The following is a 52,844-nucleotide window of genomic DNA, read 5'->3' as shown; positions in this document are numbered from 1 at the left end:
TTGCCACGCGGCTTTCTGATTCCAACACCTGTCGGTGACTACAACCCAGACTGGGCCATTTCATTCAAAGAAGGATCGGTGAAGCACATCTACTTCGTTGCTGAAACCAAGGGATCGATGTCGTCGATGGATCTGCGCGAAATCGAGAAAACCAAGATCAAATGTGCCCGTAAGTTCTTCGATGAGATGAACCGTCGCTTCGCACCGGAAAACGTTAAGTACGACGTAGTAGATAGCTTCGGTCGGCTGATGGAAGTGGTTAGGCAATAACAGTTGCCTACTTCATGGATGGTTGGCGCAAATCAAATCAAAACTTGCGCCAACCAATCAATAAATTCCGGTCAAAAAATCACTGTAGCTGAATTGTCCAATCCTAACGGGCGAGTTAATGGCCGCATAGGAAAATAGCGCAAGCCGGGATGCATTATCATTAAATACAGGCTTGGTTTGTCTTACGTTGTACGCGATGGTCATCCTCATTGCCGACTGATTGCATACAGCCAAAAGCAAGTTAAAATTTACGTAATCAACGGGATAGGGATTCCATTCCTGCAAAGGAGAGAAAGACCGTTTCAGTTCGATAGCCTCAATCGGCTCCCCTTCAGTGCTCAATCGAATAAGGTCAATGTCAGTCACCTTGATCGAGCCGAGGCTGCTCCGCTGCCAGTTATGATAAGCACTACTTGTGGCATCGTTGACACTTTTTCCGCAGGCTCCACTTTTGACCGGTAAACCTATCTTCTGGAACTCATCTTTAAGCTGATCTAAGGTGAGCTCGCAAGGTTGTTGTCCTGGCTTGCCAAAGCCGACTTTGTCAATGAAATTGGCTGAGTCGTCAAATTTAACGAAAAAGAGGGGGATGCCAGATTTTGAGGATATCTTCTTTGCTGCTTGAATGACATCTTTCTGAAGAGACCACGACTTTCCGAATGCCAAAACAAGAGCTCTTGGGGTGGCAGACTGATCACCGTAAATAAGCATCCAGGCATTTCCAGACACCCAAACAAATGGATGCTCCTGTTCGGATTCTAATAATTTATAGACAGCATTTGTTTTATAGTAGCCCACTGACATCATCCCTTGAAGCATGCACCTCAACCCGGTGCAAATTAGATTGAAAGGATGGCTGTCCGGCCAACCTGATGATTGAAATTCTGATTTCTTAGTCCGCGCCGTTCCTTGCACGAAAATTGCAGAATTCTATTTTCGAGGGCGTTGTTTTTTCAGGCCCCAATAGGTCCAGCCATTAGCTGCCGCGCCAGATAAAGCTTGTGCCGCAGAAGACAACGAGGGATAAACCTTATCGCCAACTCGCAGAGAGATAGCACCACTCTTTTTATCTACAGAAACCACCTCTGCTTCAGCATGCCCAGGTTTTTTCCGGTACTGGTGGATAAGCCTGTCGCCTACTCGAGGCCATTGTCTATCTTGATCCATCGTTGCTTTTCCTTACCACAATCGCACAGCATAGATCATACTGCTTGAGTAGCTCTTCGAGCTACCAGCGTTAGTGCAGGTAGTTGTCCAGCAGCATTTCAATGTCTGGCAGACACCATCTCTTTGGCCCACGCCTGAAACGCCCTCAGTTGCTCGGCGTTTTCGTGACAGCTCTGGTAGTTGGCGGCAAGGGTTCCGGCGACGGCAGAGAGCGCAATGCCTGCGGCGGCCGCATCAGCATCTCTGGCGGGCTCGGGCAGCTCACCGGCGGCGGCAGCGTCGTGCAGGCGCACAAAGCCACGGTTGATAGTGCAAGCAGCATCGGCTTGAACGGGCACATAGACGGGAATTTCCTTGATGATGGTGTCGCCCTTCTCGCGGACGACGCGGACGCGGTCGACGTACTGGGTGACGACCTTGACGGTGGCTTGCGCCTGCCGCTCGCGGGCGGCGGCGGTCTGTAGGGCTTGTTGCTGGATGGCGGCATCCCATTGCGCTTGAACGTGGCTCGCCCCCTTGATCCAGCCAAAGCCAACCAGGGCGACGCCGAGCGCCGCAAAGGCCAACAGTCGGTATGGCCACGGAATCACGCTCACGACGCCTCTCCGATGCACTGCCGGTATTCGACTTCTCGCCGTGTAGCCAGCCCGCCGCACAGCCGCGCGTTGGTGGGCAGCGCGCAGTCTTTGCCCTGGAAGAAGCGCCAGCGCAGCAGCTCGGCACAGGCTCCCACGTAGTCCTCGGCGTTGAGTTTTCTGACCAACGTGGACTGGCAGAACGCGCGGCTGCCGACGTTGTAAGAAAAGCTCACCAACGCGTCGTATTCGTGCTGGGCCAGCGGCACGGTTACGCATTGCTTGAGCGCGCCTTCGAACTGCTGCACATCGGTGAGCGCCCGCGCCAGCGCCTTCGGCGGCGTGGTGGTGTCGCCCAGCTTTACCCCGGTGGTGGTGCCGAAGCCAATGGTCGGTACATCGCCCTTGACGGGGATCACTGCGCGATCGGTGTAGCCCTCGTGCAGCACGATACCGACCAGGGCAGCAGCGGACAGCGTCAGTCCGGCCACCGTCCTGCGCATCACGCGTGATGTTGGCCGGGTCATCGGTGCATCTCCGGCTGCGCCACGATGCGCGCGACGGTCGCGCCGATGCTGGCGACAAAGGCCAGCAGCACAAACGCGCCGCGCGGCAGTACGTCCCCGAACAGCGGTACCACCACTTCCGCCGCTGTGAAGGCAGCTGCCAGCAGAGAGAAGCGGATGCTCCAGGCCCGTCGTAACACGCGCCGCCAGTCATCAAGCAAGCAGATGCGAGGCTTCATTGCGCGCCTCCCATCAGCTTCAACTTGATGGCAGCTCCGACCAGCAGCGCGGCCAGCATGCCGGTGGTGATGACCTTCACGGCGGTCTGCCACGCGGTGCGGCGGGCATCACGCCACGCTTCCAGCAAGTCGCGCAATTCGCGGATGTCGCGGGCGGCGTGACCGTTTTCCAGCCCGAGATGGGCCAGCACCCGCTCTGCTCCACGTTCGGCGGCGTGGCTCAGCAGTTCATCGAAGTCCTCTTTGCGCAGCAGGAGCATGTTTTCCACAAGGGCGGCGGGTTGTTGTTCTTGGTCGGTCATTACAGGTCTCCAAAATGCAAAACCCGCCTCGTGGGCGGGTTCGGTGGTTGCGGCGGAATGGGTTTCAGATGGCGATGCCCGCGCTCCAGCCAGCGGGCTTGTAGGCCGAGAGCTTGGCCTCGTCCTCGATGTAGCAAAGCCAGCCCACCTTGGGCGGGTAGAACTCCCACGCGCCCTCGATGCGCACGGCGATCTGGTTGGCTTTGCCTGCCCACGCGCCGGTGGCGGCGGCAGGCACGATGTAGCGATCACCATCGGCGGGGCTGGCCGGTGGCGTGGTCAGGTCGCGGTCTTTCACGGACAGGCCCACGGTTGCGCCGAGGCGCTTCAAGTTGGCGTCCATCGCGTTGCCCCAGCCGCTTTCGCCCAGCGTCCAGCCGTAGGTCAGCCCAAGGTTCGGGTCGGTATTGGCCATCAGAGTCCTCCGTAATAGTTGCCGTAGTGCAGGCCGTAGCCCGCGCGAATGACCTGCCGCACCTGCGGCTGCCAGCTCTCCAGCCCAGCGCGCTCGGCGGTGATTTCCAGCGTGACGCGGTCACCCAGTGCCCCCGCATCCGATGCGGCGGTGGTCACGTTCCAGACGAAGCTGTTGCCGGTGATGCCGGTGTCGGTATGCGCCAACGCATCGTTGCGATCACGGATGCGAACTGTGTAGCTCACGCCCGGTTCCGGGCCGATGTCGCCTTCGTCCTGCTGCACGAGGTAGGCCGTCTGCTGCGTGCGGTCACGGTGGGCCCATGTAATGGTGAGATCACCGGCCACCACGGCGGGCTCGGTCTGGCCATTGAGGCGAATACGTCCGGGCGGATACGGCAAAGCCTGCCGCCCCGTCAGCACCAGCGGCTGGCCATTGCTGGCCAGCACCGCATCCCCCTGATCGGTGGAGGTGCGCGGGATCGCGCCGACGAACACCGACTCGCCCGGTGCGCGCTCCGCACCTTCGGCGGCCAGCCATTCGCCGACGCCGATCAGCCGCGTGCCGCTGACGTGCGTATGTGGCGTGGTGTCGAGCACCCCGCGTGCCAGATCGATGCGGGCGTTTGCGGCGTCGAAGGCCAGCACGACCACGGCTTCGCGGATGTCACCACCGGCATCGACCAGATAGGCGTAGTCGCCCACGGCCAGTCGCTCGGGTTGGCTGATGGCGGTCACCGGCACGCTGACGGCATCGGTTTCGCTGGCGGACAAAGCCGCATCCAGCGTGAGCAACGGCGCGTAGTCCTCGCTGGCAATGCTGGCGATGTCACCTGCGGACGTGCCCGTGGCGAGCTGCCAGTTCAGTTGCCCCGCACCACCGGCAGCGGCCAGTGCGCCGACGGCGGCATCGGTGTCGGTGAGGTAATCGAGTTCGGCCCGCGACAAGCTGCGCGCCAGTTCCCAGTACGGAATCTCCAGCGCCAGCACCAGCGCGGGCGGCAGCGGCTCCAGCGTCGGCTCTTCGATGATGGGCGGCGGCGGAGCGAGCACCACGTTGTCCAGCCCGAACACGTCCTCCATCGCTTCGATGCGCCACTCCAATGCGCCCAGCGTGCCGGTGTCGATGCCGGTCACACGCACCACCATCTGGTCGATGCCCAGACGCGGCCAGTTGAGCAGGAACACATCGCCCGGCAGCGGCGCACGTTCCAGCGTGTCGCGCGCCACGGTCAGGGTCATACGCGCCAGCGGCGAACCCAAGGCGCGCAGATCGCGCAGCGCCAGCCGCGCGGCCAGCGGCCCGTAGTTGACGCCCGGGTAGTCGCGGCGCTGGTTGATCACGCCGCCCTGCAACTGGATGGCGGCGAGGTTTTCCACGGTGACGGTGGTGTCGCCGCCGGTCTGCCAGTCGGTATAGACCACGGTCAGTTCGTTGGGCAGCTCGCCCCACTGGGCACGCTCGAAGCGTTCCAGTCGCACGATCTCGTCCGGCCCCAGTTGCGGCAGGCTGTCGATCCAGTAGTCGTCGCGCAGCAGTTTCAGCTCGAACGTGCCTTGCTCCGGATCGGTGTAGAGGATGCCGCCGATGTGATCGACGACTTGCCCGATGAAGCTCTCGATAGGCTGCTGGCGCGTCCAGATCAGGTTCAGCCCAAAGCCCTCATCCGACAGGGCCCACGCCACGTTCCAGAAACTCCAGCCGATGCTGTCCTGCGGATAACCCATCCCCCAATGCGGGTCAGTCAGACATTGCACGAGGATGTGCGCCGGGTTCATGCCGACACTGACCTCGCGGCCCTGCTCGTCATCCCACGCACGCACTTCGGCGTTCCACTCCATCCACGCAGCGTCGTGCCAGCCCGCCGTGAAGCGGCGCACGCGCACCGCCCACGGTTTGATGTAGGGGTTGTTGGCGGCGAACAGGATTTGCCGCGCCACCAGCGACAGCACGCCCCGGAACGCCGGAATGGCGCTGCCGAGGCGCGCCATCAGGTAATCGTTGCGCCCTTGGCTCGGGCCGCCGGGCAGCACGTCGATGGTGCCGACCACACCGCCTTCGCGCTCATCACCGCCAAACAGCGTCGGCTTGTTGATGGACAGGCTGGTGAGGCCGTGCCCACTGGATAGCGGCCCACGGTCGGCATCGCCCCACGCAGTGCGCTCACCCATCTGGATTTCCTGCACGGCATCGACCGGCCCTTGGCACAGCACCAGATGCAGGCCCATGCGGTAGCGGTAGCCGACGGTTTGCTTCTTGCTGCTGCCGCCCATCAGCGCACCTCCAACCGAATGCGCGCACGATCGACCACCCGCAACGCCATCGCATCACCCGTGGCCAGCAAGGTTTCAGCCGTGCAGCCCTCACGCAGAAAGGCGCGGAAGTCCAGATCGTGACGGGCGAACCAGACGCGCGTGCCGTTCACGCACAGGCCAGCGGCGCGCACGTCGTCGATGGTGACGATCATGTCCGCGCTCACTTCTTGCCGCCTTTCTTGCGGATCGGATCGGCGGCCAGGTCGCCGTACCAGACCACGTTGGCCCCGCGCAGCAGCACAGTGCCGAACACCACCGGAATCGGTCGGCCTTCTTCGGCGGTGGGCGCATCGACGTCGGACAGCGATGCGGGTTTTGGTTCGGGCGGTTTCGGGGCGAGCGCGACCGAAACCAGCGCCGCCACCACGATGACGACGAGGTACCACATGACGATTTCTCCAGGAATTCAGAACGCAGGGATTCAGAACACGCCCGTCGAAAACGGGTTCTTGCTCGGGATGGCGGGAAAGCCGCCGTAGTTGTCGAGGTTGCCGAAGCGTCCGGCGCACGTTGCTGTGCTGTGGTCGCAGCCGACCGTCAGCAGCACTTCGGTGCCCGGCTCGATGGCCACCGGATAGAGCAACTCCACGCCGCTGCCGTAGTCGTTGATGATCATGTGCCGCGCGCCATCGGGCGTTTGCAGCCAGCCACCGGCCAGGCCGCCGCTGACGCCGCCCGGCACACCGCCGTCGAGTTCGACACTGCGGCCATAGACCTCGGTGACGAAGGCGCTGTCGGTGATCGGCGATGCCCCACAAGCGCTGGAATACAGGACGTGCGAACACTTGCGGCTGTAGAGCCTGCGCAGCCCGATGCGCTTCAAACTGACCTGCGCCGATTCACAGCGGATGCGCGCCTGATCGTCGGCAATCTCCACACCCAGCACACGCCCCATCCAGCGCGTGCCGGACAGCCACCAGTAGTCGCCCCAGTTATCGCGCTGACCGATACGCAAGGTGACGGAGGTGGTTTCGCCGGTCAGCGTGGTGGCCAGCAGATGCCGCACCAGTTCGCTGTTCGGTGGCAGCTTCAGTTCCAGCGCCGACTTGGCCGCTTCGGCACCCAGCGCCAGTTCGTTGCGTTCGATGGAGAGGCTGCTGTACAGATTACCGTCGAGATCGACATCGAATTCGTGCGGGGTCAGGAAGAACTGGGCGGTGTTGCTGGAAAAGGCGTACAGCTCCACCTCCTGCAAAGGGTTCTGGCTCATGGTCAGGCGGGCTCGTAGGTGATGCGGTCGTTGCCGCGTGGTTCGGGCAACTGGCGTGCGGTCAGAGTGATTTCCACCAAGGTCGGGCTGTGCCAGTACAGGTCGATGGCGTCGTGGTCGAGGCGGCAACGGGCGAGGCGAATGATTCGGCTGCCTGCGGGCACCCAGTCGTCGAGGCCAGAGCGCAGCACCAGCACCGCGTCGCCGTCCAGATGGCAGGTTGCCGTCATGGCGTACTGCTGATAGCCGTCCTGATGCACGATCAGGCAGGCGGCGGGGCGATGCCAGAAGGCGGAAAATTGCGCAGAGGCATCTTTGCCATCCACGCGGATGAAGCCATCGTCCGGATCGGCATCCGCCGTCACCCATAAGATCGGAGCCAAGCCATCGGGCAGCCAGAAGGCATTGAGTCGCCCCTGCGTTTCCCACAGGCGCGCGCGCCAGATTTCAATCTCATCCGGGCCGTTCGCCAGATAGCGCCGCTGCAAAGTCGTGGTTGCCCACGGATCGTCGCGGCGCACCCACGCGTCGGCAGGCGAGAAATCCTGCCGGATGATGGTGGCCGAGGCCACGGCGGTCGGATCGTCCCGCCAGTTGCCATCGGGCCAGACCGGCAGATCGTCCAGCCACGGGTCGTGGAGCAGATCGGCATCGGGCGGCGGTGCTGGTTCGAGCTGGGCCACCACGTTGCCGCCGACCATGCCCGGCACCCATTGGGTGAGATCGGCAGGATCAAGCGCGCGACCCCACACCAGCGGCAGCACGCTGCTGCCCAGCGGCGCGTGACGAGCCAAGGGTTCGGTGAGCCACAAAGTATCCGGATCGACCTGACTCAACTGCACCTGCTGCCAACCATCCGGTGCGATCAGCAGCGCCCAGATGTCGTCGCCTTGCCAGCCTTGTACGCCGTTCCAGTCGAGCAGCAGATCGGCGCGTGCGGGCACGAAGTGCCGCCAGTCAGCCTCCAGCACATCGAGGGCCAGCGCACCGGCTTCGGCGGGCGCGGTCAGCGGCACGGCGTGCTGCGGCAGCGGCCACCACGCACGCTGGCCCAGATGGTCGGCCAGCCAGTCGGCCACCAGCGCATCGCTCGGGCGCGCATTGCCGACCTGATAGGTCAGCGTGCGGCGCGGCACCTTGCGGCGGGCTTGGCGTGATTCGTTGCCGCTGGCCAGCCGCGTCACGCTGGTCTGCCACGCCAGCCTTTCGACCAGCGGCTCGACCCAGTCATGGCGGAAGGCAAACACGCCGCGTTGCGCCTGTGGCCACGGCGTATCGCCAAAGGCATCCATGCCGGTGGCGACGATGGCGCTCGATGCCGTGTCCCGGCGCAGCACCTCGACCACGAACACCGGCCCAATCAGCGGCGGCCAGGGCTTGGCCAGCACTTCGGCCAGCCACGTCGCGGCACGATCCGGTGGCCACGGTGCGCTGGCGGTTTCGGTGGCCAGTTCAGCGGTCAGGCTGCCTGAGGCGGCGAGCGACAGCACCTCACCTTGAAACTCCGGCAGTTCGCTTCCCGGCACCGGCTGGCTTGAAGTCTCCGTGACGTGCCGGGTGATGAGGCGATCCGTCATGCCGATTCCACCCCGAACTCGGCGGCGTTGAAGGCGGCCTCCGTCCACTGCACGTTGCCGTTCGGATTGCGCTCGAACAGCGCGCACTGCCACGCCTGCTGTTCCTGCAGGATCACCTCGGGGCTGACGGCGGTTTGCGCGCCACTGACCACAAGGCCCTTCAACTTGCCCAAGCCCGCATCGGTCTTGCGCGCGAGCATCGTCAGTTGCACGCCGAACACCGCTGGTGTGGCCATCACCGGCAGTGGCGCGACATCGAAGCTCTGGCGCAGCCCGGCGCTGGGCGCGGTGATAAAGGTGGTTTCATCCTCGTCGCTGACCGCTTCCCACGCGGCAGTGCCGGAGGGCGTCACCGTCCACTGGTTCAGGCTGCCATCGGCTTGCGCCTGCAAGGCATCGACGCGCACGTCGCCCAGAAAGGTGTTGTTGATCGTGCCGCTGGTGTCGGCGATGTAGAAGTCATCGACATCAAGGGTCAATGGGCAGGACTGCCCCGGAATCGCCCCGAGGAAGGCGGTGAGCAACTGGCCGCCGCCCTGAATCGTGTTCTGCGCGCTCATCTGGATCGCCAGCACTCCGTTGATGCGCACCGACAGCACCCCGTTGCTGGTGCCTTGGGTGACCTGCAATTCGATGTAGTGCCAGCCGCGCGCCGGGGCCGTAGTCACCGAGGTGGTGATCAACTGCTCGTAGCCGTACTGCCAGCGGTAGAGCTTGAGTCGCCCGTCCTCGCCGACCTTCACCAGATGCGCGACCTGCGCGTTGGCATCGCGCACGCCCAGCAGCAAGGGTTCGGTGTAGGTGTTCTCGTAGGGCACGACGCGGATCGACGCACCGATGATGAGGCTGGTCTTGGTGCTGTCCAGGTTCTTGACATAGCCGCCGCCCGAACCTTCCGGCAGGCGCAGCGCAAAGGACGACGGACGCCGCCCCTGCACGCGGGTGGCCTGCGGCGACAGATAGGCCGCCTTGCCGCGCGCAAGCCACGGCTCGCCGAAGTCGTCCAGCGCCTGCGGGTCGTAGTGGTCGAAGCCGTCGATGAACAGCAGTGCCATTGTGAAGTGCTCCTTGATTCAGCCGTTCAGCGCCGAGCGGATCGCCCGTGCGTTGCGCCCGATGATGTTGACGATGACCCGCTCTCCGGCAGGCGTTTGCAGGTGGTCGTGGGTGACGCCCGGATCAATGGCGTTGACGATGCGCACCGCCTGATTCATCTGCGGCTGCGCGGGCGGCACCTTCACTTCCGGCACCAACCCGCCTGCCGCAAAGGCCAGCTCACCGCCACGGAAACGTGGCCCGACCGACAAGCCGTTGAGCGAGTCGAGAAAGGCCACGCCCACTTGCCGCACGGCGGCGGCGCGCACCACGTATTCGCCTGCTGACAGTCGCGCCGGAATCGAATCCGATGTGGCGCTGCCGGGGCCGGACACCAGACCGCCGCCTGCGAATTTCTTGATGCCGCCCAACAGCGCCATCACCGCCGCGACCATCGCCACCATTGCGGCAATGGCCAACCCCGGGCCGACGACAGGAATGGATGCCTGCGACGCGGCCGCACCGGCTCCGGCCTTGGCCGCATCCATCGACACCACGGCGGTGGTCTCGGTGGTTTTCTGGGCGACCTTGGCGGTACTGGCGGCCACGTCGGCGGTTTGTTCCTGCTGGATGAAGCCGAGCTTCATCGCCAGCATCCGCACCTGCATCGCCATCCACTGCTGAAACGGCTGGATCACGATCTGCTGCAGGAAGGCGTCGGCCACCTGCTGGAAGATGCTCGCCAAGGCGCTGCGCCAGGTCTGCGCACCGGTGATCATGCCGTTGAGGGCCGAGCCGAAACTCTCGCCGATGCGGTTCCACAGTGGAGCCATTTCATCGACCGTGAGACGGGTGCGCTCCAGTTCGTTGCGCCACGCCTGCACGCGGATCACCGCGTCCGGGCCGATGGCCTGCGCGGCCTGCTGCATGGTCGGCAACAGACGTTCCATCTCGCTGGCCGATTGCTGCTGCAAGGCGACGATCTGCTGACGCGCCTGCGCTTCGGTCAGCAGGCCCGCCTGCTGCTGGATGCCGATGGCTTCCTGCGCATTGCGTAGGCGTTCGGTGACTTGCTGCCACTGGGCTTCGAGCGCTGCCAGATTGGCTTGCGCGGCTTTGACGTCGATCAGCCGATCCACCAGCGACACGCCGTCGGCATCGCTTTCAGCGGTCAGACGCGCGCGCAGATCGCGGTAGCTGCGGGCAATCGCCGCCTGCCGGTCGGCATCGGTGGCGGTGCCGGTGATCTGCGCCAGTTCCTCACGCGTTTGCGCCAAGGCATCAGCCAGTTCGCGTTCGGCCTGCGCCGCTGCGCGGGCATTGGCCTGCTCGATGTCGCTGCGCCGGTTGTTGAGTACGATCAGCTCGGCTTCCGCCTTGGCGACTTCGGCCTTCGCCTTGAGGCGGGCGGATTCGTCCTTGCCCGTATTGACCAGCCGTTGCTGTTCCGCGAGCGATGCCTGTACGCGGCGGATTTCCGCGTCAATTTCCTGCTGCTCAATCCGCGTCTTGGCGGCGTAGTAATCCTTCAGCGAAATCAACCGATCTTCGAGCGCGGCATCCAGCGCCCGCGATTGACGCTCCAAGGCATCCTTGAGGAGCTTGAATTCCGCCTCGGCCTGCGCCCGTACCAGGGCCAGTTTGTCGGCCTGTGCGCTCTTGCCGGAAGTGGGTGGCGTCGGCGGTTGTGCGCGACCGAATACGCCCGGCTGCTCTTGTTCAGCCCGGATGCGGCCAGCGATGGCCTGAGCAGCTTCCCCGACGTAGTCGCGCGTTACCGCGTCGCGCACGGTGTCTGCGAGCGCCTCGCCAAAGTCATGCATCTCCTCGAGTCGGCGACCGAGGACGGTGCGTAGCGATGACATGGAGAAATCACCGCTGAACGCGGCGGCCACGTCCTGGCCCAAGGCCTGCGCCAGTGCCCCAATGTCGGAGAAGGCATTGCGGAAGCGCTCGACGAAGAAGGCTGCCGTGATACCCGCGACACTGCCGACCGCGTTGAACGCGCCGATGACGCCATTGACCATCGCGCGGATCGCCGTGCCGATGGTGGTGAGCGCGCCGATCATCACCTCGCGCACGCGAGCCCAGGAGAGATCGTTGACACCGACCAGTTGCCCCAAGGCGTCGACGACCGCAAGAACCTTCTCGACCACCAGTTCCCAGATGGCGACGGCGATCTGCTTGATTGACGCGCTCTTGCCGCCGAACTCGACCACGGCGTTGCGTGCCGAATAGAGCGCACCCGCCAGCAGCGTCACCGTGGTGACGATGAGGCCGATGGGGCCGCCCAGCAGTGCCAGCGCCCCGCGCAACAACCCTGCCGCCCGCCCCAGCAGCGTGGTGGATGCAACAGCCTGCGTCACGGCGCTACTGGCGCCGGTCGCTTGCAGTCGGGCCTTCGCCGCGTCGGCGACCAGTGCGCTGCTGGCGAGGCCTTGCGCCCGCGCCTGCGCCAAGGCGGCATCGGCTACACGTACCCGTGCCAGCGCCTCGGCTTGGAGGGTGCGCAGGTTGGCCAGTCGCGCCGCTGCTTCGGCGCGCGCAGCGGCGATGCTGGTGGCGAAGGCACCCGCCATCCGGCCAAAGGCGGCGACCAGCACGACACCCGCCAGATTAATCAGCAGCTCCAGATGCTTGGCGACGAGCTGAATGGCTTGCGCGAGTCCTGCCGTCAAACCGGAACTGGCATCGCGCTCGCCGAAAGCGCGCTGGAAGGCGTTCTTCAGGCGGGTGAACGCGCCCGCGACCGTATCGGGCAGGCTCGCGTATTCCTCGGTGAGGCGTTCGCGCTGATTGAGCAACGCATCGAGCACCGCCGCCGAGGTGATCTTGCCTTCCTGCGCCAGTGCCCGCAGCGAGCCCAGCGGCACGCCCATCCCGTCGGCGATGGCCTGCGCCAGTCGCGGCGTCTGTTCGACGACGGAATTGAATTCCTCACCGCGCAGTTGCCCCGAGGCGAAGGCCTGTCCGAGCTGCATCAGTGCGCCTGCTGCCGCCTCGCTGGATGCGCCGGAGAGCGACACCGCCTGCCCGATGGCATCGGTGGCCGCCAGCACGTCCGCCTGCGAACGCCCCAGTGCCTGCACCGATGGTGCCAGCCGCGCATAGAGCGTGATGGTTTCCGCCAGTGGTGCACGGTTGCGCTGGGCAATGTCAAAGAGGGCCGCGTCGGCGCGGTTGAACTCCTCTTGGGAGGTGACGGCGAGCTTGAGGCGGGCCTGCAGGTTCTTGTACTGATCCGCGACCGCCACCAGCTCGCGCACACCCAGCCCGATCCCGATGGCTCCACCAATACGAGACAGGACGGCACCGACCTGACCGGCCTGGTCGCGCAGTTGCGTCAGACTGCCATTGATCGACTGGAAGGCCCGTCGCGTCTGATCGACGGCGGTGATGAGAATCTGGGCGCGGTTGTTCGCCATCGTTTAACTCTTGGACATTGCCTTGCGGATGGCCGCCGTCAGGCGGGGAAGCTCGACCCGCACCGCACGGTTGAGGTCGAAGCGTTTTTTGAGGTTCACGCGCTGCACCAGCACGGCGATGGGAATTTCCTGCCCACGCCGAATGCGCTTTGCGCCACTGCGCTCGCGCTCGGCACGACGAAACCGGGCCAGCGGGCGCGCGTTCTCCGAGATGTTCTCGGCCATCAAAATCTTCTGGCCGTTTTTCTCGATGAACCACGCATTGCCGGATCGCATCAGCGCATCGATGACCCGGGCGAAGGCCTTGCGCCCGATGCGCTGGTGTTGCGGCAACAGCGGGATCAGCATCCGTCCCTGAATCGTTCCGCCGCGCTCATGAAGCCCCAGCCACGGCACCTTCGAGCCGAGGTAGAGGGCCGGAAACACATTGGCTTTGCGGTCGAACACCTTGGCGTGCATCGAGCGCAGGAACTTGGGGCTGGCGGCGCGGAAGCTGGCGCGCATCTCCCCGCGTACTTGTGTGGCCATGTCTTTGCCGCTGTCGCGCATTGCACGGGCAACAGCGGCGTGGATGGCCTTATGGGTATCGGCTTGCCAGACGTTGAAGCGCCGCCGATCCAGCAAGCCCTCGGCAACCAGATCAATCTTCATCGCGCATTCCTTGCTGAAGTTCGGCCTGAAGCTGGCGGATGCCCTCGCGGCTACCCTGGGCAGCGGCGGTCATGACCGCCAAACGGGTGGTGAGGCGCTCGAATTCGAGACGGCTATCGGCAGTCAGAAAGGCATTCACCTGACCCAACGTGTACCCAAGGATGTCCGGGTGACGGTGGCCGCTGCGGATCAGGCGGGCGACGGCGCTATCCCAGGAGGACTGCCAGCCGCGTTCGTCAGTGTGCGCAGCGTCGGCGCGAGCCGCTCGGCTGCGCCCTGAATGCTCGGCACGACCTGCGCCACGAAAAAATCCGCATTCACCTCGAACACGGCAGCGACCAGTTGCACCGCATCCTCCAACGACAGGTCGTTGACCCATGCGCGTTCGCGCCGGGTGGTGATGGCCAGCAGATCGAGCACGGCGTCACCGTGCCGACCCAGCAGTGCCATCCAGTCCGGGTCGGTGCCGATGTCTTCGGCCAGCGGGCGCACCACGGCTAGCAGCCGTGGCAATTCGCCCAGTCGGATCGGTGTCAGCTCCAGCGCAGTACCGGACAGCGTCACGACCACCGGTGCCAGTGGAAAGGTTTTGAAGTCGTCCATCACGTCACCTCTCACAACAGCACCAGACGACCGAATTGGCCGAGATCTCCACCGACCGGCTTGGTGAGGTCGGCGAGCACTTGGCCCGACAGTTCGAACTTCAGCAGTTCGTCGGTAATGATGGACAGCTCCTTGGCCGGGTTGATGGCCACGCGGTAGAGGTCGATCACCACCTCGCGGTTGCCGTCGGCGGTGTTGAGTCCCTCGAAGCGAATCCAGCGTTCGGGCAAGGGCTGGGTGAACATTGCGGTGCTTTGCGCTGCGCCATAGGCGTAGTCAACGGTGAACGGCTCGGTGTACGGGCCGCCGGTGGTGGCATCCAGAATTACCAGCGAGCCGTGTTTGGCATTGACGCTGTACTGGCTGGCCGGGAGCGTCTTGGGCGTGGCATCCGAATCCTGGATCTGCACCGCCGACACGTTTTGCATCGCCAGTGGGTACAGACTGCCCGGCGTGACCGGGTTGGGCAGCAGCTCACCCGTGACGGTGCCGGGCGCAATCGTGGTTGTGGTGCCGTAGAGCGCCAGCGCCAGATTGGTGGCGATCAGCTCTTCCAGCGTGCAGGCGAATTCGCCTTTCTTGGTCTTGATGAGTTGCAGGTCGGTCAGTCGCTGGCCCGACTGCGCTTCCTGGTGCTCGATGGTGTCCACCGACAGCGACACCTTCAGTTCGGGCACGTTGCCGACGAAAGTCAGTCCGGCCGGGTTGCCGTCGATGTCGCGCGCGCCGATGTAGACGCGGCCTTGTCCAGAAAAGTAAGCCATGGTCAGTCTCCTTGGGTGGTAGTGCCGGACGTGGCATCACGGCGGCTGGGTTTGATGTCGGTGGCAAGCGTTGCTGCCTTGGCCACGCCCTGCGCGATCAGCCAGCGGGCGCTGGTGTCAGCAAGGTCGAGGCGTTCGCCCACGTCGCGGCGCTGGCCTGCGTGGGTGTGGGGTTTCACAAGTTCGATGTGCATTTGGAATTCATCCTGTTTGGGTGAGATCGATGGCGTGGGTGCGGTAGCGGATTTCGTAGCGGGCGGGCAGCGCGACGGCTCCGGCATCGGCGTCGTCGAACTCCCATTCGCAGTCGATCTCGCGCACGGCGATGGCCAGCCCGCCCAGATTCGGGTCGGCCAGCAAAGCCGCGTGGGCAGCGACCAGCGCCTGATCGGCCACGTCGAAGGCATCCGCACCGCGTGCCACCACGGCAAGCCGAACGATCAACAGCCGGTCGACGAGGTGGTTGGCGTGGGCGGTGATGCTGTCGCCATCGACGAACAGCAGCAGCGCAGGACTGGCCTCGCGGGTGACCGGCACGGCAGGCATCCGCAACACCGGGATCGGCGCAATCGCGGATGACAGGCACGTGACGACCTCCCGCAAGACGCGCTCGCGGACGGAGTTCATGGGGCGTTCCTCAGAGTTGGGAGAGAAAGGCGCGACGCTCGGTGCCGTCGCCGATAGCGCGCACGTCGCGCACCTGATAGCGGTTGCCTGCCACCTCGACCGTGTCCCTTGCAGTCAGCGTGAGCCACGCCGCCGGGTAGTCGATCTGGTAGTCCCGCGACAGCGCGAAACCATCGAGCACGGTTTCATCCGGGGCGCGGAAGGCGCAATGCACGGTGACACCGGCGAAAGACACCTGCGTCAGCAGTCCGGCATTGCGTGCCGCTTCGTAGAGCGTGACGACATCCATCAGGACGCCAGCACCTTCACCAGTACCGCAGGCCGGTGGCACATCGGCAGCGGATTGCTCTGCGTGTGCAAATCGGTGCCCCGGTCGAACTTGCGCGGCTCCTGCTTGGCATACAGCGGCTGACCCAGCGTGTTCGCCGTTTCATTGAAGTCGGCTGGCGCGAAGTACGTGGCGAAGGTATCTACCGTGCCCAGTGGGAATGCGTGGCCTTCACCGGCTTCGATGAAGCGGCGCACGTTGTCGTCGCCATCGCTGGCTTCGCCCGCGTATTCCTCGAAGGTGATGCCAGCGAACGGGAAGCCGGAACGCATATCGGTGCGCAGCACCTGGCCGTCCTGCCAGCGGTGGTAGGCCTCGATGACCTTCTCGTGACTGGTGAAGGCGTCGAAGAACTCCGGCGACACGAGGCAATGCACGCTCGTCATCCGCTCGCCCTTGAGGTTCTTCTCCAGGTAGCGCTTGAGATCGAGGCACTTCTTCTTGATGTCGGTGCCCGCGCTGCCCAGCTGAAAATTAACCACCTTCGGCGTGATCTGGAACAGATCGAACAGGTCGTACAACTGCGATCCATCGGCATCGAGGATGATGCCCTTGAGCGCGCCGATGCGCAGGTGCTCCAGCGTGATGGCGTGCTTGTTGCGCATCGTCTGCAGGTGCTCGGCCATCACCGTGGCGATGGTTTGCACTTCGGTTTCCGAGCCGAAGGCGCGGATGCCTTGCACTTCTTCCGGCAGCACCACGTCGTCGTGCGGGATGTGCGGAATGGCGAAAGAGCGCAGCTTGCGCTTGCCGCGCACACCGACCGTGCCCGGCGCACCGACCGGCATCGTTGGCAGCAGCGTCAGGACGCCGTTCTTTTCTTCGACGGCCACCGAGCGAAAGCGCACAGGCTTGGGCGGAAACAGGCCCATGCTTTCCATCAGCCCGTAGTTGTTGGGCAGGATGTTGATGGCGGCGGTCAGCGCCGACATCGAGAAAGCGGGATTCTCGAAAACGTTGTTCATGGTCAGACTCCTTTGCGAACGAGGATGCCGAGGCTCTTGAGCTGCGCGATGGCAGCCTGCTTTTCGGCGGCGGTGATGGCGGCGGGCCACGCCAGCGCGTGATCGGCGACGATGGCGTGGCGAGCCAGCATCAGCCCGTCCTCGCGGTCGATCAGGGTGGCGTCCACGGCCTGCATCAGCACGCCTGCGGCGTATTGGCTGCCATCGGTGGCCGAGGGGTCGATCTGCTTGATCTTGCCGGTGGCAGTCACCAGACCCACCACCGTGCCCAGCGGCAGACTTTGGCCTGCGCCGACGGTGATCTGGTCGCGCGAGTAGAGATTGGGCGCTTCGTATTTCAGAAGATCGCCGAGGTTGAGGCCTTCAGTGATGACGGGCATGTCACTTCTCCAGTCCGGCGCGGGCGCGAGCGGCCAGCACCAAGGGGTTGTCGTTGAGGGATTGCGCCGCCGAGGTGGCAGCGTTCGGGGTGATCAGGCTGTTGATCTCCTGTCCGGTGGCGCGCGCCGTCAGCAGATGGCGGCGCACCGTGGCCGCCGGGGTGCGCGTTGCCAGAAAACCGGCAATGCGTTCGGGACAGCCCGCGAGCGCGCACAGTTCGGCGACTTCCTGCGCGTCCTCGATGGTCATCGGCGTGGCCGCGTCGTCGACGCGATCAGGATCAGCGCCAACCCCAGGGTCAGCAGTAGCTCCGGGTTCATTCATGAAATGCTCCAGTCGTGGTGGTTGAGAATTGCCCAGCGCCGCAACCGCGAGCGCCGGAGGGGGTGAAATTGCAGCGGTGAGTTCGGTCAGGAGGTCGTCGAAGGTGCCGACGGCATCGGCAAGGCCTGCGGCGACGGCCTCGGCTCCGAAGAACACGCCCGCTTCGGTGGCTCGCACCGCGTCATTGGTGAGGCCGCGATGGCTGGCCACGGTGTCGACGAACAGCCCGTAGATCCGATCCACCTCGCTCTTGAGGAAGGCGTGCGCCTCGTCGGAGATCGGCTCGTGCGGGTTGAGATCGTTCTTGCGCGCCCCGGCAAAGACGGTCGTGTAGCGAACGCCGTCCTTCGCATCGCGCACCGACTGGTCGGCGTGCATGGCAATGACGCCAATCGACCCCACGCCCCCGGTGCGGGTGACAAAGAAGCGACTGGCGGCAGACCCGAGCGCGTAAGCCGCCGAGTACGCCATGTCATTGGCCAGCGCCCAGACCGGTTTGCGCTGTGCCACTGCGCGCACGCGGTCGGCCAGATCGAACACGCCGCCGGATTCGCCGCCGGGGCTGTCGATGTCGAGCACGATGGCGGCCACCGAGGGGTCGGCAACGGCGGCATCGAGCTGCGCGGCGATGTCCTGGTAGCTGGTCAGGCCGGAGGCGGCTTCCAGTCCGACGGTGCGTCGTACCAGCGTCCCGTAGATCGGCAGGATGGCGATGCCACTCTCCGATGCGGGCGGGCTGCGCGTAGCCGGTACCGGAATCGCCACGCCGCTTTCCGTCAGGCCGATGCGTGGCCCCAGAACGGCGAGGATGACTTCAAGTTTTGGGCGATGGATCAGCAGCGGCGCGCCAAAGATGCGCGCCGCCATATGCGGTAGCAGGGTCATGGGGGTTCCTTCAGGCGGATGACTGATTGCTGTCGGTGGCCTGCGCGTTGGGTTCGGCGCTGCCGCCATCCTTGGAGGTGCGGCGCGGATCGGAGTCGAAGATCAGGCCAAGGTCATCGGCGCGTTGGTTGTCGGCGGCGATTTCGCGGTCGAGGTCCTCGGCGTCGTAGCCAAAGGCCGAGATGGCTTCCGAGCGGCTGATAAGACCTGCGCGGATCGCCAGCAACATCGCCTTGAATTCCTTTTCGGGATCGACCCATTGCCAGCCCTGCGGAATCCATTTGCAGGCGGTGTACTCGCGGCGTCGGCGGGCATAGCCCGGAGCCGTCAGGCTGCCTGCCAGCACCGCCTGATCGAGCCACGCATTCCAGACCGGACGGCAGAGCTGATGCACCAGCACGCCGTGCTGGATGGCTTCGGTGCGACGGCGAAACTCCAGCATCCCGGCCCGGATCGACGAGTAGTTGACCCCGGAGAGGTCGCCGGTCAGTTGTTCGTATGTGATGCCAATGGCGGCAGCCACGGCGCGGAATTGCGCTCGCAGGAATTCGGCGTAACTGCCGCCCACGTCCGCCGGATCGGAGAATTTCACGTCCTCACCGGGTTCGAGGATTTGCATCGTGCCCGGCTCCATTCCGGCCAGCGCGATGCCCGCATCATTGGCAATGCCCTCGCCGAGCAAGCTGTCCTCGGGCGAGAGGCGCGTGATGAAACCCGCGAACATCGCAGCGGTTTTCTTGCGCACCAGCTCGGCGTCGTCGTATTGGTCGAGTTCGTTGAGTTTGACCAGCGCCCGCGCCAGCCACGGCTCGCCCCGGATCTGGCCGGGGCGCAGCACGCGGTAAAGGTGGATGATCTCCCGCGCATCGACACGCACGGTGTCGAATCCGCCTTGCCCCGACATCGGCGCAAGGCGGCCGTCCTCGGGGTGCGAGCGGTACAGGTGATAGGCCACGCGACGACCCATCGCATCAAACTCGATGCCCGAGCGCACGACATTGCCCGAAGGCAGTTCCGTGTTGAGATTCAGCGGCAGGTGTTCGGCTTCGAGCAACTGCAATTGCAGCGGCACGGCCAGTCCATCTTCCGGGCGGCGCGGGCGCAGCCGGATCAGGCACTCGCCGCCTTCGCACATCGCGCGGGTGGCCAGCGCCTGCAGCCCATAGAAGTCGGTCTGTCCGGTGGCGTCCGCCTGTTCCGTCCAGTCACGCCACAACGCCTGCACCTCGGCACGGAAGGCTTCATCCTTGGCCATCGACTGTGGCTTGATGCCGGTGCCGACCGCGTTGGAGACAAAGGCTTCGATTCCGGCATTGGCCCACGCATTGCGGCGCACGAGATCGCGCGATTTGACGCGCAGCTCGTTGGATGTGGCCAGCATCGCGGCCACCGCGCCAGGGTTACCCGGCATCCACGCCATCGAACGACGACCACGCCCGGCTGCTTCGTGGATGGGCGACTGCCCGAAGAAGCTGCGGAATTTGGAGTACCACGCCATCTCAGAACCCCTTGCCGGTGGTGACCCGGATCTGGCGCGGCGCACCGGGCCACAGGCCGGTGTCCACGGCTTGTTCGAACAGGTCGCGCTTGACCGCGGCGATGGCGGCCTGGAGTTCATCGACGCTGCGGTACTCGACGGTCTTGTCGTCGAAGGTCACGCGCTTTTCTCCCTTGACCAACGCCAGTTCCAGCGCGTCGAGGTGTGCTTGTGTGTAAGCCATCAGCGGAACACCGTGAGGTTGATTTCAGAGGAGTCGTCGAACGATGCGGACGTGGTGGCGCAACTGATGTCGACGTACTGGGCTGTCTTCTGGTCGGAGGTGGATCGCACGATGGCAATGCGCTGCATGCCACTGTTTGTGCTGCTGCGGGCGAGCGCCGTCCAGCAATAGTTGGCATCGGGCATGGCAGCGGCAAAGGTCACGCGGTAGCGACCTGCTGCCGTCCGGGTGACGCTGGCCACGTTGTGCGAGGAGCGCACGACAATCTGACTGCCGACGTAGCCGAAGCACACCCACGCCCGAGCCAAGCCGGGATGGGTGGCGTCGATCTTGGTCTTGACCTCCAGACCGATGCGACTGGCCAGCGCCGTGATGCGGGTGGCGAGGCTCATCAGACCAGCGCGCCTTCGAATACGGCGACGAAGTCGGTGTCGGTGTTGCCGACATCACTGGCCGCGACCGCGCCGATGTTGCTGCGTGCCTGTGCCTGCTCGGGTGCAGTGAGCGTTTGCGCGGCATCGAAGCGCACGCGGTTGTTGACGGCGGCGAGCAAAGCATCCAGACCACTGGTGCCGTTCTGCAGCAGTTGCTGGATTTCCACCAGCGTGTCGTAGGCGGCGTCTGCACCGCCCAGAATTTCTGACTTCAGTGCATCGAGCAGCGTGACGATCTTGCTGGACGAATAGGTGCTGGTGGTGGCGATGTTGGCGTCGTCGATCACCGCCGAGGACACCACGGCCGCCTTCAGTTCGTTGATGGCCGCGACCAGATTCGACTTGTCGGTGGTGGTCAGGTTGGCGAGGTTGCCCGCCTTGGCGCGCACATCGTTGAATTCCTGCGCGACGCGAATGACCAGGCTTTCGATACGGGTAGCAAGACTCATGTTTTCTCCTCGGGTGTCAGGACAGCCAGCGGCTTTTGATCACGCGCCGACCGGGGTTGCGGTTGCCGGAAACAGCGAGGCCACCGCGTGGGGTGGCCTCAGTGGGTGATTCAGTTGTTGTTTCAGGGGGTGGCGAACTGGCCATCCCCAGTTGTCGCTCCAGTTCGCGCCAGTGGCGTTCCTCGAAGCGATCCAGTCCTGCGCTGGATGCGGCCGCGCGGGCGTAGACGTAGCAGTCGAGCGCCTCGTTGCGCTCGCGCACCTTTTGCCACTCGCGCACCGGGAAGCCGTTGCGGTCGCGGCGGGTGATCAGTTGTTCGGCGCAGAGCTGCTGGATGAACTCGGCGTCGATCTTCGGCAGATGGACGAACCCAGCGGGAAACACCGAGGTCAATCCATCCTCGCCGAAATCGGCGCTCTTGCGCAGGTTGTTGTAGAACTCCAGCTTGGCGATGCCGCCCGCCACCGAGTACACCTTGATGCCCCGGCGCAGCTTCTTGCCGCCCTGCGAGACGTCAACAGCAGTCGGTGTGCCGATCAGGGCTGCGCCGCGCGGCACCCCCTTGACCGCCATCACGCGCGGGTCGTGGCAGGCCCGCACGAAGGCGTAGGCTTCCTGCGTGGCAAAGCCGGTATCCAGCGCGAAACGCGCCAGCGGCATCGCCGCGCCAGATGCGTGTGTCCAGCTCTCGGCCAGCATTTCAGCGAGGCGCTTCCACACCGTGTCGCGGGCGGTGTCGCCCATCAGCACGCGGTGCTCGATGAGCCACGATTCCTTGCCGCGCCCGAAGGCCCAGACCGAGGCTTCGATCCGATCCTTCTGCACGTCCGCGCCACCCACCAGCAGCAGACCACCCAGCGGCACGCTGCCGATGCGGTAATCCTCGCGGCGCTCGACCAGCCGTTGCCAGTCTGGCGCTTCGCCTTCCTCGACCCACGTCTCACCGAGCTCGGTGTTCTTGAAGGTCTTGATGGCGGCGGCCGATCCCGATTCCTTGTTGACGGCCGCTTCCCACGCGGCGGCGATGTCGCGCCACGAACGCCAGCCCACCGGGCTGTACAGCGACGACAGGTGAAAGCCTGCCGTCTTGCCCTGGCCATCGGTGATCATCGCGCGCCACTCGCCGTGCTCCAGCATCCACGTCTTGTGGTGCTCGGCAATCGCGGTATCGCACGACTCGCAGACGTAGGCCGCCGTTTCCGGCGCGCCCTTGTCCCAGCGCAGTTGCTCGAAACGCAGCCACTGTGGGTGGTTACAGTGCGGACACGGCACGAAGTAGCGACGCTGATCTGAGGCCTCGTACTCGCGCTCGATGGCCGAGGCCCCCGAAATCGTCGGCGTCGACACGATGAAGATCTTGCGGCGCGCGAAGGTGCGTGTACGGGCTTCGGCCAGCGAGATCGCGTCGCCTTCTCCTTCGACGTCCAGCGGATAGCCGTCCACCTCGTCGAGGAACAGATAGCGCACCGGCATCGAGCGCAGGCCCACCGCGCTGTTCGCGCCGGTCATCACCAGCACGCCGCCCCGGAACTCTTTGGCCAGAATCGTGTTGCCCGAATCCCGGCTGCGTGCGGGCGCGATCAATTCCGCCAGCGCCGCCGACTCCTCGATCAGCGGGTCGATCCGCTGCTTCGAGTTGCGCTTGGCCATCTCCACCGTCGGCCACACGGCCATCATCGGCCCGGGCGCGTGGTGGATGACGTAGCCGATCCAGTTCGATCCCATCTCGGTTGCGCCAAGCTGGGCCGCCTTCATGAACACCACACGCTCGACCGGCGAGGTTGGCGACAGGCAATCCATGATCGCCTTCAGGTACGGCGTGCGGGCGGTGCGCCAGCGGCCCGGTTCGGCGGACGCCTTGCTGGAAAGCATCCGGTGGCGATCCGACCATTCCGACACGGTGAGTAGCGGATCGGGCGTCAAGCCGTCACGCCACGCGCGCTCGATCTCCTGTGCGCCTTCGTAATCGTCCATCGTCAATCCACACGCGGGCGCAGTTCGCCCAACTCGATCAGGTGCTCACGCACGGCAGCTTCCAGCGCGACGTGCATCTGGTGCGCATCGACGCCGAGTGCAGAGGCCATCTGCCCCGAGATGCGCGCAGGCCAGTTGAGCCAGGCATCGCGCTCAATGCGCGCCAGCTTGAAAACGTGCGCCACGGCCTGCGCCCGATCCACCAGTTCCTTCTTGCGGTGTGCCAGCTCCACCTTGTTGAGCTGGGCCTTGAGCACTTCGTTGACGGTGCGCGCCTGCAGAAGCGACGTCCCACCGGTTGACAACGGCGGCGTGCCCGGTTCGGACGCCCCGCGTTGCGGCGTGGCATCAGCAGTCGCGGGCGCGCGGCGGGGTTTCGGGCTGCTGGCCTGCTCCTGCGCAGCGGCACGGCGCGGCTGCAATGTGTTTTGTGCCCACTGGGCGTCCGCCGCATCCGGATCAATCGTGCCGTCAGGCAGTGCGGTGATCCGCCCCGTGTCGATGGCCTTCTTCACGGCCACGTGCGACACGCCACGGTGGCGCGCGTAGGCGCGAATCGAGAGTCCCATCGTCACCTTCTTCAATCATTTGTTCTTCATTCCTTCGGATTGAGCTTGGCTTCCATCGGGAACAGCGCGTTCATCACGTCACGCCAACCACACACCGAAAGGACCACGCCATGAGCCTGATCGACACCATCCTCACCCTGATCGCCCAGAAGCACCTGGGCATCGACACCTTGGAAACCCGCCACGCCGACAGCCTGGACTTCCACGACACGGCGGTGTGGTGCATCCGGGACGCGCTGGAAGCGGCCTTCAAGGCGGGCGTCGAGGTCGGGATTTCTTTGCCGGAACCCACGGAAGCGGAGATCGCCAAGGACTGATCGGAAAGCAACGAAGCCAAGCCCCCTTATCCATCACTGGGCGCTTGGCTTCACTCCCGAACAGCGCGTTCATCACATCGTCATCCACCACCCCGAAGGAGCAGCCCATGACCACCACCCAACTCACCCCGGCCCAGCACGCCATCCTCGCCAAGGCCATCAACACCAGCGCGGGCAAGATCGAATGGTTCCCCGACAACATCAAAGGCGGCGCACGCAAGAAGGTGCTCGACGGCCTGTTCAACCGCGCCCTGATCACGCCCGATGGCGAGGGCTGGTGCGTCGCCGCCGAGGGCTACGACGCCTTGGGCATGAAGCGCCCGCGCATCTCCAAATTCGAGGCAAACCTCGACGCGATCATCGCCAACGCCGAATCGGCGCAGGACGCGCCGGAGGCCACCGCAGCAGCGCAGACCACCGACGCCGAGTTGGAGGCCGACGTGGCCGCGTGTGAGGCCGAGTGGGCCAAGAATTCGACGCCCGCACAGGCCAAGCCCCGCACTCGGGACAACAGCAAGCAGGCCGAAGTGATCCGGATGCTGCAACGCCCCGAGGGCGCAACCATCGGCCAGATCTGCACCGCCACCGGCTGGCAGGCGCACACGGTGCGCGGCACCTTTGCCGGAGCCTTCAAGAAAAAACTCGGCTTGACCATCACGTCGGACAAGCCACAGGGCGGCGAGCGGGTCTACCGCATCGCCTAAAAATGATGGCGAGAGAGGCAGGAAATAGCTTGGCTTCTCTCGCCACCAGCGCGTTCATGTGGGTGTCGCAAGCAACCACCCCAAGGAGAACGCACCATGAAATCCCAAGCCGATTACGAGATCGAATACGCCACCCGCAGCGGCCACGACGCGCTGGCCAACGCCCGCGCCACGCTGGAGCGCGCCCTGGCCGAACTCGACCACTACATCGCCCGCTACGAGGGCGCGGAGGACATCAAGGACAAGGCCAACGTGCTCAACTGGGCGCTCGGGCACCTCGCCACCTACGTCCCGAGCAACGTGCGTCTGGACATGATCGCCACCGCGCAAGCCGAGCTGATGCGCGTCCGCGCCGCCCAATGAAAAAACATCAAGCAGGAGGCCAGGAATAGCTTGGCTTCTTGCTTGAGCAGCGCGTTACTACGGGTGTCGCAACGATCAACCCGAAGGAGAAAGCACCATGACCACCAACCACATCCCCGCCACCCAAAACACCGACTGGGGATTTTGGGGCACGATGAACGAACACGCCGAAACCGCGTGGCCGCAGGCCATAACCGCCATCTCGAACGCCACCGGCCAGCCCCTCGAATCGGTGCGCATCTTCCTCGACAGCCGCCACGGCCGCCACTTTGCCGACGACGTGCAGAACGGGCTCTTTGAAGGCAAGACCCTGCAGGACGCCATCGACGCAGCCACCACCAAGTGGATGTGCTGGACGATTGGCCGCCAGACCAGCAAGGACTACGGCATCCCGCGCGGGCTGCCTTACCTGACGGGCTTTGTGATCCACTGCGACATCTGCGACGAGCAGGCCGCCTGATGAACACGCCCGCCGCCGAACGCGAACAGGCGCTGCGTTGGCTGATTGCCAACCGGCGTCAGGATGTCTCCATCGAACAGGCCGTGCGCGTGATGTGCTTGGCGCTGCCGCGCGATCTCGCCACGATGCAAATCCTGCGGCGCATTGCCGAGGAAGAAGAAGCCAATCAACCCCGCCAGCCATTCAACTGGCGCACACCTCCTGGTCTGCCGCCTCGCGGATAGCCTGCTTGCCGGTGAAGTCCTCCCACCGGCGCACGATCACGTCCACGTACTTCGGATCGAGTTCGATCAGCCGCGCGATGCGGCCTGACTTCTCTGCGGCAATCAGCGTCGTGCCGGAACCGCCGAAGGGGTCGAGCACCACGTTGCCGGGGCGGCTGGAGTTGCGGATGGCCCGCTCGACCAGTTCCACCGGCTTCATCGTCGGGTGCAGATCGTTCTTCTGCGGTTTCTTGATCGCCCACACATCGCCCTGATCGCGGTCGCCGCACCAGTGGCGTTGCGCGCCCTCGGGCCATCCGTAGAGGATCGGCTCGTACTGGCGCTGGTAGTCGGCGCGGCCCAGCGTGAAGGTGTTCTTGGCCCAGATGATGAAGGTCGACCACTTGCCACCGGCGGCGCGGAAGGCGGCTTGCAGCACATCCAGTTCGCTGGACGACATCGCCACGTAGATCCCGCCCCGGCAATGCGCCACGGCGGGCGTCAATGCCGCCAGCAGGAAGTCGTAGAAGCCGTCGCCCAAATTGTCGTTGAGGATGGCGCGATCCTTGCCGCGCATCTTGTCCTTGGCGCTGTTGGCGTAGTTCACGTTGTACGGTGGATCGGTGAAGACCATGTCCGCCACGTCGCCCTGCATCAATCGGTCGTAATCCTCGACGACGGTGGCATCGCCGCACAGCAACCGGTGTGGGCCCAGCACCCACACATCGCCCGGGCGGGAGATCGGCGTCTCGCTGACCTCGGGGACTGCGTCCTCGTCGGTCTGGCCCTCGTTGTCGGATTCGTCGCCCGCGATCAGTTCGGCCAGCGCATCGGCGTCGAAGCCGGTGATGTCCAGATCGAAGCCTTCGAGTTGCAAGGCTTCCAGTTCAATCCGCAGCATCGCGTCGTCCCAGCCCGCGTTCTCGGCGATGCGGTTGTCCGCGATGACCAGTGCGCGGCGCTGGGTCGGCGTCAGGTGATCGAGCACGACCACCGGCACGATCTCCAGCCCGAGCTTCTGGGCGGCGGCGAGCCGTCCGTGACCCGCGACGATGATGCCGTCGCTGCCTGCGAGGATCGGATTGGTGAATCCGAACTCCGCGATGCTGGCGGCGATCTGCGCCACCTGCTCGTCGGAGTGGGTGCGCGCGTTGCGGGCGTAGGGCAGCAGCTTGGCGGTTGGCCACTGCTCGATCTTGTCGGCCAGCCAGTTCATACCGGCTCCTCGGCTTCGGTCAGACGCTCGACGGCGACCTGCTCGAAGGACTGGCCGGTGGCGATCAGCGTGACCGGCACACCGGGATGGTTCTGCTGGAAGCGCTTGAGCGCGACGTCCACGTATTCCGGGGCGATTTCCACGCTGCGGCAGATGCGGCCCGTGCGCTCGGCAGCCAGCATCGTCGTGCCGCTGCCGCCGAAGGGTTCGAACACGAGGTCGCCCGCATCCGTGTATGCCTCGATGACGAACTCCGGCAGCGCCACCGGGAACACTGCGGGGTGGTCGATGTCTTGGCCGATCTTGCCCTTGTGGCGCATCACGCGGATCACGCTGTCGGGGATGCGCGTGTCCTGCGTGGGCAGGCCCTTGTGCGTCCAGCCGCCGACTTCGCCGTCCTTGCCCCGCATCGCCGTGGACGAGCCATCGGCGCGCAGATGCGATTCCTGTCCGGCGTGCTTGCAGGGCACGATCTTGTTGGGCTTGCGGGCCTCGCGGTTGAAGTGGAACACGAACTCGAAGCTCGGGGCCAGTCGGCCCTGCCAGTCGCCCGGCATCCCTGGCCCCTGATCCCAGACGTACCACGCGAAGCGCCGCCAACCCTGCTGGCGCATCCAGCCGAGCCACGCATCCCAATACGGGATCACTTCGTTGTCGCGGTGGATCAGCCCGAGGTTGACCAGCACCTGGCCGTCGTCCGCCATCGGCAAGTGCGCGAACACGCCGCGCATCAGGCCGTCCCAATCGGTGATGCCGCCCGAGGTGTAATCGCGCTGGTTACCGTAGGGTGGCGAGGTGAAGCACAGCCGCGCGGTGTCGCCGTCCATCAGCGCAGCGACCACGGCCCGGTCGGTGGCATCGCCGCAGATCAGGCGGTGCGCACCGATGGCCCAGACGTCGCCCGGACGGGATACCGCCATGACGGGAGCGTCCGGCACCTCATCGGCGGCGTCCGGCTCGTCAGCGTCCGGTTCCGCCTCGGTATCAGGATCGGCGTCCAGCACATCACCGGCGAGCAGTGCCTCGATCTCGGTATCCTCGAAGCCGGTCAGCGCAAGGTCGTACCCGGCCTCGGACAGGTCGGCCAACTCCAGCGCCAGCATCGCTTCGTCCCAACCGGCATCGAGCGCCAGCCGGTTGTCGGCGATCACCAGCGCGCGTTTCTGCGCGACGGTCAGCTGAGCCAGTTCGATCACCGGCACCTGATCCAACCCCAACTTGCGGGCTGCGGCCAGACGCCCGTGCCCGGCGATGATGCCGTTGTCGCCATCGACCAGGATCGGGTTCGTCCAGCCGTACTCGACGATGCTGGCCGCGATCTTGGCGATCTGACCATCGGCGTGCGTGCGCGGATTGCGCGTGTAGGGAATCAGCGCCTCGACCTTGCGGTATTCGACGTTGAGCGTGTTCAAAGTGGAAGTCCCAAAAGCAAAACCCGCCGAGCGTTGCCGCCGGGCGGGTTGGGTGAATGAAGATTCTGGTGGGGTGGTAACCGTGCGCCGGGGTGGTAACCGGGGCCGGTAACCTGCCGACTGGTAACCTTGCCCGCGCCCTGACGCTAAAAAAGCGCCGCGCTGTCGCCCCCCGCATTGGATTCTGGCGAGGAAGGACCCCTTTTGCCTTGGGGCGCTTCCTTTGCTGTCACCGCTGTCCAGAAGATAGCTGAAATACTACCCCTGACTGGGCTGTTTTGTTGCATGCCTGCCGGGCCTCAAAACGGCCAAACAAGGAAAGGCGAGGACAAACGCGGCAAGCATTACCCTAAATTGCCCACGTTTTTGGACGGGAGCCGCGCGCCTTCGCCGTTGAGCTTCGTCGCCACGATCTCCAGCGCACGCTGCCACCTCCGCCACGCCGTCGTGCGGTCGCAGGCGAAGCGGATCGTGATGTCCCGCCAGCCGTATCGCTTGGCCCGCATCCATACGAGGTGGCGCTGCTCGATCTCCAGCCATTGCACCCAACGCATCACCTCCAGCATCCGGTCGATGGCCTCGGGGCTCGGTGGGAAGGGGCGGTACACCTTCTCATCCGCAGCAAACGCTTCCCACTCCGTGCGGACGAAGGCGGGCCAGCAATTGAAATAGCCCTGCACGCGTACCGGAGGCAGGCGTCGTCCGGTGCTGGCCGCATCTTCGAAACGCGCAGCCACGTCCTCAATCGTCCAGGTGTTGCGATGGTCAGCCATGACGTCGTCCTCCCGTGCCGTAGAGACGTTCGCCGATCTGACGCACCAGTTCACGCTCAACCCAGTCCAGGCGTTCATCGTCGGCATTGACGACCAGGATGTGCTGGTCAAGCCAGCCGCGCTGTTTGATGGCGTCCAAGTCCTGGACTTCAGGCTGCAGCCGCCCCAGCGGGCAGCGGTATTGGGGTGTCGGCACCTTCATCTCACACCTCCCGTTCCAGTGCGTTTTGCTCGATGGCCCAATGCAGCAGCGCCAGTGCATCGGCTTCGTTGTCGTCGACCGGGGCGTGGCCACGGGCACGGATGGATGCGATCACATTCTCCTTGCCTGCATTGCCCTTGCCGGTGGCGTGCTTCTTGATCGTGCCGACCGGCACGCCCTGGTATGGGATCTGGTGGTGCTCGCACCACGCCGTGAGCGTGGCCAGAAACCCGCCGTAGGCATGGGCCGCGTCGGTCGAGACATGGCGGCGCACTTCCTCGAAGTGCAGGCAGTCGATGCCGTCGCAGGACTGCTTGATCTCGGTGAGCCAGCGTTTGAATCTCAGGAAGCGCATTCCGCCGCCTTCGAAGCGTTGCGGCCGGAAGCTCTCCGATCCGCTGGTAATGTGCCCGTCGCTGCCGCGCAGTGCCCAACCGGTGGTGGTGCCCAGATCAAGGGCGAGGATCGTGGTACTCATGGTGTCAGTCCTTTTTTCATTGGCCTGACGGATCGGACGGGTCTCATCGAAACATCCCATGAGGCGCGCACGCACGCGCACGCGTAGGAGTTACGACGTAGTCCGTCCGATCCGTCAGACGCGGTTGTTTCAGTCATCGGCGTAAGGGGTGTAGGACGGTGCGGGCGGGTACTTGAGGCCCACGCCCTGAAACCCGCGCAGACCCATGCCGTTGCGCCATTTGTCCATGCCACGGGTGAGCAGCAGATCGGCAAAGCGCTTTTGGGAGCCCGTGAATTCCCCGGCAGCCTCAGCCCACAGCTTCCAGTCGTTGAACAACTCGGCGGTCAGCGACTTGGCGTTGGGCTCGCGCACGCAGCGCTCATCGAGCCAGCGGCCCAGGGCGTCCTCGGCTTCGAAATACTCCTCGGTGGCGTCCACCACGCGTTGTGGCGGGCTGAGTCGTCCGTGGCGCTGCCAGTCGAGACAACCCTGCACGGCCCACGCGAGGATGCCGTCACGTTCGGCCAGGAGCTTCTGTTGCAGGCTCTTGTCGCGGCGCTCGGGCGGCACGGTGATCGTGAAAGGGATCAGGTGCAGCCTGCGTTTCATCGCCTCGTCGATATTGCGAATAGCGGGCTTGTGGTTGCCCGCCACGAACAACTTGAACTGCGGGAAGAACTCAAAGAAGTCCTGGCGCATGAAGCGCGCTGAAATCTTGTCGCCACCGGTGAGGTTCTTGAGCTTGGACTCGGCCCACCGTTTTCCCTGTTCAGTTTCGATGGCCGCCACGAAGCGCGCACCGCGCAGTCCCGCCATATCGGTCGGGTGCCGGTCGGTGCGCGTCTCCATGAAGGTGTCCATCGGCGCGTTGGTCGCGTAGTCGCCCAGGATCGTGGCCAACGTGTTGACGAACACCGACTTGCCGTTCGCGCCCGTGCCGTACAGGAAAAACAGCGCGTGCTCTTGCGTCGACCCGGTCAGCGCGTAACCGACCATCCGTTGCAGGTAGGACTCAAGTTCCTTGTCGCCACCCGTGACCTCGTCGATGAACTGCCTCCAGGTCGGGCAGTCGCCGCTGGGCGTGGCTGTGGTGATCTTGGTCATCCGGTCGGCGCGCTCGTGCGGGCGCATCCGGCCTGTCTTGAGATCGACCACGCCGCCCGGCGTGTTGAGCAGCCACGGATCTGCATCCCATTCGTCGGTGGTGGCCGCGTGCCTGCGGTCAGCACGCGCTAGGCGTTCCACACCGCCGACCGTTCCTGCGCTGGCCAATTTGGCGGCGACCTTGGGGTTGTCGGCGCGTACAGCCGTCTGGCGACAAACGCTGCGAATCAGGTCCGTGGCCGCCAGCGTGTCTTCGGTGCGCCAGCGTTGTCCGTCCCACACCAGCCACTTTCCCCAGCCAGCCACGTAGCGCCAGTCGCGGTGGTAGCGGCGCGTGAAGGACAGCGCCAGCGCGTCCTCCGTACCCCAGACGGATTCGTCGCTGCTGACCACCGGATCAACGTCATCGGCGACGTCGTGCATCTGCAAACGTGGGCCGTGGGTGAGGAAGGTGGCGACATCAAAGCCCTCGGCGATGGCATCTGCCACGTCCCAGCCTTCTGCCGCCTCTTCGGGCGGATAGAGGACGTGGCAGGATTTGGCCCCCGCCGACAAGATGGCCTGTGCCGCCTGCGTGGCGTACTCCCAGCCCGGCTTATCGCGGTCGGGCCAGATCAGCACGGCCTTTCCGGCCAATGGCGACCAGTCGGTCTTGTCGACCGGAGCGTTCGCGCCGTGCATCGCCGTGGTGGCCACGATGCCCGCGTCGATCAGGGCCTGCGCGCACTTCTCGCCTTCGACCAGCACCACCTGCGCGGTACTGGTCATGCCTGGCTGGTTGTAGAGCGGACGCGGGTCGGGCGGTGCCATCTTGCGCCGCTTCGCATCCCAGGGCCGGAACTGCTTCTTCTGTCCGGGCGGGTCGTAGCGGTAAACGACGGCGATGAGATGGCCTTTGGCGTCGAGATAGTCCCACTTCGCGGTGGCGGGGCCGAGTTCGTCTACCGGCACGTCCTTCTTGTTGGCCTTGCGCACCGGCGTGGAACGCGTACGACCGAGCAGATCGGCGGCGGCATCGAGCACGCGCAGAAAGTCGCGGGTCACATCGATGCCGAAGTGATTGCCGATCAGCGCGTACACATCGCCGCCGGAGTTGTCGGCACGATCCGTCCATAGGCCTGCCTTTTCGCCTTCAAGCACCACCTCAAGGCTGTCGCCAGGGCTACCCAGCACATCACCGATCAGGAAGTTGCCCCGGCGCTTCTTGCCTGCCGGGAACAGAGTGAACAGCACCGATTCCAGCCGGGCGAGAAGTTCTGCGCGCAGTTCCTCCCTCTCGGCATCGTTGACGATGCGTGCTTGGCTTTCGGTGGGGGCGGCGGTGTCGTTGAAGTCGATCATTCGGCCTCCTCGACGGCGGTATCCGTATCTCCCGCGAAGCGGCTTTGCGCTGCCGCATTACGTGCCGCCCAAGTAGAAAGCTCTGACAGGCGATAGCGCACCAGCCCACCCATCAGGTAGTGAGGAATCCGGTACTTGCTGCGCATCGCGTGGTCGGCGAACCAGTAATACGGCAGGCGCAGCGCGGCAGCTGCCTGCTTGGCGTCGATCATCGGTTCGATGCCGGTAGATGAAAGGGTGTTGTCGGTCATGCTTGTGTCCTCCAGCAGCGGTCTTGCCATGCACACATCCGACATTCGAAGTGGGTCGGGTCATGGAAGCCACGTGGCAGCAGTTCGCCTGCTTCCGTGGCTGAGATGACCTTCACCGCACGATCCGACATGCGCTGGGCAAGGGCTGCATCAAAAGGCACGAGCTCGGTGTAGATCTCCATCGTGTCGGCGTTGAGCGCCGTGAAGATCGCCGGGTGCTCGTGCAGTTCGAGATAGGCTTGGTAGATCGCCACTTGCGCGGCGTAGATGGGCTTGGAGATCGCCAAGCCCTTTCTCTCCAGATCGCTCCAGGACTTGTTGCCAAGGCATTTGCATTCCCAGAGTCCAGGATAGGCAAAGCCCTCAGGGCCACCCACGATGACGCCGTCGATGTGGCCCTGCAGGCGACCGTCTGCCACCGAGAAACCGAACTGCTCGCCATCAGCCTTTCGGGTGCGCAAGTCAAAGCCTGCCTCCCGCAGCCACGCGACCATGCAGTCCTCCATGACATGGCCACGCTCGAAGATGCGCAGCATCCGGCCCGGGGTGTCCCGCCCGTGGTCGATGGGAGCCTTGGCGTACTCGAATTGCAGGGCGCGCTCGCAGGCCACCCCGAGGCGCGAGGCCCCGAGGTACTGGCGCTCGGATTGACGGGCTCGGGCCTGTTGCAACCCGGCGTCGACCAGGGCGGTGATCTGGCCCGCGATGCTCGATGAGGAATTGAAGTCCATCATGGCTTCTTCCCCTTCGGTTCATCCCAAGGCAGGTCATCCTCCAGATCCGCGAACGGATTGGCGGCATCGGGTGCCAGCGGATCGGGCGTGGGAGGCAAGCCCCGCACGGGCGGGAACTTGGTGACCTCGTGGTGCGCGACCATCGCCTCCGACCAGCAAGTGACGATGGCATCGATCACCCGCAGCGCTTCGGCCTCGGAGTAGTCGCCCAGAGGCTTGGTAAAACCGATCTCGCCCGCCGCCTCGCCGAAGGACTTGAGGCATTGGCGCATGGCGGCCAGTTCGACTTCAGACGGATCGATCATGGCGACCTCCGTCTTGCCGAGGTAGCCATCCTTGGCCTGTTGCCAGTTGCCGTACAGCGCGTGGAACGCGTCCTGGCAGCGACGGGAACAGAACACCCAGTCGAGCACGTAGCGGCGCGCATCGCCGGTCTTGAATCGACCGTCCGTGTGGCCGTAGCCGCGTGCTTGTCGTTTGCAGACCCAACATTTCATCGGCCTCCCTCACTGCGCCCACGACGGTTTGCCCGTCACGGGTGCGCGTTGGGCAGGCGCTGCCTGATACGCGGGTGCCGCTGGCTGTGCCGGAGCACCGGAGGTGCCACCACCCGTGGTCTTGGGCGGCACGCCCATCAACTTGGCGTAGTCGGGGTGATCGGGTTCGACCGCGACCTTGACCACGTTGCGGTCCTGGCCCTTGCCATCCTTCTCGATGTCGACGCGGGCGAGGAACTCGAGGCCATCCAGTTCGTGGAAGCCCTGGATGCGGCGCGCGGCGGCGGCCTGCGGACTGTTGTCCTGCGGGTGGACGTTGCGGGCGCTGTTGAGCGCGGCGCGAATGAAGCTGCGCCCCATCTGACCCCAGGTCGGCCCCTTCTGCGAATGCAGGCCGATGTTCGACCACATCTTGCGTTTGGCGTGGTCGCCAGCGGTGACCACGAACTCGGCGGCCAGATAGATCGAACCGGTGTCGAAGGACTCGGTGGCGTAACCGCCGCCCCAGCCTTGGCTGGGATCGTCATAACCACCGGGCTTGAGGGTCATGCGCACAGCGACAACGGTGCCCTTGGGGATCAGGTCAAAGCCGGATTGCTGCGATTCGGCGTCGTTGAAGTCGTTCCAGTTGTTGCTGGTGGTGGATTGCTGGGTCATGGCGATTACTCCTGAGATTCGTGGGATTGGGTGGTGGCAGTGCGAACGGGCGTGGCGGCGGGCTCACCCGCGCACTTGGCGATCAGTGCGCGCAAGTTGGGCGGCTCGAGCGGATCGAGGCGACCGCTGCGGTCTTTGGCGGGGAAGCCGTAGGGATTGACGGTGTGCGTGACGAAGGCGCGGTAGGTGCTGCCACTGCCGTCTGCTTCCTGGGCCTTGATCTCGGCCAGCGTCACAACCTCGTCGACGATGCCGGGCAGCTCCAGTGCGGTCTTGCTGCCTTCGATCTGCGGCACGAACACCTTGCGGTTGTAGTCATCGAGCCGCTCGTCGAGGATGGCCACGAACACCACGTTCTTGCCGCGTGCGTGCTGCAGATGGGTCAAGGCGCTGATCATTTCCTGCCCGAGCAGGCCGTAGGCGCCGCGCATGTCCGGCTTGCCGGTACGGTCGCTGACCGCGCCGGGTTGCGTCTTGCACCACGCGAAGCACTGGCGCGACAGCTGCGTGATCGAGTCGAGGAAGAAGGTCTGGTAGCGGTCCAGTTGCGCCGGGTCACCGTACTTCTCGACGACGTGATCGAAGTGCGCCTGCGAAAACGCCGACTCCGGCGGCAGCGACTTGTCCGGGCCCGCGAGAAACACGAAGAAGTCGCGGCTCTCCGGCCAGGATGCCGGACGGATGGTGTCGCCGGGCCAGTCGGCCACGGCGAGATCGCCCGCCTCAATGTCGAGGAACAGCGTGGTGGCCGGGTCGAGATCCTTGAGCCGGGTGGTCTTGCCGATGCCGGATTTGCCCAGCATCAAGAGCTTCACGCCCTTGCGTTCGGCCATGCGCTGCTGCGCGGAGATGATGGGAAGGCTCATTACGCGGCCTCCTTCAGTTCATCGGCGACGGCGGGATTCCAGAGGATCTGGTAGCCGCTGTGGCCGTTGCGCGAGTACGGCATGGCCTCGGCCCATGCTTCACCAGCCTCGGACAGTTCCCATTCGTCACGGTCGTTCCGGAACTGCAGGCCAGCCGCTGCCAGCATCTGGTTCGTGGCTTTGGCCGAGCGGTTGAGCAGCTTGCCGAGCTGGGTGGCGTTGAGCGCGCAGATCGGTTCGTTGGCCGACGGCAGCGCGCGGCGCAGCACCTCGGTGGTGATGCCCGTGTTCTCCTGAATGCAGGTGAGCGTTGCCGCCGCTGCGATGCCCGGCTTGACGCCCGGCACCTTCGCCACAGCCTCGCCGATCAGCAGAATCGCGGATACACGGTCATGGGTCGGTGCAGGCAAGGCCGCCAGCGCAGCGGGAACGGCATAGCTGCCGGTCTTGCGGATCGCGGGCAGCACCTCGCTGGTCACCCAACGTTTGAAGCGCTTAGCGGCATCCTTGGTGCTGCCGAGGATCAGGGCGTAGAGGCCCGACTCGTTGACGTGGTTGGCGCGCTGGGTGCGTCCAAGGTTGTCGATGACGTCGCGTTTTGCGACATCATCCGAATCGACGTGTTTGGTGAGAGCATCGCGCGGATTCGAGAGTTCCAAAGCCGCGCAGACGTCGGCGGCGTTGAACCACGGCTGGCCCGCGTCGTCGACCTGAACGCGCACAGCGTGCGCTTCAAACTGGAAGGGAATGATTGCACTCATGGCTATTACTCCGAATCAAGGGAAAGAGTGAAAGACGGCTTGCCGGAATCCACGGTGCGAGCGGCGGCGAACTGCTGCTGCAAGGCAGGCGGCCAGTTCGTGAAGCGGGATTCGGAGACGGACAACTTGATGTCGAGGTAGCCCTCGACCTTCTCGCCTGACGCCACGATGCGTTCGGCGATTTCGGTCAATTGCTGCTGGTTCCAGCTGACCTTCTTGGGCAACTCGAACTTGAGCCGCAGCGGGCCATCGCTGATGTGGGCGGTGCCGAAATCGCGGCCGGATTCACGCAGCGCGGCGCGGGCCTGCTCGCCGTAGCAATGATCCAGCGCCGCGTCGAACTTGGTGCGGGCCTTCTTGAGCCAGTCGATAGCCGCGTCGAGGTTCTTGTCGATCTCGCGCTTCTGCTCGGGCGGCAGTGCGGCCAGTTGGCTGACGGACATCTCGGCGATGTCGGCGGGGAAGATGGTTAGATCGCTCATGGCCGTCCTCCTCACTGATACGCACGAGTGAAGCTGGAGTAACGCGAGACGCGCCGCTCAAAGGCTTCGATTTCGTGCAGGAGGTAGGTGACCCGGCGGCCGAGCTTGCAGTAGATCGGTCCGAGCTGTTCCTGACGCCAGCGGCGCAGGGTCTTGACGGAGAGCCCCCAGCGGATGGCGAGCTCGTTTTCGTCGAGGGCGATGCACACGGCACCGCCGGGGTTGGGTCGGAAGGAATCCCGACCGGTTTGGGTTGCTGGAACTTGGGTTTGCATTTCGATGTGCCTCCTAGATGAAATGGGCACATCGAAGTCTCCGCATGGAACTACGGACTGAATCCGGATCGGGCTCCGGAAAAAACTACGACTTCTACTGGCGGCGCACTTGGTAGTAGCCGCCAGACTTCACGAGAACGAGGAAGTCCTCCCTTGTTTCCTTGTCACCAAAGGCCTCATCAAATGACCGGGCAGCAGAGTGAACTTGCGTCTTGACGTCTGCCCACTTCATGGCCGGAGGTGTCTTGCCTTCCACGCCCCACATCACTTTCAGAATTGCTGCGCGCGTATCACTCACCAATCGTGATGAAGCAAAGTGAGGCAATTTCACGCGGGTGCCCTGCAGGTACTGCAATGGCTCGGACTCACCGCTGGGCGTGACGTAGCCGCGCAGCACGCGGTCGAATGCGCTTGCATCGAAAACATCCTGCCCATTGTCCAGGCGAACGAACTCATCGAGCGCCCGGATCACATGATCACGGGGCAGATCTGCCTGAACTTGGCGGGCCTGCAAAATCACACCGCCGCGTGACCATGCAGGATCAGCCAGAACAGAAGATGTATTGACGGCTGGCGCACGTGCCCACGCGCGCCCAACAAACACCGGGGCAAAATCATGCGTCCCGGCGACGCGCAGGTCGCCGAGATGCCAGAGATGCTGTGGCGTGCGGCATGGGCGGCTGGCACGTCGCCGATCTTCGATGCCCACCATGCGTGCCAGATCGGTCAGCCATCGTTCGATCTGGATACCGCACAGTGCGATCTCGTTCAAGGGCTGCACCACAGTGCGCCCATCCAGCGGACTGCGATAGCGGTAGCAGCCCGCATCGGGATCGGCCTCGATCTCGACCTCGCATTCAGAGTCGAGGAACGGGGCCATGACATGCGTGAGATGACCCTCGTCGGTGATCCAGCCCCGCTGCAGGAGCTGAGAACGGTCACGTCCGAACGTTGTGGCCAGCACTGGTGTATCCAGGCTCGATAGCCTGTCGATGGCGGTGAAGAAGCGTAGATGCAATGACATCGTCGACGCTCCCTCAGAATTCGCTCAAGACGCCGAGGCGAATCAACTGCTCCAGTACGCGCTTGCGGTCGTCCTCGGTCTTACTCTTGTCGTTCAGGCCGTTGGGGGCTGTGATCTGGACGGCGACGTTGTGTGCCTTGCGGTGGGGCTGTGTGGCCATGCGCATCACCAGCTTCACCTGTACCAGTGCGTACTGGCTCAGATCTTCGGCGCTGTAATCCTCGTAGGCGACCTGATAGACGTTGCGGCTGTCACGCCGATCGCGGGTGATCTCCATCTTGCTCGCCAGCTGCCGAGCGACGGTCTTGCCGCCAAGTTCGAGCAACTGTTCAAAGGGCTTGGCCACCTTGATCTGAAGAATGTCGATGCGCTCGATGTCCGCGATGCGATCCTGCTCCAGCCGCTTGAGCATGGCCGAGGTCGAGAACCCGAGCAGATCGAATTGACGCATCGGCATGTCGTCAATCGCGCCCTCGTGCGCCAGCGCCACGTCGCGGAAGATGGTGGCAAGCTCCCGGCGCTTTTCCCGGTCTTCGCAGAACACTGTCAGCGCCCCGGTTGCCGGTTCCCAGGAAAAGCGTGCCGACATGGCAGCTGGTTCCTCGTGGTCGACCACCTGGCCGTCTTCCACCTGCCGGTAATGCGCCGTAGAACCATTGAAGGTTGCGCACAGCGTGTGCAGCTGTGTCAGCGGCTCGTCGTCGGCATCTTCATCGTCATCGCGCTGTGCGTGGGACAAGCCGCACCGCACAAACTGCTCGATCAGGATTTGCTCTTTCGGCACATGCGGGAACAGCTCTGCAATCCGTGTGCGAAGTGCTTCCTGGATGTCATCGCCATTTTTCGGCTCCACGCCCTTGGGGCCAAGGTAGTGGCTGGAGAAGTGCTCGCTTTTCCACTGGCGGTGCATCACCTGTTCGTGCTCCGCGTGATCGAAGCGCGCTTCGCGGCGTGCTCCAGCCTCGGGAAACTCCTGCAGGAGATACAGGTGCAATGCGCGGCTATGGCGGTCGCTGGGCATTGCGAGCACGGTGGCATCGTCTTCGCGCCGGGCGTCGAGCACCGCCTGAACAGCTTGAGCGCCGTAGTCATCGCTGAGCAGGATCACTCGTTCGACGGCATCCTCGAGGCGCTGGCGGATGGCAGCATCCAGTTTGGCCACGCAGTGGAAAAATGCCTGACGGGATTCGACCGGCAGTTTTCCTTTGGAGGCATCGGCCAATGCCTGAAGTTCCGGCAACGCGTCGCCGCTGGCCAGTTCAAGCAGGCGCACCACCAGCGCCGGACGCTTGACCTTGCGCAGCAGATCGACGAAATGCTCCATTCCGGGGAGGATGGCAGGGCCATCATCTGACCGTTGCTCGCGCGCCCGCTTCGGTGACGACTTCGGGTTGACCGCTTTCTCCTGCTGGGCGGTGGTGGTGTGACCGGTAGGCATAGGCAGACTCCTTCGTAAAGTGCGCGATTGCGCGAGTTGTTAACTGCGAGATTCAAAAAATGCCGACACGAGGTCGGCGCGGATGGGATGGTGATGATCAGCGCACGGCGTTCTCCGGGCGGATCAGGCCGTAGCGTTGCAGGCGCACCTGCACAAAGCGTGGATTGACGCCAAAACGCAGGGCCAGCGCACGTTGCATCAATTCCATGTCGGCGGCGTCGCTGGCGGCGAGTTGCATGCTGGTGCCGGGAATCTCCGGATCAAGCGACGGGCCACGATGAATGCTGACGTTGTATTCCGATGCCAGCTCCTCAGCTGCCGTGCTCAAGAGCTTGCGCGGCACCAGCAGCGAGCCCATGAACTCGTTGGCACGCAGCTCGGCAAAATGCACTTCCGTCGCCAGTGCTGCTGATGGGGCTGTAGGTACTTTTGCCAAGTGCTCGCTGTCCGGCGTGGTGGTGCGGTAGGCGCGCTGCACGACTGGCTCCAGGGCATCGAACAGTCCTGGGCCTTTGCTGCCGTCCATGATCCAGCCTGGGGCATCGAACACAGCGTGGCCGAGTTCATGTGCCAGCGTGCTCAGAGCCAGCAGCTCACTGAGTTTTTCGCCGACGGGCGACACGCACACCATCGCGGTGTCTGGTGCGTAGGGGTCATACTCGCAGATGCCGAAAACGTGGTTGCCATCCTCGTCATGCACCTCGCAATCAGTGCTGACCTCGAGCGCGAAGTCGATACCGTTGATCTTCAAACGGTCGATCTGGCGCAGCGTGTCGAAGGCAATGGCATCAACACCGCTTCCCACCAGCTGCTGGCGGGCGAGTGCTGCGATGGCTTCGATCTCAACGTGCTTGATGAATTTGGGGCGCTTGCGGTCGCAATGCCGGTAGTCGAGGGTCAGAACCGGCATTCACTTTTTCTCCGTTACTTCCCGGCGGTACATCCGCACCACGCTGGCCACATCGTCGCGCATATCGGGGGGCAGACGGCTGGCCTCCACGAAGGCGTCGTCCGGGTCGATGCCCAGAATCTCGGCCGCCTTGCGGATCAGCTCATCCTTGGGCGGCTTTTCCATGTCGCGCTCGATGCGTGACCAGTAGGCAGGCGATATCTCGAGTTGACGCGCGAACTCGTTCATCTGGATCTGCTTCTCTTCGCGCTTTTTGCGAATGAAGGCTCCGAAAGGCATGGGTGTTTCCTGGTTGCGTGATTGGTTAATGGAGTGATCGTACTTCCCCGCTGCAAGGCCGTCAACTGTTTAGTTAACGCGAAAATTTGGCCGCAGATTACCCGGAATTGCCATCCGCTTCGGAAGATCAGGCTCACTATCCCTGACGGTTGCTATTCCCCGGAGCCGTCATGAAGAACCTCGAACTTGCATCTCCCCCGGAGATGTCCGCCAGCGCCCGTGCTGGCGAAATCACTACCATCCTTGCGGCGGCCATCGTCCGCACGCTTGTCGCAGACGAGCCAAAACAAAGAGCAGTTGGCCTTGGCTTCCTGCCCGACCAGCGCGTTCATCCAACCCCCTATCAACAGGAGTAGTTGTGATGAACGACCAACACACATCGGTGGCCGCGCAGGTGGCGGCCTTGCCATCCTTGGCGATGGCCGAGGTCTGGGCGCTTTGGGATCGATTTTTCCCGCGCCGCCCGGACAAGACCAATCGCGTCTATCTGGAATCCCGCATCGCCTACAAGTTGCAGGAAGAAGCCTTCGGCGGACTCGATCCCGATACCCGCAGGCGGCTGGCCAACATCGGCGTGCGCCACTCCAAGATTAAGCAGCCGCGCAAGGCCCGGGACATCACGCTGGCCCCGGGCACCGTGCTGGTGCGCGAATGGGGCGACCGGGATCACCACGTCCGGGTCACCGCTGACGGCACCTTCGACTACGAGGGCAAGCAGTTCAAAAGCCTGTCCGCCGTCGCGCGCCACATCGCAGGCACCCCGTGGTCGGGGCCATTGTTCTTCGGCCTGCGCCGCGCTGGGGAGGGTTACGAATGAACGACGTTCCCCACAACAAGCCGCGCCAGCGTTGCGCGGTCTACTGCCGGGTGTCCTCGGATGAGCGGCTCGATCAGGAGTTCAACTCCATCGACGCGCAGAAAGAAGCGGGCCACGCCTACGTCGCCAGCCAGCGTGCCGAGGGCTGGATTCCGGTGGCCGACGATTACGACGACCCCGGCTTCTCCGGCGGCAACACTGAGCGTCCGGGCTTGAAGCGCTTGATGGCGGACATCGAGCGCGGCCTGATCGACATCGTGGTGGTCTACAAGATCGACCGTCTGACGCGCAGCCTTGCCGATTTCTCCAAGATGGTCGAGGTGTTCGAGCGCCACAACGTGTCCTTCGTGTCGGTCACCCAGCAGTTCAACACCACCACGTCGATGGGGCGGTTGATGCTCAACGTCCTGCTGTCCTTCGCCCAGTTCGAGCGCGAAGTGACCGGCGAGCGCATCCGCGACAAGATCGCCGCCGCCAAGCGCAAAGGGATGTGGATGGGCGGCGTCCCGCCGCTGGGCTACGACGTCGAGAACCGCCTGCTGGTCATCAACGACACCGAGGCGGCGGTGGTGCGGCGCATCTTCGAGGAGATGCTGACCATCGGCTCGCCGACGCAGATTGCCGCCAACCTGACCGCCGAGGGCATTACCACCAAGGCGTGGACGACGCAGGAAGGCATCACCCGCGCAGGCACGCGCATCGACAAGAAGTACCTGCACAAGCTGTTGCGCAACCGCATCTACCTCGGGGAGTTGTCGCACAAGGGCACGTGGTACCCCGGCGCGCATCCGGCCATCATCGACCACGGCCTGTGGGGCAAGGTGCATGAACTGCTGGCCAAGGACGGGCACGCCCGGTCGGTGGAAACCAAGATCAGGTCGCGCACCGATGCCTTGCTGCGCGGCCTGCTGTACGCGCCGACCGGCGAGCGGATGTACCCGACCTACTCACGCAAGAACGGGCGCAAGTACCGCTACTACGTGTCGAAGTCGGAAGTGCGCTACGGAGCGAGCGGCAAAACCTACGAGCGCATCCCGGCTGACGAAGTGGAGTCAGCGGCCATCGCCCAGATCAAATCGGTGCTGGCCAGCCCCGAGGCGATCACGGCGGTCTGCCAGTTCATTCAGCGCAACGGCGCGCAGATCACCGAGGACATGGCGGTGATGGCGATGCACCGCTTGGGCGATGTGTGGGAGAGGCTGTATCCGGCAGAGCGACACCGCATCGTCAACCTGATGGTCGAGCGCGTGGATCTCGTCCCCGGTGGCCTGAAAGTGAGCTGGCGCGAGCTGGGCTGGAAGGCGCTGATCGGTGAGTTTGCCCCGGACAGCATCGGCGCAGAACTGGTCGAGATGGAGGCGCAATGAACGACTCCGGCACCTTGGAAACCTTCGTGCCGCTGGTGTTCAAACGCCGGGGGAGTCGGCGTCTGGCCGACACCGGCGCGGTGGCGCACGACCCGACGATCATCGAAGCGGTCGCCCGAGCCTTTCACTGGCAGCACCTGCTGGACGCTGGCGAGTTTGAAAGCGGCGCGGCCATCGCCCGGGCGGAGGGGCTGCATCACAGCACTGTCAATGAACTGCTGCGCCTGACCTTGCTGGCCCCGGACATCGTCGAGCAACTGCTCGCAGGTCGCCAGCCCCGACGCCTCACGCTGATCTGGTTTCAGCGCAACCCCATTCCGGTCGACTGGCAGCAGCAGCGCCAGATCATCCAGTCCTTCGAGTAGGAGACAGCACATGGCCAAGAAAGACATCGGCAAGTTCACCGGCGAGGCGGTCACCTTCCAGCTCCCCAATCCGGCTGGCGGGGTGAAGATGGAGACGTTCATTCCGTGGACGCTGGTCAAGCGCGGCGTGCGACGCAAGATCATCACGCCGCTCGACACGCCACAGGCGTTCGCGGATGAGTCTGCGCAGGAACGCGCAGCGGCGCAGGACAGCGCCTTGGTGCGGGCGCTGGGGATGGCGCACCACTGGCAACGCCTGCTCGACGACGGGCGGTTCACCTCGATGACCGAGATCGCGCAGGCCGAAGGACTCAACCCCGGGCGGGTCAGCACGATTGCGCGGCTGGTGCATCTGGCTCCGGATGTCGTCGAGGCCTGCCTGACCGACGGCAGCGGGATCGCGCTGGAGCACCTGATCCGCAACGGCAGCCTGCCGCTGGACTGGCAGCAGCAGCGCAGGATGATCCAGGCCAGAAGCTGATGGTCAGCACCTCCGCCATGCGCCGCCTCCGGGCGGTTTTTTTACGCCCGTTGCATTCTCGGTCGCGCCGTCTACAGCAGACGAAAAACGCAACCCGGCACGCGCAAACCCGCGTTTTTGCTGGGTACGGGGCGTTTTCCGGTAAAGAGCCGGACAGAGAACAGAGAGAGAAAACGGAGCCAGAAGGCCCGGAAACGGGCGCTGTCAGAGGGGCGGCGCTAAAGAGGCTACCGCCCGAAACCGCGCCAACACTGGCGCTGCGGGCAGAAAAAAACCCAACCGATAAGGGTTGGGTTTTCAAGTATTGGTGGAGGTGGGCGGAATTGAACCGCCGTCCGAAGGCACTCCATCCCCGGCACTACATGCTTAGCTCGCCGTTGTATCTCGCCCCGGAACAGCACGGCGCGCAAAGCGCATCCCGGAACCAGCCCGCTTTATCTAGCTAGGGGCTGACGGGCAGCCACCCCATGCGATTCCGTGATGATGACCCTACGCAGCGAGCACGGACACAAGCTGTTTCGGGGCTTAGGCCTTAAGCGGCCAGAGCGTAGTTGTCGTCGTTGGCAACTATGAGTTGTGCAGCTGGATTTACGAGGAAAGCTACCCCCTCGGCATGCGCCAAGCGACTTCACAACCCCCGTCGAAACCAGTGCACCCCCGATTTCTTCAAGAATTCTTCCGTCCTGATCGCCCTGACCCATGATGCGGCCCGGTCGATGCTCGACAGCGGCCATGGTACGCGATGCGGCGTGATGCGTCACCTGCACGCGACCGGGTGGACATCTTCCAGTCATGCGCCGTGTCCGTCCAATCCAGGACCGCGGTACGAACACGCATCCTGAAACGAAAAACGTCCGCAAACCCGGGGCTTGCAGACGTTTTTCAACTGGCGGAGTGAGAGGCCGATTCGGCCTTCCCTAGCATTCTCTGCGAGGCTAAAAACCCAGCAGTATCAAGGCCTGCGACTCCGCACCCTTATCCTGCCTTCTCATACAATCCCGGCCCGAAACATGGGGCAGATGATGGGGCAGATTCGATGGCTCGACCGATCCACCGCCTGAGTGCCCGGGCGGTTCAGACCCTGACAAAGCAAGGCTACCACGCGGACGGCGGCGGCCTGTACCTGCTCATCGGCCCGACCGGGGCAAAGTCCTGGGTGTTGCGCTACCAGCGCGCCGGCAGGCGTCGCGAGATGGGGCTGGGATCAGCGGCCGTCGTGTCGCTGGCAGAAGCCAGGCAGGCCGCCGTGGCCCAGCGCAAGCTGCTGGTGACCGGAGACGACCCCATCGCTACCCGGCGGGCCGCGAAATCAGCTGGTGCCACGTTTGGAGAGGCGGCGGACGCCTATATCGCCGCGCACCGTTCCGGCTGGAAGAACGAAGCCCAAGCCGAACAGTGGTTCCAGTCCCTGAGGGACTACGGCCCGGCCCGAGCCACGCCGGTGGCCGAGGTCGACACCCAGATGGTGATGGCCTGCCTGCGACCGATCTGGGAGAAGAAGACGGTCACGGCCACCCGCGTTCGCGGCCGCATCGAGCGGGTTCTGGACTGGTCCAAGGTCCATGGCCTGCGGGAAGGCGAGAACCCGGCCAGGTGGCGGGGCCACCTGCAGAACCTCCTGCCCAAGCCGTCCAAGGTCACCAAGGGGCGGCACCACGCGGCCATGCCCTATACCGAGGTGCCGGCATTCATGGCCACGCTCGCCGAGCGGGACGCCAGATCCAGGCGCGCGCTCCGCTTCACCATCCTCACCGCCACCCGTACTGAGGAAGTGGTCGGGGCGCAGTGGTCCGAGTTCGACCTGGATGCCGCGGTCTGGACGATCCCTGCCGGCCGGATGAAGGGCGGTCGGGAACACTCGGTGCCGCTGACATCGGCCGCGTTGGCGATCCTGAAGCCACTGAGCCGGAAGGAGCCGCCCTTCCGGCTGTCGGAGAACGCCATGCTGTATCTGGTCCAGAAGCCGGCACCGAAGGGCTTGGGGCTCCCCTTCACCGTCCACGGTTTCCGTTCCACCTTCCGCGACTGGGCGGCCGAAACGACCGAGACCCCGAACGAGGTGGTCGAGATGGCTCTAGCCCACGCCATCCGGAACAAGGCCGAGGCGGCGTATAGGCGCGGAAGTCTCCTTGAACGCCGGCGAACGCTGATGGAGCAGTGGGAAGCGTTCTTGGGCCTTCGGCCATGAGCAGGATCATCGGTTCAAATTGGCGTCAGCCCAAGAACAAGCAACCATGGATGCAAGGCGAAATGAAGCGAAAATGACTGTAAGTTCTGCGTTAACGATCATATATACAAGAATTGCTGCTAGCTTTGAATCTCACAAACAAGGAGATTCTCGTGCTTACTGAATTCGATTGCCCGCTGAAGACTTACGGCAACGTGGTGCGGGTGGTTGCCCCGCTGCGCGCGGAAGTGGAAGGCGAATTAGCACGGATCGGGGCGGAAGCAGAGTGGTGCCGAAGCGTCGGCGGCATCGAGCCCCACAGCGATCACGGCGATCCCACGGCAGCCGTAGCTGTGTGGAGCGCAATTGTTCCTGAGTCGAGCGCCATGGATGAGATCAAGGCCTGGATTGATCGGCGAAACGGAACCAGTGCACATCCATTTGGTCGCGCCAACTAACTGAAACGATGACGGTAGGCGTGCCCACAGCGCCAGCCGTCTCATCCCCTGATCACTCGCGGGCGCACCATGCCGCAATGGACACCCCCGCCCTCCCGCCTGAGTTCCACTGGCGCCCCCATGTAGGGCAAACCCGGGCGCTGCAGTACGGCCCGCACATGATCGCCATCGTGGCTCCAGCCGGAAGCGGGGCGAGGTCGACGCGGAACGTAGGCACCTTGAACGTGACCGATAAGTCACATCCCGACATGGATGCCGCCAGCCGGTTCATCGCCGCCTGGTCCGCGAAGTGGCGGGATCGAATCGTGGCCCAGTACGCGGGGCTGGGAGTCGGGGTTCCCCTCGCGCCCCAGCACCGCGACGAGCCCGCGCAGGCATTGCCGTTCCCGGTGCCGGCAAGGAAGCCGCGAAGGCGGCGGTAGGCCTGGATCAGCTACGCAGCGATGCGGTGCTCGTAGTATGGGTGCCGCTTGTCATCGAATATGGCGTACAGAGCCTGCAGGTTTGCAGGGTCCGGGTTGAGCCAGGCGTCGACGTGCTCGGGCTTGATGTTGATGATCGTCCGGTCGTGGCCGGCCGCGGCGACCTCGGGCTCCGGGTCGTCGGTGACGGCAGCGAAGCTCAGCAGGTCAGGCTCCTGCCCCTTCGGATCCGTCCAGTGGGACCACAGGCAGGCGATCAGCATCTGCTCCCCGGTCCTGGGCACGAACTCAAGGACACGGTTCTCACCGTCGATCTCGACGTGCTCGTAGAACCGGTCGGCCACGATGAGGCCGTGGGTCCGGCCGAAGGCGGGCGCCCAGAACTTCTCCAAGCTGTCCCGGCGGGCGTTGTAGGTGCCCGGGAACTTGGTGTCGTAGAAGGCCGGCTTGCCAGCAAGGCGGCATTGGTAGCGCATGGGTTTGACCACCAACCGGCCGCCCTCGCTCACCAGGACCGGGCAGTAGTAGCCGGGGAACATCCGCGAGTCCTTGGGCTCGGGGCGCGACCGCTTCAGGTCCGCGATCCGCGCCTTGATCTGCTCGATCTTGTTGCCGGCGATGCGCTTCTCGTTCTCCGCGGTCTTGGTCGGCTTGGTGCCCAGCTTCCGCTCGGCGTCTGCCAGGCGCTTGGCCTGGCGGAACAGCTCGGTCTCAAGCTGTGCGACGTCCTCGGCGTCCCATTGGCGAATCTCCTGCGCTATCCCAACCACGTCGGGGTCGTCCGAGGTCAGGAACGACAGGTCCAGCGCCCGTGGCGTCCTGGGCCGGCGCTCCTTCCCCTCGTCGTGCAGCCACATCTTGGCGAACGCCTTTTTGTCCAGCACGGCGCCGAACTTGCGAACGAACTTGGTGTATGCGGCTTCGATCTGGGCTGAGTAGCACATGGGGACCTCCGTTGACCGGAGGATAACGCCACCACCGTAGGATCGACGTCATGCCCCACCTCACACGTTCGCAGCTCGATGACCTCCTGAAGGGCCTGCGCGAGCAGGCCATCCAGATCGCTCGCGACTACCCTCCCGGGGACCAGGCAGAGGCCATCGCCGGGGAAGCTGAAGCCATCGAACGCTACGTGGCGGCGAACGACTCCGACTACTTCCACAACAAGGTGGCCACCATCATGCAGGCAGTCGGGGCGGTAGAACCGGAGGGAGCCCATGAATAGCCAGCGTGCCGACTACGACCTGGCATTCAACGAGCTGCAGCATGCGGTGTCCGAGCATGGCCCCGGGCCTGAGGTGGACGCCGTCCTGGAAGCGATCGAGATCCGCCTGATCGGCCGCTACCCCGAGGACGAGCATGCAATCCACGAGCTGATCGCATCGTGGCTGGTCACCCTGCGCGTACAGACCAGCCTCCGGGGCTTCATCTAGGCGCCAGCTGCCCCCGCGTCCATGCGGGAGCCCGGCGGGGTTGGCCTGGACTGTCAGTCGGCGCGCTGGTGCCGGCAATTGATGGTGGAGCAGACACGCGGGGGCATCAATCAGGGTAGCCCCATGCCGCCCGTGGGAATCCGCCTACAGCCCAGCTTGGCTCAACCGATGCTCGATCGTGGCAAGCTGGTGGGCCAATCCGCGCGCGATGAACGCCAGCAGCTCGTCCATTCGAAACGAGTACCGGTTGCCTGCAGGGCGGTACTCCTGCACGACCTCGAACCCCGCTTCCATCGCCTCCTGCACCAGGTTTCCCAAGTCGTCTACGACCTGCGGCATGGCGCCCCATTCCTCGCGGATCTCCTGCTGCTCGTCCCATTCGTCAAAGCAGATGAAGCCGTAGGCGAACGGGTCCAGGCCGTGAGCCTCCAGGATGGCCACGGCTCCCTGGACCGTCATGCCGATATGCTGCCGCGCCAGCTCCCCCTTCTCTTGGACCATTGTGAGCCACCGGTAGGCGCCAATCTCGCGCCCCAGCTCGATTGCCGCGGCGATCTCTGCGGCGGTCAGCTCACGCACCGGTGTCTTCTCGCGCGCATCGGAGGTGTTGATCGTGCCAGTAGCCGCGTACATCACACCCCACCTGCGGCTGGCTGATCCGACGCTAGAGTAGTTGTCAGCGTTCGGGACCACCGTGCTGGAACTCTCGAAGCCACTGATCAGGTTGCGGAAGAAGCCATCCGCTCCCAGGCGGAAGTAGTCCGTCGTGCCGAACCTGATGAACACCCCATTCGCATCGGCGCGGAGCCTGGCGTTCCCGGTGCCGAGCAGAACGCCAGACGCCCCCGAAAACCGGTTGCTGTTGCCGGAGAACTCCTTGTCACCGCTGACCGTCTGGCTGTTGGCCAAGGTGACGACGTCCGCCGGGCCGACGCTGGACGACGCCCAGGAAGTGATGTTCGAAGGGATCGAGAACAGATTGGTGCCCCACGTAGCTCCGACCGTGGCTCCCGTGGCAATGCCAGCCAGCTTCGTTGACTGGGCGGTCGTGAATCCCTGGTACCCAGTCGCGTAGGTAACGGTCAGGGTCCCCGATGTGGTGACCGGACTTCCCGAGGTCGAGAAGCCGGTCGGCATCGAGAGGGCTACGGACGTGACGGTCCCTCCCGCACCCGCCACCGTGTCACCAGCAGGCAGCTGGACTGTCTCTCCGTCGACGCGGACGAGCGGCCTGCGCTGGGTCACTTACAGCACCACGTAGTCGTAGTCGTCCGTGACCAGCTCCGTGGCGCTCTTGGCCATGCCCAGCTTCTGGTCGATCTTGCCGGTGTTGCCGGCGTCGGCCGCGTCCAGGGGCACTGCGATGACGCCCCCGGCAGTGCCCAGGTAGTAGTTGGTGCCGACCGTCAGGCCGGTGAGCGCGTCGTTGACCGAGTCGAGCGGGTAGCCCGTCCCTTCTGCATCCGCGGCGACGGACTCACGGACGAAACCGTGGGCCGGGCGCGCGTTGGAGTTGTCGGCCAGGCGCGCCTTGAGCACCCCGCTGTCGGAGAACCGGTTGTAGAACTTGCCGGCGCCGATCGTCTCGCTGGCGATGATCGGCTCGCTGGGATCTGCGCCCGGGTCGTACATCGACGGATCCAGCTTGCCGTCGCTGCCCAGGGCCGGGATCTTGCCGGCGTCGCCAGCACCAGCCGATGCGGTGATCGGCGTGTACTGCTTGGTCTCGCCGGCGTTCCGATAGAGGACCTTGTCCACCATTTGCGTGCTCCTATGCCAGCTTCACTGGCTCATCGAAAGTGAGGTTGAGGCGGGTCGGCGACGGGGCGTACCCGACGACGATTTCCCAGCCGGTGGTCGGCGGGACCTGGGTGAGCGCGCCGCTGGGCCCGGCGAATACGAACCCCGGGGACCAGGACCAGCCGGCGTCATCGATCGATCCGCCGGCCTTGATGCTGATCGCGGCGCCTGCATCGCCCGCGGTGATCGAGATGCCCAGCATCCCGGCGACCGACGCAGCGTCGGTGGGATCCAGGTGGCGGACGCCATCGGCGCCCTCCGAGACCAGCCGCAGTGCCGATACCGTGGCCGCAGCAGGGCGAACCAGAGGGGCCAGCGAGACAACCGGATCACCGGCGGCGCCGTCTGCGTTCTCGACTTGGATGCCCTCGCCGGCCGCGATCGAGCGCTGGTGCCAGGTCCCATCGCTCCCGCGCACGGCCAGGCCCGCCCCCACCAGAGCGGCCAGCTTCTGCAGGTTCGCCGGCACCTCGCGGACGAGCCGCCAGACGGTCGACGCGATGCCGCCCGTGGAGCCACCGGTACTGCTACCGGAACTCCCGCCGGCCTGGCCGCCGTAGTTGCGGACCTGCGACTCTTGGACCAGCGAGCCGTCCGGCCAGCGCAAATCCTTGCCGATGGTTGCCCCGTTGGTGCCATCGCCTCCGACCCGGACAACACGCCCGAGCTGGTCCTTCAGCTTGATCTTCGTCCCGGCCATCACTGCGCCACGTAGGCCCGGATTACGGCTTGGCAGGCCGCGAGCTGGTCGTCTGCGTCGCGGCCGGCTCGAACAACAGCCCCCGCAAATTCCGCTCGGCGCTCGGCGGCCGCATCACGTTCGCGGGCGGCGGCACTGGCGTCGGACAGACGCTGGGTTTCGCAGCTCGCCCAGCCGTCGCGCAGCCGGAGATTGCCAGCACGCAGGTCAGCAACAACAGCATCAGCGACGGCCGGGGCCGCAGCGCGGGCTTGCTCATGAGTCTCTCCGATGGTGGCCAGGGTGTCGGCCTGCTGGTGCTCGGCGCTGCGAGCGGTTTCTACGGCCGTGGTCTCGGCCTGGGCCTGCTTGGTGGCCTGCCGGCTCTGGGCCAGGTCGGCGGAGCGGTCGCGCCACTCCCAGCCCGCCCAGAAGGACAGCCCGACGAGCAGGGCGGCGGCAGCGGCGTAGACCCGGTTCACTGCGGCCCCTCGCACATCTCGCGCTCATCGCCCCGCCGCAGGGTCAGCCCACGGAGCTCGCGGCCGCCTGCCTTGTTCCATCGGTCGAGCTCCGCACACGCCCCCGGCCAGTCGTTGGCCTGGGCCTTGCGCTGAAGGGTCGAGCCGCAGACGACCTTCGGGCCCAGGTTGAAGGCCGCACTCGTCAGGGCCGCCTCGACATGCCGCAGCATCGGCACGCCCATGCACCGGCGGACGTACCCGTTCGCCTCGGCCATGTCCTGTGCCAGCAGCGCGTCGCACTCGGCACGGGTGTACCGCTTGCCGGCCTGCACGGTCTTGGTGTGCCCGTAGCAGACGGTCAGCACCCCGACGCTGTCCCGGTAGGGCTCGTACCGGACGCCCTCCCACTTCTGGATCAGCGGGGCCGCCAAGGCGAGGACACCCGCCAGCGCCACCGCGGCGACGCCTCCGCCAACCACCTTGGTCTTGGCGTCAGTCATCGGAGTCCCCCTGCACCGGGTCGAACCGGCGGCCGGAGAGCATCAGCTTGTGCAGCTCACTCTTCCGGCGGTTGTCCAGGACCTTGAAGTAGACCTGCACCAGCAGGCCCAGGAAGGCGATGAACAGGCCGCCGAACGCGGCAATCTCGTTCGCCGTCAGCCCGCCGAAGAACGCAACGCCGCCGCCGCCGTAGGCGACCTTCTGCGCCACCGCCGCAATCGTTGCTTCCGCCGCCTGATCTTTCATGCCCTGCCCCGTTCCGTTTCGGACATGCTGGGGCAGTCGGGCAAGGGTTCAACGGAGCCAGAAAACAAAGACCCCGCCGTTTGGCGGGGTCATTTCTTCATGCGAGGCAAAGATCGCTCAATCTCTCAAGGATTACGCCTTCAACCTTCTGCAGCTTCTCCTCAACCGGCTTGGGAGCTTCCTTTGCTGCCTTAGTTGCAGCGCTCCCGGCAACAGATTGCGGCGCAACTCGTACCGCGTTTGCCCGTGCATAGGCCTGGGCCATGGCGCCTTCCCAAAGTCTGCGGACCTGGCCGCTGTACTTCGGATCGTACAGCAGGCATGCCATTGCAAATGCGTGTAGCGCGGGTTGAACTATCTTCATATCTTCTGCTGAGAGCCGAAGCTCCGAATCGCGATCCTTGCTGCGCTCACCCTCAACAAACGAGAGCATTTTCTCGCGATTCTTGCCAAGATCCGTAAGTATTGTGTCGGACATGACCAGTACCGCCATGCGGCGTGCGAAGTCACGCGATTTCGCGGAGTTACCACCGTCTTCCATCACGCCAGCGCAGAGAGCCAAGGTTGCGCGCTGCAGAGAGCGCACATAAGGATCAAGCCGCGCTCGACGGTATTGCTTGAGCGCAGCGGTGGCGACCACAAACAACGTCAATACCAAAGCGATTTGAAGAATGGTCTCCATAGATTCCTCCTAGATGGCTCGCTCAGCTTCCCTTCTTGAGCTTTGCCATTGCCTTCTTATGTGCTTGCTCCATCTTTTTCAACTCGGTGATTGCCTTAGCCGCCTCTTGCGACTTCAGTACGTCGTAGTACTTCCACCGTGTAGTGCTCCAAGCTGTACACCAGATCGCAAAGCAGATAATGATTGCTACAAGCAGCAGTGCCGTGACCGGATGCGTAGTTGCGGCAAGAATCAGAACTTGAGTGACGCCTTCGGCAGGCAGCACCTCACCCGGGTTGATTTTCAATGCAGTCACCGACCCTCCCTGTCGTTGTCGAAATTGCCGACCGGAACCGGGCGGCCATTCAGCTTTCGTAAGCAAATGCTATCACCAGCCAGAGCCCAATTGGTGTAAGTCCATGCTCTTGGATGACTCAGTGGTTCATCGCCAGACCGGCGGAGTACTGGAATTTAACAATTCACCCCAGAATTCTTGCTCGCCCCCCCCCCAAGGCACCCCACCCGGGACCTCCTACGCCGGC

General features: G+C 64.3%; 72 protein-coding genes and 1 other RNA gene (1 of these 73 running past the window's edge). 15 read left to right on the top strand and 58 right to left on the bottom strand.

Annotated features, from left to right (window positions below):
- Positions 1-270: the 3' end of a type III restriction-modification system endonuclease gene (locus ABB33_RS06945; protein WP_056931629.1), read on the top strand. The gene continues 2,838 nt to the left of window position 1, outside the view; 270 of the gene's 3,108 nt are visible here — the last part of the coding sequence; its start codon lies beyond the left edge, outside the window; its stop codon occupies positions 268-270.
- 57 nt (positions 271-327) lie between these two features.
- On the opposite strand, the gene ABB33_RS18520 is transcribed toward ABB33_RS06945, so the two are convergent.
- From ABB33_RS18520 to ABB33_RS06810, 30 genes are all read right to left on the bottom strand, one after another.
- Complete coding sequence (locus tag ABB33_RS18520; protein WP_152984994.1) at positions 328-1,068, bottom strand: hypothetical protein; 741 nt, start codon at positions 1,066-1,068, stop codon at positions 328-330.
- A gap of 132 nt (positions 1,069-1,200) precedes the next feature.
- Positions 1,201-1,437, bottom strand: a complete 237-nt coding sequence (locus tag ABB33_RS18515; RefSeq protein WP_152984993.1) for a DUF2924 domain-containing protein — start codon at positions 1,435-1,437, stop codon at positions 1,201-1,203.
- A 98-nt stretch (positions 1,438-1,535) separates the two neighbouring features.
- Positions 1,536-2,033, bottom strand: coding sequence for a hypothetical protein (locus ABB33_RS06940; RefSeq protein ID WP_056931628.1), 498 nt, complete (start codon positions 2,031-2,033; stop codon positions 1,536-1,538).
- Complete coding sequence (locus ABB33_RS06935) at positions 2,030-2,539, bottom strand: lysozyme (protein ID WP_056931627.1); 510 nt, start codon at positions 2,537-2,539, stop codon at positions 2,030-2,032. Before ABB33_RS06935 ends, ABB33_RS06940 begins: the two co-directional genes overlap by 4 nt.
- Complete coding sequence (locus tag ABB33_RS06930; RefSeq protein ID WP_056931626.1) at positions 2,536-2,757, bottom strand: DUF7940 domain-containing protein; 222 nt, start codon at positions 2,755-2,757, stop codon at positions 2,536-2,538. Before ABB33_RS06930 ends, ABB33_RS06935 begins: the two co-directional genes overlap by 4 nt.
- Positions 2,754-3,059 carry a DUF6127 family protein gene (locus ABB33_RS06925; RefSeq protein WP_056931625.1) on the bottom strand — a complete coding sequence of 102 codons (306 nt, stop codon included), beginning with the start codon at positions 3,057-3,059 and terminating at the stop codon, positions 2,754-2,756. The genes ABB33_RS06930 and ABB33_RS06925 overlap by 4 nt, the downstream gene beginning before the upstream one ends.
- 64 nt (positions 3,060-3,123) lie before the next feature.
- Entirely contained in the window at positions 3,124-3,474 is a 351-nt protein-coding gene (locus ABB33_RS06920; RefSeq protein WP_056931624.1) for a DUF2793 domain-containing protein, read from the bottom strand.
- Positions 3,474-5,747, bottom strand: coding sequence for a phage tail protein (locus tag ABB33_RS06915; RefSeq protein WP_056931623.1), 2,274 nt, complete (start codon positions 5,745-5,747; stop codon positions 3,474-3,476). Before ABB33_RS06915 ends, ABB33_RS06920 begins: the two co-directional genes overlap by 1 nt.
- Positions 5,747-5,941 carry a hypothetical protein gene (locus ABB33_RS06910; RefSeq protein ID WP_211260874.1) on the bottom strand — a complete coding sequence of 65 codons (195 nt, stop codon included), beginning with the start codon at positions 5,939-5,941 and terminating at the stop codon, positions 5,747-5,749. Before ABB33_RS06910 ends, ABB33_RS06915 begins: the two co-directional genes overlap by 1 nt.
- Before the next feature lie 8 nt (positions 5,942-5,949).
- Positions 5,950-6,177, bottom strand: coding sequence for a hypothetical protein (locus ABB33_RS06905; RefSeq protein ID WP_009518720.1), 228 nt, complete (start codon positions 6,175-6,177; stop codon positions 5,950-5,952).
- Positions 6,178-6,210: 33 nt separating this feature from the next.
- Positions 6,211-6,999, bottom strand: a complete 789-nt coding sequence (locus ABB33_RS06900) for a DUF2163 domain-containing protein (protein ID WP_056931621.1) — start codon at positions 6,997-6,999, stop codon at positions 6,211-6,213.
- 2 nt (positions 7,000-7,001) lie between these two features.
- Positions 7,002-8,576: a hypothetical protein gene (locus tag ABB33_RS06895; protein WP_056931620.1), complete on the bottom strand. Its 1,575-nt coding sequence runs from the start codon at positions 8,574-8,576 to the stop codon at positions 7,002-7,004.
- Positions 8,573-9,631 (bottom strand): hypothetical protein, encoded by a 1,059-nt coding sequence (locus ABB33_RS06890; protein ID WP_056931619.1) that lies wholly within the window; start codon positions 9,629-9,631, stop codon positions 8,573-8,575. The genes ABB33_RS06895 and ABB33_RS06890 overlap by 4 nt, the downstream gene beginning before the upstream one ends.
- A gap of 18 nt (positions 9,632-9,649) precedes the next feature.
- Entirely contained in the window at positions 9,650-13,036 is a 3,387-nt protein-coding gene (locus ABB33_RS06885; protein ID WP_056931618.1) for a tape measure protein, read from the bottom strand.
- A 3-nt stretch (positions 13,037-13,039) separates the two neighbouring features.
- On the bottom strand, positions 13,040-13,687 hold the full coding sequence (locus ABB33_RS06880; RefSeq protein WP_056931617.1) for a DUF6441 family protein: 648 nt from the start codon (positions 13,685-13,687) through the stop codon (positions 13,040-13,042).
- Positions 13,677-13,826 carry a hypothetical protein gene (locus ABB33_RS18510; protein WP_211260865.1) on the bottom strand — a complete coding sequence of 50 codons (150 nt, stop codon included), beginning with the start codon at positions 13,824-13,826 and terminating at the stop codon, positions 13,677-13,679. The genes ABB33_RS06880 and ABB33_RS18510 overlap by 11 nt, the downstream gene beginning before the upstream one ends.
- Positions 13,827-13,876: 50 nt before the next feature.
- Entirely contained in the window at positions 13,877-14,290 is a 414-nt protein-coding gene (locus ABB33_RS06875; protein WP_056931616.1) for a DUF6631 family protein, read from the bottom strand.
- An 11-nt stretch (positions 14,291-14,301) separates the two neighbouring features.
- Positions 14,302-15,054 carry a phage tail tube protein gene (locus ABB33_RS06870; RefSeq protein WP_056931615.1) on the bottom strand — a complete coding sequence of 251 codons (753 nt, stop codon included), beginning with the start codon at positions 15,052-15,054 and terminating at the stop codon, positions 14,302-14,304.
- A gap of 2 nt (positions 15,055-15,056) precedes the next feature.
- Positions 15,057-15,248, bottom strand: a complete 192-nt coding sequence (locus tag ABB33_RS06865) for a DUF7210 family protein (RefSeq protein ID WP_056931614.1) — start codon at positions 15,246-15,248, stop codon at positions 15,057-15,059.
- Positions 15,249-15,255: 7 nt separating this feature from the next.
- A complete protein-coding gene (locus ABB33_RS06860; RefSeq protein WP_056931613.1) occupies positions 15,256-15,681 on the bottom strand; it encodes a hypothetical protein in 426 nt (141 codons plus the stop codon).
- A 10-nt stretch (positions 15,682-15,691) separates the two neighbouring features.
- Entirely contained in the window at positions 15,692-15,970 is a 279-nt protein-coding gene (locus ABB33_RS06855; RefSeq protein ID WP_056931612.1) for a hypothetical protein, read from the bottom strand.
- Positions 15,970-16,941, bottom strand: a complete 972-nt coding sequence (locus ABB33_RS06850) for a major capsid protein (RefSeq protein ID WP_248842449.1) — start codon at positions 16,939-16,941, stop codon at positions 15,970-15,972. Before ABB33_RS06850 ends, ABB33_RS06855 begins: the two co-directional genes overlap by 1 nt.
- A gap of 35 nt (positions 16,942-16,976) precedes the next feature.
- Entirely contained in the window at positions 16,977-17,354 is a 378-nt protein-coding gene (locus ABB33_RS06845; RefSeq protein WP_056931610.1) for a head decoration protein, read from the bottom strand.
- A 1-nt stretch (position 17,355) separates the two neighbouring features.
- Entirely contained in the window at positions 17,356-18,564 is a 1,209-nt protein-coding gene (locus ABB33_RS06840) for a S49 family peptidase (protein WP_056931609.1), read from the bottom strand.
- A 10-nt stretch (positions 18,565-18,574) separates the two neighbouring features.
- The gene (locus tag ABB33_RS06835; RefSeq protein WP_056931608.1) at positions 18,575-20,062 is read right to left on the bottom strand and encodes a phage portal protein; all 1,488 of its coding nucleotides are present in this window, start codon (positions 20,060-20,062) and stop codon (positions 18,575-18,577) included.
- A 1-nt stretch (position 20,063) separates the two neighbouring features.
- The gene (locus ABB33_RS06830; protein ID WP_056931607.1) at positions 20,064-20,285 is read right to left on the bottom strand and encodes a phage head-tail joining protein; all 222 of its coding nucleotides are present in this window, start codon (positions 20,283-20,285) and stop codon (positions 20,064-20,066) included.
- Complete coding sequence (locus tag ABB33_RS06825) at positions 20,285-20,677, bottom strand: hypothetical protein (RefSeq protein ID WP_056931606.1); 393 nt, start codon at positions 20,675-20,677, stop codon at positions 20,285-20,287. The genes ABB33_RS06830 and ABB33_RS06825 overlap by 1 nt, the downstream gene beginning before the upstream one ends.
- Positions 20,677-21,168 carry a hypothetical protein gene (locus ABB33_RS06820; RefSeq protein ID WP_056931605.1) on the bottom strand — a complete coding sequence of 164 codons (492 nt, stop codon included), beginning with the start codon at positions 21,166-21,168 and terminating at the stop codon, positions 20,677-20,679. The genes ABB33_RS06825 and ABB33_RS06820 overlap by 1 nt, the downstream gene beginning before the upstream one ends.
- 16 nt (positions 21,169-21,184) lie before the next feature.
- The gene (locus ABB33_RS06815) at positions 21,185-23,143 is read right to left on the bottom strand and encodes a phage terminase large subunit family protein (protein ID WP_056931604.1); all 1,959 of its coding nucleotides are present in this window, start codon (positions 23,141-23,143) and stop codon (positions 21,185-21,187) included.
- Between the two features lie 2 nt (positions 23,144-23,145).
- Positions 23,146-23,718: an elements of external origin gene (locus ABB33_RS06810; protein WP_225546749.1), complete on the bottom strand. Its 573-nt coding sequence runs from the start codon at positions 23,716-23,718 to the stop codon at positions 23,146-23,148.
- A 104-nt stretch (positions 23,719-23,822) separates the two neighbouring features.
- On the opposite strand from ABB33_RS06810, the gene ABB33_RS06805 reads away from it, so the two are divergent.
- The 5 genes from ABB33_RS06805 to ABB33_RS18145 all read left to right on the top strand — a co-directional run bounded on the left by ABB33_RS06805 (position 23,823) and on the right by ABB33_RS18145 (position 25,780).
- A complete protein-coding gene (locus ABB33_RS06805) occupies positions 23,823-24,029 on the top strand; it encodes a DUF6900 domain-containing protein (RefSeq protein ID WP_049247010.1) in 207 nt (68 codons plus the stop codon).
- Between the two features lie 107 nt (positions 24,030-24,136).
- Positions 24,137-24,733, top strand: a complete 597-nt coding sequence (locus tag ABB33_RS06800) for a DUF3489 domain-containing protein (protein WP_049247008.1) — start codon at positions 24,137-24,139, stop codon at positions 24,731-24,733.
- A gap of 96 nt (positions 24,734-24,829) precedes the next feature.
- Complete coding sequence (locus ABB33_RS06795; RefSeq protein ID WP_056931603.1) at positions 24,830-25,096, top strand: hypothetical protein; 267 nt, start codon at positions 24,830-24,832, stop codon at positions 25,094-25,096.
- A gap of 97 nt (positions 25,097-25,193) precedes the next feature.
- Positions 25,194-25,556: a hypothetical protein gene (locus ABB33_RS06790; RefSeq protein WP_056931602.1), complete on the top strand. Its 363-nt coding sequence runs from the start codon at positions 25,194-25,196 to the stop codon at positions 25,554-25,556.
- On the top strand, positions 25,556-25,780 hold the full coding sequence (locus tag ABB33_RS18145; protein WP_049247001.1) for a hypothetical protein: 225 nt from the start codon (positions 25,556-25,558) through the stop codon (positions 25,778-25,780). Before ABB33_RS06790 ends, ABB33_RS18145 begins: the two co-directional genes overlap by 1 nt.
- Here ABB33_RS18145 and ABB33_RS06785 read toward each other — a convergent pair.
- From ABB33_RS06785 to ABB33_RS06700, 18 genes are all read right to left on the bottom strand, one after another.
- Positions 25,740-26,975, bottom strand: coding sequence for a site-specific DNA-methyltransferase (locus tag ABB33_RS06785; protein WP_056931601.1), 1,236 nt, complete (start codon positions 26,973-26,975; stop codon positions 25,740-25,742). The two genes, ABB33_RS18145 and ABB33_RS06785, sit on opposite strands and share 41 nt — an antisense overlap.
- Positions 26,972-28,387 (bottom strand): site-specific DNA-methyltransferase, encoded by a 1,416-nt coding sequence (locus tag ABB33_RS06780; protein WP_056931600.1) that lies wholly within the window; start codon positions 28,385-28,387, stop codon positions 26,972-26,974. The genes ABB33_RS06785 and ABB33_RS06780 overlap by 4 nt, the downstream gene beginning before the upstream one ends.
- 344 nt (positions 28,388-28,731) lie before the next feature.
- On the bottom strand, positions 28,732-29,160 hold the full coding sequence (locus ABB33_RS06775; protein WP_049246996.1) for a DUF6362 family protein: 429 nt from the start codon (positions 29,158-29,160) through the stop codon (positions 28,732-28,734).
- Positions 29,153-29,362 (bottom strand): hypothetical protein, encoded by a 210-nt coding sequence (locus ABB33_RS06770; protein ID WP_056931599.1) that lies wholly within the window; start codon positions 29,360-29,362, stop codon positions 29,153-29,155. Before ABB33_RS06770 ends, ABB33_RS06775 begins: the two co-directional genes overlap by 8 nt.
- A 1-nt stretch (position 29,363) precedes the next feature.
- Positions 29,364-29,840 carry a crossover junction endodeoxyribonuclease RuvC gene (locus tag ABB33_RS06765; protein ID WP_049246990.1) on the bottom strand — a complete coding sequence of 159 codons (477 nt, stop codon included), beginning with the start codon at positions 29,838-29,840 and terminating at the stop codon, positions 29,364-29,366.
- Positions 29,841-29,969: 129 nt separating this feature from the next.
- The gene (locus tag ABB33_RS06760; RefSeq protein ID WP_056931598.1) at positions 29,970-32,267 is read right to left on the bottom strand and encodes a phage/plasmid primase, P4 family; all 2,298 of its coding nucleotides are present in this window, start codon (positions 32,265-32,267) and stop codon (positions 29,970-29,972) included.
- Positions 32,264-32,518 carry a hypothetical protein gene (locus tag ABB33_RS06755; protein ID WP_049246986.1) on the bottom strand — a complete coding sequence of 85 codons (255 nt, stop codon included), beginning with the start codon at positions 32,516-32,518 and terminating at the stop codon, positions 32,264-32,266. Before ABB33_RS06755 ends, ABB33_RS06760 begins: the two co-directional genes overlap by 4 nt.
- Entirely contained in the window at positions 32,515-33,252 is a 738-nt protein-coding gene (locus tag ABB33_RS06750) for an isoleucyl-tRNA synthetase (RefSeq protein ID WP_049246983.1), read from the bottom strand. Before ABB33_RS06750 ends, ABB33_RS06755 begins: the two co-directional genes overlap by 4 nt.
- Positions 33,249-33,749, bottom strand: coding sequence for a DUF6511 domain-containing protein (locus ABB33_RS06745; protein ID WP_049246981.1), 501 nt, complete (start codon positions 33,747-33,749; stop codon positions 33,249-33,251). The genes ABB33_RS06750 and ABB33_RS06745 overlap by 4 nt, the downstream gene beginning before the upstream one ends.
- Positions 33,750-33,758: 9 nt before the next feature.
- Entirely contained in the window at positions 33,759-34,406 is a 648-nt protein-coding gene (locus ABB33_RS06740; protein WP_049246979.1) for a hypothetical protein, read from the bottom strand.
- Between the two features lie 5 nt (positions 34,407-34,411).
- Entirely contained in the window at positions 34,412-35,272 is an 861-nt protein-coding gene (locus ABB33_RS06735) for an ATP-binding protein (protein WP_056931597.1), read from the bottom strand.
- Positions 35,272-36,033 (bottom strand): BRO-N domain-containing protein, encoded by a 762-nt coding sequence (locus ABB33_RS06730; RefSeq protein ID WP_049246975.1) that lies wholly within the window; start codon positions 36,031-36,033, stop codon positions 35,272-35,274. Before ABB33_RS06730 ends, ABB33_RS06735 begins: the two co-directional genes overlap by 1 nt.
- A gap of 5 nt (positions 36,034-36,038) precedes the next feature.
- Positions 36,039-36,515 carry a hypothetical protein gene (locus ABB33_RS06725; RefSeq protein ID WP_049246972.1) on the bottom strand — a complete coding sequence of 159 codons (477 nt, stop codon included), beginning with the start codon at positions 36,513-36,515 and terminating at the stop codon, positions 36,039-36,041.
- 11 nt (positions 36,516-36,526) lie between these two features.
- Complete coding sequence (locus ABB33_RS06720) at positions 36,527-36,790, bottom strand: helix-turn-helix transcriptional regulator (RefSeq protein WP_012479850.1); 264 nt, start codon at positions 36,788-36,790, stop codon at positions 36,527-36,529.
- Between the two features lie 94 nt (positions 36,791-36,884).
- Positions 36,885-37,814 (bottom strand): hypothetical protein, encoded by a 930-nt coding sequence (locus tag ABB33_RS06715; RefSeq protein ID WP_049246967.1) that lies wholly within the window; start codon positions 37,812-37,814, stop codon positions 36,885-36,887.
- A gap of 13 nt (positions 37,815-37,827) precedes the next feature.
- Entirely contained in the window at positions 37,828-39,252 is a 1,425-nt protein-coding gene (locus ABB33_RS06710) for a hypothetical protein (protein WP_056931596.1), read from the bottom strand.
- 97 nt (positions 39,253-39,349) lie between these two features.
- Entirely contained in the window at positions 39,350-40,162 is an 813-nt protein-coding gene (locus tag ABB33_RS06705) for an ImmA/IrrE family metallo-endopeptidase (RefSeq protein WP_049246962.1), read from the bottom strand.
- Complete coding sequence (locus tag ABB33_RS06700) at positions 40,163-40,441, bottom strand: helix-turn-helix domain-containing protein (RefSeq protein ID WP_049418374.1); 279 nt, start codon at positions 40,439-40,441, stop codon at positions 40,163-40,165. It lies immediately after the preceding gene.
- 170 nt (positions 40,442-40,611) lie between these two features.
- On the opposite strand from ABB33_RS06700, the gene ABB33_RS18140 reads away from it, so the two are divergent.
- The 5 genes from ABB33_RS18140 to ABB33_RS06680 are packed head-to-tail and all read left to right on the top strand — an operon-like array spanning position 40,612 to position 43,471.
- Positions 40,612-40,797: a hypothetical protein gene (locus tag ABB33_RS18140; protein WP_082595020.1), complete on the top strand. Its 186-nt coding sequence runs from the start codon at positions 40,612-40,614 to the stop codon at positions 40,795-40,797.
- 5 nt (positions 40,798-40,802) lie between these two features.
- On the top strand, positions 40,803-41,258 hold the full coding sequence (locus ABB33_RS06695) for a DUF2924 domain-containing protein (RefSeq protein ID WP_056931595.1): 456 nt from the start codon (positions 40,803-40,805) through the stop codon (positions 41,256-41,258).
- Positions 41,255-42,625: a recombinase family protein gene (locus ABB33_RS06690; RefSeq protein WP_056931594.1), complete on the top strand. Its 1,371-nt coding sequence runs from the start codon at positions 41,255-41,257 to the stop codon at positions 42,623-42,625. Before ABB33_RS06695 ends, ABB33_RS06690 begins: the two co-directional genes overlap by 4 nt.
- Positions 42,622-42,990, top strand: a complete 369-nt coding sequence (locus ABB33_RS06685; RefSeq protein WP_056931593.1) for a hypothetical protein — start codon at positions 42,622-42,624, stop codon at positions 42,988-42,990. The genes ABB33_RS06690 and ABB33_RS06685 overlap by 4 nt, the downstream gene beginning before the upstream one ends.
- 10 nt (positions 42,991-43,000) lie before the next feature.
- Positions 43,001-43,471: a hypothetical protein gene (locus tag ABB33_RS06680; RefSeq protein ID WP_056931592.1), complete on the top strand. Its 471-nt coding sequence runs from the start codon at positions 43,001-43,003 to the stop codon at positions 43,469-43,471.
- A gap of 305 nt (positions 43,472-43,776) precedes the next feature.
- Here the strand turns inward: ABB33_RS06680 and ssrA are convergent.
- Positions 43,777-44,130: a transfer-messenger RNA gene (gene ssrA / locus ABB33_RS18135) on the bottom strand.
- A 377-nt stretch (positions 44,131-44,507) separates the two neighbouring features.
- Between ssrA and ABB33_RS06675 the strand changes: the two genes are divergently transcribed.
- Positions 44,508-45,659, top strand: coding sequence for a tyrosine-type recombinase/integrase (locus tag ABB33_RS06675; protein WP_056931591.1), 1,152 nt, complete (start codon positions 44,508-44,510; stop codon positions 45,657-45,659).
- Between the two features lie 152 nt (positions 45,660-45,811).
- Entirely contained in the window at positions 45,812-46,096 is a 285-nt protein-coding gene (locus ABB33_RS18505) for a hypothetical protein (protein ID WP_152984992.1), read from the top strand.
- A gap of 433 nt (positions 46,097-46,529) precedes the next feature.
- On the opposite strand, the gene ABB33_RS06665 is transcribed toward ABB33_RS18505, so the two are convergent.
- Positions 46,530-47,462 carry an SOS response-associated peptidase family protein gene (locus ABB33_RS06665; RefSeq protein ID WP_056931589.1) on the bottom strand — a complete coding sequence of 311 codons (933 nt, stop codon included), beginning with the start codon at positions 47,460-47,462 and terminating at the stop codon, positions 46,530-46,532.
- Between the two features lie 50 nt (positions 47,463-47,512).
- On the opposite strand from ABB33_RS06665, the gene ABB33_RS06660 reads away from it, so the two are divergent.
- Together ABB33_RS06660 and ABB33_RS06655 are read left to right on the top strand one after the other, a co-directional pair.
- Positions 47,513-47,743 (top strand): hypothetical protein, encoded by a 231-nt coding sequence (locus ABB33_RS06660; protein ID WP_056931588.1) that lies wholly within the window; start codon positions 47,513-47,515, stop codon positions 47,741-47,743.
- Entirely contained in the window at positions 47,736-47,951 is a 216-nt protein-coding gene (locus tag ABB33_RS06655) for a hypothetical protein (protein WP_056931587.1), read from the top strand. Before ABB33_RS06660 ends, ABB33_RS06655 begins: the two co-directional genes overlap by 8 nt.
- Positions 47,952-48,095: 144 nt before the next feature.
- Here ABB33_RS06655 and ABB33_RS06650 read toward each other — a convergent pair whose 3' ends face one another.
- The 8 genes from ABB33_RS06650 to ABB33_RS18495 form a co-directional block, all read right to left on the bottom strand.
- Complete coding sequence (locus ABB33_RS06650) at positions 48,096-49,196, bottom strand: tail fiber domain-containing protein (RefSeq protein ID WP_056931586.1); 1,101 nt, start codon at positions 49,194-49,196, stop codon at positions 48,096-48,098.
- Positions 49,197-49,712: a hypothetical protein gene (locus ABB33_RS06645; RefSeq protein ID WP_056931585.1), complete on the bottom strand. Its 516-nt coding sequence runs from the start codon at positions 49,710-49,712 to the stop codon at positions 49,197-49,199.
- Between the two features lie 10 nt (positions 49,713-49,722).
- The gene (locus tag ABB33_RS06640; RefSeq protein ID WP_056931584.1) at positions 49,723-50,451 is read right to left on the bottom strand and encodes a hypothetical protein; all 729 of its coding nucleotides are present in this window, start codon (positions 50,449-50,451) and stop codon (positions 49,723-49,725) included.
- Positions 50,451-50,912: a hypothetical protein gene (locus ABB33_RS06635; RefSeq protein ID WP_056931583.1), complete on the bottom strand. Its 462-nt coding sequence runs from the start codon at positions 50,910-50,912 to the stop codon at positions 50,451-50,453. The genes ABB33_RS06640 and ABB33_RS06635 overlap by 1 nt, the downstream gene beginning before the upstream one ends.
- Positions 50,909-51,394: a lysozyme gene (locus tag ABB33_RS06630; protein WP_056931582.1), complete on the bottom strand. Its 486-nt coding sequence runs from the start codon at positions 51,392-51,394 to the stop codon at positions 50,909-50,911. Before ABB33_RS06630 ends, ABB33_RS06635 begins: the two co-directional genes overlap by 4 nt.
- A complete protein-coding gene (locus ABB33_RS06625; protein ID WP_082595019.1) occupies positions 51,387-51,641 on the bottom strand; it encodes a holin in 255 nt (84 codons plus the stop codon). Before ABB33_RS06625 ends, ABB33_RS06630 begins: the two co-directional genes overlap by 8 nt.
- A 97-nt stretch (positions 51,642-51,738) precedes the next feature.
- Entirely contained in the window at positions 51,739-52,323 is a 585-nt protein-coding gene (locus tag ABB33_RS18500; RefSeq protein ID WP_152984990.1) for a hypothetical protein, read from the bottom strand.
- Between the two features lie 22 nt (positions 52,324-52,345).
- The gene (locus ABB33_RS18495; protein WP_152984989.1) at positions 52,346-52,618 is read right to left on the bottom strand and encodes a hypothetical protein; all 273 of its coding nucleotides are present in this window, start codon (positions 52,616-52,618) and stop codon (positions 52,346-52,348) included.
- Positions 52,619-52,844: the final 226 nt, after the last annotated feature.

It is taken from the genome of Stenotrophomonas acidaminiphila, from assembly GCF_001431595.1.
Classification (GTDB): domain Bacteria; phylum Pseudomonadota; class Gammaproteobacteria; order Xanthomonadales; family Xanthomonadaceae; genus Stenotrophomonas; species Stenotrophomonas acidaminiphila.
The sequence above is the reverse complement of the archived record's forward strand: the minus strand, read 5'-3'. Positions and strand labels throughout refer to the sequence as shown.

Coding starts and splice junctions, on each gene's coding strand:
- ABB33_RS18515 (WP_152984993.1), bottom strand. CDS start 1,437: ATGGATCAAGATAGACAATGGCCTCGAGTAGGCGACAGGCTTATCCAC.
- ABB33_RS06935 (WP_056931627.1), bottom strand. CDS start 2,539: ATGACCCGGCCAACATCACGCGTGATGCGCAGGACGGTGGCCGGACTG.
- ABB33_RS06930 (WP_056931626.1), bottom strand. CDS start 2,757: ATGAAGCCTCGCATCTGCTTGCTTGATGACTGGCGGCGCGTGTTACGA.
- ABB33_RS06925 (WP_056931625.1), bottom strand. CDS start 3,059: ATGACCGACCAAGAACAACAACCCGCCGCCCTTGTGGAAAACATGCTC.
- ABB33_RS06920 (WP_056931624.1), bottom strand. CDS start 3,474: ATGGCCAATACCGACCCGAACCTTGGGCTGACCTACGGCTGGACGCTG.
- ABB33_RS06915 (WP_056931623.1), bottom strand. CDS start 5,747: ATGGGCGGCAGCAGCAAGAAGCAAACCGTCGGCTACCGCTACCGCATG.
- ABB33_RS06910 (WP_211260874.1), bottom strand. CDS start 5,941: ATGATCGTCACCATCGACGACGTGCGCGCCGCTGGCCTGTGCGTGAAC.
- ABB33_RS06905 (WP_009518720.1), bottom strand. CDS start 6,177: ATGTGGTACCTCGTCGTCATCGTGGTGGCGGCGCTGGTTTCGGTCGCG.
- ABB33_RS06900 (WP_056931621.1), bottom strand. CDS start 6,999: ATGAGCCAGAACCCTTTGCAGGAGGTGGAGCTGTACGCCTTTTCCAGC.
- ABB33_RS06895 (WP_056931620.1), bottom strand. CDS start 8,576: ATGACGGATCGCCTCATCACCCGGCACGTCACGGAGACTTCAAGCCAG.
- ABB33_RS06890 (WP_056931619.1), bottom strand. CDS start 9,631: ATGGCACTGCTGTTCATCGACGGCTTCGACCACTACGACCCGCAGGCG.
- ABB33_RS06885 (WP_056931618.1), bottom strand. CDS start 13,036: ATGGCGAACAACCGCGCCCAGATTCTCATCACCGCCGTCGATCAGACG.
- ABB33_RS06880 (WP_056931617.1), bottom strand. CDS start 13,687: ATGAAGATTGATCTGGTTGCCGAGGGCTTGCTGGATCGGCGGCGCTTC.
- ABB33_RS06875 (WP_056931616.1), bottom strand. CDS start 14,290: ATGGACGACTTCAAAACCTTTCCACTGGCACCGGTGGTCGTGACGCTG.
- ABB33_RS06870 (WP_056931615.1), bottom strand. CDS start 15,054: ATGGCTTACTTTTCTGGACAAGGCCGCGTCTACATCGGCGCGCGCGAC.
- ABB33_RS06865 (WP_056931614.1), bottom strand. CDS start 15,248: ATGCACATCGAACTTGTGAAACCCCACACCCACGCAGGCCAGCGCCGC.
- ABB33_RS06860 (WP_056931613.1), bottom strand. CDS start 15,681: ATGAACTCCGTCCGCGAGCGCGTCTTGCGGGAGGTCGTCACGTGCCTG.
- ABB33_RS06855 (WP_056931612.1), bottom strand. CDS start 15,970: ATGGATGTCGTCACGCTCTACGAAGCGGCACGCAATGCCGGACTGCTG.
- ABB33_RS06850 (WP_248842449.1), bottom strand. CDS start 16,941: ATGTCGGCGCTGACCGCCGCCATCAACATCCTGCCCAACAACTACGGG.
- ABB33_RS06845 (WP_056931610.1), bottom strand. CDS start 17,354: ATGCCCGTCATCACTGAAGGCCTCAACCTCGGCGATCTTCTGAAATAC.
- ABB33_RS06840 (WP_056931609.1), bottom strand. CDS start 18,564: ATGACCCTGCTACCGCATATGGCGGCGCGCATCTTTGGCGCGCCGCTG.
- ABB33_RS06835 (WP_056931608.1), bottom strand. CDS start 20,062: ATGGCGTGGTACTCCAAATTCCGCAGCTTCTTCGGGCAGTCGCCCATC.
- ABB33_RS06830 (WP_056931607.1), bottom strand. CDS start 20,285: ATGGCTTACACACAAGCACACCTCGACGCGCTGGAACTGGCGTTGGTC.
- ABB33_RS06825 (WP_056931606.1), bottom strand. CDS start 20,677: ATGAGCCTCGCCACCCGCATCACGGCGCTGGCCAGTCGCATCGGTCTG.
- ABB33_RS06820 (WP_056931605.1), bottom strand. CDS start 21,168: ATGAGTCTTGCTACCCGTATCGAAAGCCTGGTCATTCGCGTCGCGCAG.
- ABB33_RS06815 (WP_056931604.1), bottom strand. CDS start 23,143: ATGGACGATTACGAAGGCGCACAGGAGATCGAGCGCGCGTGGCGTGAC.
- ABB33_RS06805 (WP_049247010.1), top strand. CDS start 23,823: ATGAGCCTGATCGACACCATCCTCACCCTGATCGCCCAGAAGCACCTG.
- ABB33_RS06800 (WP_049247008.1), top strand. CDS start 24,137: ATGACCACCACCCAACTCACCCCGGCCCAGCACGCCATCCTCGCCAAG.
- ABB33_RS06795 (WP_056931603.1), top strand. CDS start 24,830: ATGAAATCCCAAGCCGATTACGAGATCGAATACGCCACCCGCAGCGGC.
- ABB33_RS06790 (WP_056931602.1), top strand. CDS start 25,194: ATGACCACCAACCACATCCCCGCCACCCAAAACACCGACTGGGGATTT.
- ABB33_RS18145 (WP_049247001.1), top strand. CDS start 25,556: ATGAACACGCCCGCCGCCGAACGCGAACAGGCGCTGCGTTGGCTGATT.
- ABB33_RS06785 (WP_056931601.1), bottom strand. CDS start 26,975: ATGAACTGGCTGGCCGACAAGATCGAGCAGTGGCCAACCGCCAAGCTG.
- ABB33_RS06775 (WP_049246996.1), bottom strand. CDS start 29,160: ATGGCTGACCATCGCAACACCTGGACGATTGAGGACGTGGCTGCGCGT.
- ABB33_RS06770 (WP_056931599.1), bottom strand. CDS start 29,362: ATGAAGGTGCCGACACCCCAATACCGCTGCCCGCTGGGGCGGCTGCAG.
- ABB33_RS06765 (WP_049246990.1), bottom strand. CDS start 29,840: ATGAGTACCACGATCCTCGCCCTTGATCTGGGCACCACCACCGGTTGG.
- ABB33_RS06760 (WP_056931598.1), bottom strand. CDS start 32,267: ATGATCGACTTCAACGACACCGCCGCCCCCACCGAAAGCCAAGCACGC.
- ABB33_RS06755 (WP_049246986.1), bottom strand. CDS start 32,518: ATGACCGACAACACCCTTTCATCTACCGGCATCGAACCGATGATCGAC.
- ABB33_RS06750 (WP_049246983.1), bottom strand. CDS start 33,252: ATGATGGACTTCAATTCCTCATCGAGCATCGCGGGCCAGATCACCGCC.
- ABB33_RS06745 (WP_049246981.1), bottom strand. CDS start 33,749: ATGAAATGTTGGGTCTGCAAACGACAAGCACGCGGCTACGGCCACACG.
- ABB33_RS06740 (WP_049246979.1), bottom strand. CDS start 34,406: ATGACCCAGCAATCCACCACCAGCAACAACTGGAACGACTTCAACGAC.
- ABB33_RS06735 (WP_056931597.1), bottom strand. CDS start 35,272: ATGAGCCTTCCCATCATCTCCGCGCAGCAGCGCATGGCCGAACGCAAG.
- ABB33_RS06730 (WP_049246975.1), bottom strand. CDS start 36,033: ATGAGTGCAATCATTCCCTTCCAGTTTGAAGCGCACGCTGTGCGCGTT.
- ABB33_RS06725 (WP_049246972.1), bottom strand. CDS start 36,515: ATGAGCGATCTAACCATCTTCCCCGCCGACATCGCCGAGATGTCCGTC.
- ABB33_RS06720 (WP_012479850.1), bottom strand. CDS start 36,790: ATGCAAACCCAAGTTCCAGCAACCCAAACCGGTCGGGATTCCTTCCGA.
- ABB33_RS06715 (WP_049246967.1), bottom strand. CDS start 37,814: ATGTCATTGCATCTACGCTTCTTCACCGCCATCGACAGGCTATCGAGC.
- ABB33_RS06710 (WP_056931596.1), bottom strand. CDS start 39,252: ATGCCTACCGGTCACACCACCACCGCCCAGCAGGAGAAAGCGGTCAAC.
- ABB33_RS06705 (WP_049246962.1), bottom strand. CDS start 40,162: ATGCCGGTTCTGACCCTCGACTACCGGCATTGCGACCGCAAGCGCCCC.
- ABB33_RS06700 (WP_049418374.1), bottom strand. CDS start 40,441: ATGCCTTTCGGAGCCTTCATTCGCAAAAAGCGCGAAGAGAAGCAGATC.
- ABB33_RS18140 (WP_082595020.1), top strand. CDS start 40,612: ATGAAGAACCTCGAACTTGCATCTCCCCCGGAGATGTCCGCCAGCGCC.
- ABB33_RS06695 (WP_056931595.1), top strand. CDS start 40,803: ATGAACGACCAACACACATCGGTGGCCGCGCAGGTGGCGGCCTTGCCA.
- ABB33_RS06690 (WP_056931594.1), top strand. CDS start 41,255: ATGAACGACGTTCCCCACAACAAGCCGCGCCAGCGTTGCGCGGTCTAC.
- ABB33_RS06685 (WP_056931593.1), top strand. CDS start 42,622: ATGAACGACTCCGGCACCTTGGAAACCTTCGTGCCGCTGGTGTTCAAA.
- ABB33_RS06680 (WP_056931592.1), top strand. CDS start 43,001: ATGGCCAAGAAAGACATCGGCAAGTTCACCGGCGAGGCGGTCACCTTC.
- ABB33_RS06675 (WP_056931591.1), top strand. CDS start 44,508: ATGGCTCGACCGATCCACCGCCTGAGTGCCCGGGCGGTTCAGACCCTG.
- ABB33_RS06665 (WP_056931589.1), bottom strand. CDS start 47,462: ATGTGCTACTCAGCCCAGATCGAAGCCGCATACACCAAGTTCGTTCGC.
- ABB33_RS06660 (WP_056931588.1), top strand. CDS start 47,513: ATGCCCCACCTCACACGTTCGCAGCTCGATGACCTCCTGAAGGGCCTG.
- ABB33_RS06655 (WP_056931587.1), top strand. CDS start 47,736: ATGAATAGCCAGCGTGCCGACTACGACCTGGCATTCAACGAGCTGCAG.
- ABB33_RS06645 (WP_056931585.1), bottom strand. CDS start 49,712: ATGGTGGACAAGGTCCTCTATCGGAACGCCGGCGAGACCAAGCAGTAC.
- ABB33_RS06640 (WP_056931584.1), bottom strand. CDS start 50,451: ATGGCCGGGACGAAGATCAAGCTGAAGGACCAGCTCGGGCGTGTTGTC.
- ABB33_RS06630 (WP_056931582.1), bottom strand. CDS start 51,394: ATGACTGACGCCAAGACCAAGGTGGTTGGCGGAGGCGTCGCCGCGGTG.
- ABB33_RS06625 (WP_082595019.1), bottom strand. CDS start 51,641: ATGAAAGATCAGGCGGCGGAAGCAACGATTGCGGCGGTGGCGCAGAAG.
- ABB33_RS18500 (WP_152984990.1), bottom strand. CDS start 52,323: ATGGAGACCATTCTTCAAATCGCTTTGGTATTGACGTTGTTTGTGGTC.